This window comes from Corynebacterium sp. HMSC036D02 (genome assembly GCF_001836165.1).
In the GTDB taxonomy this organism is placed as follows: domain Bacteria; phylum Actinomycetota; class Actinomycetes; order Mycobacteriales; family Mycobacteriaceae; genus Corynebacterium.
Genome location: NZ_KV827655.1, coordinates 1 through 40,934 on the forward strand (window position 1 = coordinate 1; position 40,934 = coordinate 40,934).

The following is a 40,934-nucleotide window of genomic DNA, read 5'->3' on the forward strand; positions in this document are numbered from 1 at the left end:
GCACACCCCCAACAAACAACAAATCCCCAGTTCAACCGTGAGATTGGACCAGGGAAACGTCGCCAAGCATGGCGCCTTAGTAGAGCTCCTCCTCTTGAGTGCGCTCTATCGTGGCGCCCAGCGCCTGGAGGTTCTCTACAAAGTTGGGATAGCCGCGATCGATGTGGAAGACATCGTGCACGGTGGTTGTCTCATCCGCGCACAGTGCAGAGAGCACCAACCCGGCGCCTGCACGAATATCGGAACTCCAGACATGCGTCGAAGACAGACGCTCCTGCCCGCGGATGACTACGTGGTGTCCATCAACTTGAGCATCGGCGCCAAGGCGGAGCATCTCGTCCACGAAACGGAAGCGCGATTCAAAGACATTCTCCGTAATGATGGAGGTGCCTTCCGCCACGGCGGACAGACCAATGGCAATGGGCTGAAGATCCGTAGGGAAACCGGGGTACGGAAGGGTTTGATAATCCACGGCGCTCGGGCGACCATTCATGCGCACTCGGAAACCATTGACATAGTCCTCAACGTCAGCGCCGGCGGACTTCAGTTTTTCCAGCGGCAGGTGCAGGTGCTTAGGAGCAATGCCACCCACCGTAATATCACCGCGAGTCATCACAGCGGCATAAGCCCAAGTGCCTGCAACGATGCGGTCGCCGATGACCTCGTGCTTCGTCGGCTGCAGCTTGTCTACGCCCCGAATGGTAATGGTGGACGTCCCCTCCCCAGAGATATCGGCCCCCATTTCCTTGAGCATCGTGCACAGGTCAACGATCTCCGGTTCGCGGGCAGCATTGTGGAGTTGAGTTTCACCATCAGCAAGCACCGCGGCGGTAAGAATATTCTCCGTCGCACCCACGGAGGGGAAATCCAGCCTGATATTTGCCCCGTGGAGTCGGTCGGCTTCCGCCACCACAGCACCGTGTTCGATGCGCGTGCGCGCGCCCATCTTCTCCAGCCCGGACTGGTGCATATCCAAGGGGCGGGAACCAATAGCATCACCGCCTGGCAAGGCCACCTTCGCGTGACCGCAGCGCGCGGTCAACGGTCCCAGCACACACACGGAAGCGCGGAATTGGCGCACCGCATCGAAGTCCGCGTTGGAGTGCAGCTCGGCTGGGGTGGTGATGCGCACGGTGTGGCCATCAATCTCCACTGTGCAGCCGAGGCCCTCGAGGACCTTTCGCATTAGGGGGACATCGAGAATCTCAGGACAGTTGGTCAGCGTGGTGGTGCCCTCCGCCAACAGTGCCGCAGCCATCAGCTTCAGCACACTGTTTTTAGCACCGTCAACCTTGACGGTGCCCTGCAGGCGCGCCCCACCGGAGACAATAAATTGGTCTTTCACGCCCACCCAACTTACCTACAATCAGGGCAACGCGCCTATACGACGGGCCGCATTAACCGCCTCATAACGAGTATGCGCACCCAATTTGCGCATGACAGAACGCAGATAGGACTTCACAGTTTCGGCACCAATGCCCATCTCCTCGGCCGCCTCAACGTTGGTATGGCCTAGTGCAACGCAGGAAAGAACATCGAGTTCGCGTGCGGACAGCTTGGTGGACTGCTTCACGCGCACCGGAGAGACCATCTGATCACACAGCGCCTCAAGCTCCTTGCGAAGGTCTTCATCATTGACACGGTTAGCCAGCATCCGCAGCTTGGAGTGCGTCGAGCGCACCTGCTCCCATTCAGCACCGTTCATCACGTGCCCGCGCGCGGCGCCACCCTTACCACCATCGGCGCGGCGCAATGCGGAATTAACAGCCAAATCCTGCTCGAGGCAGCGGGCGGTCATGGTCACCTCTTCGATCACCTTGTCACCCAAGCGCACCGGCGAATGAACGCCGACATAAAGGACGCCGCGAATCTCACGCTGAACGGTAACCGGCACCGCCACGATAGAGTGCAGACCTTCGTCTTGAATGTAGCGATCATTCTCATGGCTAATCGTGGTGGCCCGGGTGTAATCGGAGACACCAACTGCGCGGCGAGTACTAACAACGCGCCCGCCGACGCCCACATTCGCGTCAATCACCAAGTTCTGCAAAGCCGGGGTCCGCAGACCTACCCACTGGGTAATCTGCAGGCGATTATCCGGCAGCAAGGTTCCGTACATCGTGACGGGGATTCCCGTTGCGGTCTTCAGCGACGAGAGCGCTGCGCGTACGGCTTCGTCGTCATCCTTGAGTCGGTGCGGCTCCATGAGACTCTCTCTTACTCGGGGGTAACCAGCAGGTGCACCCACATTCCCCGCCTGAAACGGGGGTAGGTAAACACTATTTGCGAAGTATAACCGGCCGACGGGGGTAATTCTAAATCACGCCACAGCCTCCTCCGCCACCCGAAATCCCACATTCCATGCCCGAATACTCTGTCCAGAATTTATATACCACTCAGTCTATTGCCACGGTGTAAGGTGTCTGCTGTACATCAAAACTTATTTCCAAGGAGTCCACATCGTGGCTGTATATGAGAACATTCTCGACACCATCGGCGGAACCCCACTTGTCCGCCTCAACCGTCTCACCGAAGGCCTCGGCGCCGAGGTTCTCGTGAAGGTTGAGTCCTTCAACCCCGCGAATTCCGTCAAGGACCGCATCGCCAAGGCGATTGTCGATACCGCCGTTGAATCCGGCGAGCTGAAGCCGGGCGGCACCATCGTGGAGGCCACCTCCGGCAACACCGGTATCGGCCTGGCGCTCGTCGGTGCAGCTCAGGGTTACAAGGGCATTCTCACCATGCCGGAGACCATGTCCAACGAGCGCAAGGTTTTGCTGCGTGCTTATGGAGCGGAGATCGTCCTCACCCCGGGCGCTGCGGGCATGAAGGGTGCCGTCGAAAAGGCCAACGAGATTATCGCCGAGACCCCCAACGCCATCCTGGCTTCCCAGTTCGCCAACGAGGCCAACCCGAAGATCCACGAGGCAACCACCGGCCCCGAGATCTGGGAAGATGCCGAGGGCAAGGTCGATGCTTTCGTCGCTGGTGTGGGCACCGGCGGCACCGTCACCGGCGTCGGCCGCTACCTGCGCTCCCAGAACCCGGATACCTACCTGGTGGCCGTGGAGCCCTCCGACTCCCCCGTCCTGTCCGAGGGCCACGCTGGCCCGCACAAGATCCAGGGCATCGGCGCTAACTTCGTCCCGGAGGTCCTAGACCGCGAGATCCTCAACGAGGTCCTGACCGCAAGCACCGAAGAATCCGTGTCCACCGCACGCAAGCTAGCCACCGAAGAGGGTCTGCTGGTTGGTATCTCCTCCGGCGCGAACGTCTCCGCCGCCCTGAAGCTGGCTGCTCGTGACGAGTTCAAGGGCAAGACCATCGTGGTTGTCGCCCCGGACTTTGGTGAGCGCTACGTCTCCACCATTCTCTTCGAGGACATCCGCGAAGCTTAAGAAATAGTTAACATGGCTCTCCGCGGGACGTCGCTAAGCACGGCGCCGTGATGAGCCTCCGAATAAAAGCGCCCTCTGTGCTAGGGGGCGCTTTTTCTTTCTGGATAGGATGGTTCGCATGCACATCTTGAAGATGATCCGTGAAGACCTCGCCAACGCGCGCGAGCATGACCCGGCGGCGCGCGGCGACGTCGAGAATGCCGTGGTTTATTCCGGCCTCCACGCTATCTGGGCGCATCGCATCGCCCACCGCATGTGGAAGCGCGGCTGGCGTGGACCAGCCCGCATTTTGGCGCAGCTTAACCGCTTCTTCACCGGTATTGAGATCCACCCCGGCGCCACCATCGGCCGGCGCTTCTTCATTGACCACGGCATGGGGATCGTCATTGGTGAAACCGCCGAGATCGGCGATGGCGTCATGCTCTACCACGGCGTGACCCTCGGCGGTCAGGTGCTCACTCAGACGAAGCGTCACCCAACGATTGAGGACAACGTGACCATCGGCGCCGGCGCCAAGGTGTTAGGCCCCATCACCATCGGTGAGGGCTCCGCAGTGGGCGCTAACGCCGTGGTGACGAAAGATGTGCCACCTCATCACATAGCTACGGGTATCCCCGCAAAGAACCGTCCGCGCAAGAAGGACGAGCGCATCAAGCTGGTGGACCCGGACTACTACATCTAAGGGCCACAGACTCCGTCTCTAGAGGCTGCCCTCACGGTTAGTCAGGCGCTGGTATTCAGGGTTCTTCTCAATAAACCGCGCCACGGCACTGCACGTTGGGATGACTTGGCGGCCTACCGTTGAGTCATCATCCAACGCCGCCTTAATCAGCGGCTTGGACAAGCCTTGGCCCTGAAAAGACTCAAAGATTTCCGTGTGCGTGAACTCGCGCGTGGTGGCGGAATCACTATATTCAGCAAAACCCGCTTCTTCTCCGTCAACGGTGATGACGAAGCGAGATTGATCGGTTTGGTGTGCAACAGAGGTAGTCATGCAGCCCATTAAACCAAAAAATGCACCAAAAAAGCCCCCTCTATTGCTAGAGAGGGCTATCTTGTGGCCAGAGCCAGGATCGAACTGGCGACCCCACACTTTTCAGGCGTGTGCTCTACCGACTGAGCTATCTGGCCAGAAGCCACAAGGACTTCGGCGACCCTGACGGGACTTGAACCCGCGACCTCCGCCGTGACAGGGCGGCGCGCTAACCAACTGCGCCACAGGGCCATTTTTAGTTTTCTTTTGTGCGCTGGGCACGAATAAGTACTCTACACAAAGCTAGAGAAGCACAGCAAATCAGCACGTCAATAACTGTTTTTAACGGTGGAATAGCACCCCGATTTAAGGCCACCCCAGATCATAGACCTAAACGCCCCTCCCCGCTCCTGGCAGGCGCCCGAGGAAGAGGTAAGGACAAAACGACGCAAGCCTCGAGGCTTGTTTTAAAACAAAGCTTCGAGGCTTGAAGATGGCGACCCTGACGGGACTTGAACCCGCGACCTCCGCCGTGACAGGGCGGCGCGCTAACCAACTGCGCCACAGGGCCATAATTATTTTCTTGTGCACCAACACGAAAGTGTTGGTACCCCCAACGGGATTCGAACCCGTGCCGCCGCCGTGAAAGGGCGGTGTCCTAGGCCGCTAGACGATGGGGGCCCGTTGCCTTGAGGCAACTTTGTAAAAATATACTGGAGACATCCTCACTTAACCAAATCGCCCCGGCAGAAAGGCGGAAAACCATGTCTGACCAGCGAGATACCTGCTCCTGTCATGAGCCGGGTGTGCACGGCTATAACTCGGATGATGAACAGAAAGCGAAGTACTTAGCGCGTCTCAAACGCATCGAGGGGCAAACACGAGGTATCCACCGCATGATCGCGGAGGACCAATACTGTATCGACATCATCACGCAGATTTCGGCGGTGACCTCAGCTCTCGAAAACGTCTCCTTGGCGCTACTAGAGGACCACATAGAGCACTGCGTGGCCGGAGCCGCCGCCGAGGATGGGCAAGTAGCCTCAGAGAAGCTAGAGGAGGCTATGCGGGCCATTCGGAAGCTCGTTAAGAGCTAGCACGCTGCCAGCCGCACCCTCTGCGACTTAAAGCCCCGCAAAACTACGCAAAGAGCCGCCCGAAGGCGGCTCTTTTTGTGGGCCCTGCGGGGCTCGAACCCGCGACCTGCGGATTAAAAGTCCGTAGCTCTACCAACTGAGCTAAAGGCCCAACGCCCAACCATCTTAGTAGGTGGCACTAAAGAAAAGGAAATGGCCCTCACCTCCAGTGGTAAGGGCCACGACCTAAAGGGCGATTCGCAATTAACCGCGCATGTCACCCTTCTCCATGAAGTTCACCTGGAAATCAAAGGCGGTCTTCAGATCGTGCGGGGTGTGCTGGAACTTGTTGGCCTTGGCACGCTCGAAGTACTCCTCCAACATCGGGCGGTAGTCCGGATGAGCCACGGCGATAACCTCCTCCACGCGCTCCTTCGGAGCCAGGCCGCGCAGGTCTGCAACACCGTACTCGGTGATGATGACCATGGTGTCGTGCTCAGTGTGGTCGGTGTGAGACACAAAAGGCACGATGGCGGAGATGGCACCATCCTTCGCTACCGACGGGGAGACGAAGGTGGAGATATAAGCGTTACGGGTGAAGTCACCGGAGCCGCCGGTACCGTTCATAATGCGGGAGCCGGAGACGTTGGTGGAGTTAATGTTGCCGTAGATGTCGCCCTCAATCATGCCGTTGGAGGAGATCAGGCCCACGCGGCGGATAACCTCCGGGTGGTTGGACACCTGCTGCGGGCGCAGGATGATGTGCTTGGCGTAGCGGTCCGCCTCAGCGTTCATCTTGTCCGCGTACTCCGGGGACAGAGCGAAGGAGGTGGCGGAGGCGACGGTCATCTTGCCGGCGTCGATAAGATCCAGCATGCCGTCCTGGATAACCTCGGTATAGGCCTGAATGTTTTCAAACTTGGAGTCCAACAGGCCCGCCATCACGGCGTTCGGGACGTTGCCCACACCGGACTGCATGATGAACTTGTCGTATTCTAGGCGGCCGGCAGCAACCTCGCCCTCAAGGAACTCGATGAAGTTCGCAGCGATCTTCTCAGAGACCTCGTCCGGAGCCTTGAACGGAGCGTTGCGGTCCGGAGCATTGGTCTTGACCACGGCCACGACCTTTTCCTCCGGAATCTCGATGTAGGTGGTGCCAACGCGGTCAGCCGGCTTGGTAATCGGGATCGGCTGGCGGTTCGGCAGCTTCTCAATACGGTAGATATCGTGCATGCCCTCGAGGTTGAGGGACTGCCACTCGTTGATCTCAATGATGATCTTGTCGGCGGCCTCAATGTATTCGAGGTTGTTACCCACTGCGGAGGAAGGAACAATGTTTCCCTTCTCATCAATGCGCACAGCCTCAATGATGGCTACCTGGAAGTCACCGTAGAAGCCCTCCTCCACCTGCTGACCAGAGTGCGAGAGGTGAATATCCTGGTAGAGGGCGGAGCCGTCGTTGAAGCGGCCGCGCAGTACCGGATCAGAGTTATACGGAGAGCGGAAGCGAATCGCGTTTGCCTCAGCCAGCACGCCGTCGCAGTCCGGAGCGGTGGAGGCGCCAGAGAAGACGTCGATCTTGAACTCCTCGCCTGCCTCGTGGGCCGCCTTTGCCTTTTCCGCGATAGCGGTCGGCAGGGCCTTGGGGTAGCCAGCACCGGTAAATCCGGAGATTCCCACACGATCACCGTGGTTGACGAACTTTGCGGCCTCGTCAGCGCTCATCACGAGCTTCTCAAACGGCGCGTATGCAATTCTCTCAGACATTAGTCCTCCTTTTATGTGCAGAAACGACCTACGTTACGGTCCTTTCCTATTAGTTACATGCACCACACTAGCGAATCAGTGGCGGATTTACCGCACTCTGCCCCAAACCGTGTGCACCCCTCACTTTTCTCATCAGAATTTGCCACCCCAGGCTCTTTCCGCGCACAATTGGCGGCGTGACTCTTGCAATCGGAAAAATCCAGCTCAACTCCCCCGTTGTCCTCGCCCCCATGGCTGGCGTGACCAACGTGGCTTTTCGCGTGCTGTGCCGCGAGCAAGAGATTGAAAAGACCGGGACTGTCTCCGGCCTCTACGTGTGTGAAATGGTCACCGCACGCGCCTTGGTAGAGCGCAACCCCAAGACCCTCCACATGACCACCTTCGATCCCCAAGAGCAGCCACGCTCATTGCAGCTGTACACCGTCGATCCGGAGTACACATACAAGGCAGCAAAGATGATCGTGGATGAGAACCTGGCGGACCACATCGATATGAACTTTGGCTGCCCAGTCCCCAAGGTCACGCGCCGCGGCGGAGGCTCTGCGCTCCCCTATAAGCGCCGCCTGTTTGGCAACATCGTCGCCGCCGCAGTCAAGGCAACCGAGGGCACGGACATTCCAGTCACGGTGAAGATGCGCGTCGGCATCGATGAGGAGCACAAGACACACCTCGATGCCGGCCGCATCGCCGTGGCGGAAGGCGCCGCAGCAGTTGCTTTGCACGGGCGCACTGCCGCCCAGCGCTACTCCGGACACGCCGACTGGGGCGAGATCGCCCGTTTGAAGGAGCACTTGGCGGACACGGAAATCCCGGTCTTGGGCAACGGCGATATCTTCAAAGCAACCGATGCGCACGACATGATGGAGCAAACGGGATGCGACGGCGTCGTGGTGGGCCGCGGCTGTTTGGGCCGCCCGTGGCTTTTTGCGGAGCTTTCCGCCCACCTGCGGGGTGAGCCGGTACCGGAAGAGCCCACGCTAGGTGAAGTCACGCGCATCATGATCCGCCATGCAGAGCTTCTGGCCCAGCATGAGGGCGAGGCTCAAGCCAGCCGCGATATTCGCAAACACATTGGCTGGTACCTGCGTGGTTTTCCCGTGGGCGGCCAGGTACGTGCGGGCCTTTCTCGCGTCAATTCCTTGGGGGATCTGCGCGAACTGCTGGCGCCGTGGGCGGACTCGCCTGCGCTTGCCGACGACGCCGATGGCGCCCGCGGCCGCCAGGGCTCACCCGCCAAGGTGGTCCTTCCCGAGGGCTGGCTCGATGATCCGGAGGACGCCACCGTGCCGGAAGGCGCAGAGATTATGCACTCCGGCGGCTAGCCGCGAATTATTCAAACTTGTTGCTCGACAGGCACTAGACCAATAATTCAGCTAAAGTACGTGGCATGCGCGCTGCTTATCGTGAACAGTTGGATAATTTTTCCCATGATCTCATCATCATGAGCACCACCGTCCATAAGCTCATGGCTCTCGCCTCCCAGGCGTTAATCAAGGCCTCCCTGCAACCGGCTGAGGAGGCTGTGTCGCTGCGCGATGAACTGGATGAGGTGCGCTCACGCTGCGAAGACCGCGCGGTCTCCCTACTAGCCTTGGAAAACCCAATGGCCAAGGATCTCCGCCAGGTCATCTCTTCCATATATATTGTTGAAGACTTCTATCGCATGGGCCGCCTGTCCCAGCATATTGCCACGAGTGCCCGCCGCCGCCACCCCGAGCCAGTGGTACCAGCAGACATCGTGGGCTACTTTGAGGAATATGCGCGCCTTGTTCTCGATATGTCCGCAGGGCTCAAGGACATCCTCATCACCCGCGATCCGGAGCTAGCGCTTCGGCTCACCGAAGATGACGATGCCGTCGATGACATCAACCAGCACTTGATGCGCATGCTGACCCAGCGGGAATGGAAGGGAACGGTCCGCCAGGCTGTGGAGACCTCGCAGCTATCGCGCTATTACGAGCGTTTCGCCGATCATTGCGCCGCCGCTGCCGGACGCATCATTTATCTTGCAACGGGCCTGGACTCGGACCGCTATATGCGCAAGCGCGATCAAGAACAACGCGAGGCCGAGCTGGAGGCCCGCATGGCGGAGCTAGAGCGCCAGTTCCACAACTAGGTGGGGTTTCCCGGCCTCACTGCTTCCCCGCCGCTGGGCCCGCCTAGAGGCGGTTGAAGACACAAATAAGCCGGCTCCCTCTTCTAGACCTTAAACAGTCGAGAGAGGGCGCCGGCTTTCGGCACTATGGCGCCATCTGTGTTTAGCCAAAGCGGCCGGAGATGTAGTCCTCGGTGTCCTTCTTAGAGGGGTTCTCGAAGATCTTAGTGGTGTCATCGAACTCGACGAGGTGACCCGGCCTGCCGGTGGCCTCCAGAGAGAAGAAACCGGTCTTATCGGACACGCGGGCTGCCTGCTGCATGTTGTGGGTCACGATAACGATGGTGAAGTTTTCCTTCAGCTCGTGAATGAGGTCCTCCACGGCCAGAGTGGAAATCGGGTCCAGAGCAGAGCATGGTTCGTCCATGAGGAGAACCTCCGGTTCCACGGCGATCGCGCGGGCGATGCACAGACGCTGCTGCTGGCCACCGGACAGGCCGCCGCCCGGCTTATCCAGGCGGTCCTTAACCTCGTCCCAGAGGTTAGCGCCGCGCAGGGACCTTTCGGCAACTTCCTTCAGCTTCTTCTTGTTCTTTTCGCCGGACAGCTTCAGGCCGGCAACAACGTTGTCCTCGATGGACATGGTTGGGAACGGGTTAGCCTTCTGGAAGACCATGCCGATGGTGTTGCGAACGGATACCGGGTCAACTTTGGGGTCGTAGATGTTCTGGCCGTCCAACAGGATTTCACCCTTGACGGAGGCACCGGGGATGACCTCGTGCATACGGTTCAGGGTGCGCAGAACGGTGGACTTACCGCAGCCGGACGGGCCGATGAACGCGGTAACGGCCTTGGCCGGAATCTGCATGTTAACGTTCTGCACGGCGTGGAAGTCGCCGTAGTAGATGTTCACGTCATTAAGCTCAAGCTTAGACATTAGGGAGTTTCTCCTCTTAAGAATGTATGGCGGAATAGAGTGTTACGGCGATCTATTTCTTGACCGAGAACTTCGCGGAAATGACACGAGCCGCGATGTTGAGGATGGCGATGAGGATAACCAGCGTCAGCGCTGCACCCCAGAGCTTATCCAGGACGGCCGGTTGTGCGCCGGCCTTGTACATATCCAGCATCATCAGCGGCAGCGAGGACTGCGAGCCCTTGAATGCGTCCCAGTTGATGATGGAGGAGGAACCAACAAGGACCAGCACCGGAGAAGACTCACCCATCACACGCGCAATCGCGAGCATAATACCGGTAACGATGCCGGACAGAGCGGTCGGCAGGACGATGCGAGCAATGGTCTTCCACTTCGGAACACCCAGCGCATAGGAAGCCTCACGCAGGTCCATGGGAACCACGCGGAGCATCTCTTCGGTATTGCGGACCACAATAGGAATCATCAACAGCACCAAGGAAAGCGCCACGGCGAAGCCGGAGCGGCCAAAGCCGAAGAGTGTAATCCACATAGCGAAAATAAACAGCGCGGCAACGATGGACGGCACACCGGACAGGATGTCCACCATGAAAGTGGTGGTGCGGGCGAGCCAGCCACCCTTGGAATACTCCACCAAGTAGATGGCGGTGAAGATACCAATCGGGATGGAGATGATGGAGGCCAGAATGGTCTGGACGAAGGTACCGATGATCGCGTGAGCAGCACCGCCACCTTCAACGCTGTTCATGATGCCTCGCTGAGACGTAGTCCACCAATCTGCGTTGAAGATGACCCCGCTGCCACGGGCGAAGAGTTCCCACAGAACCCAAACCAGAGGGACCATGGCGAGAATCATGGCCGCCCAGACCACAACGGTGGCGATGGTGTTCGTGGCCTTGCGGGAGCTGGAAATGTCCAGGAAGGTAGCGCCTGCGGAGGCAGGCTTAGCGTTTGCAGTAGTAGTCATTGTGTCCTCCTCCCTACTTCTTCTTCACGATGGCGCGGGCAATGGCGTTGACCACGAAGGTCAGCAAGAACAGCATGAGGCCGGCAGCGATGTAGGCACCAGCGCGCATCTCATTACCGAACTCTGCGGATGCCAGGGCGATGGCCATGGCGAAGGTCGTTCCGCCGTCGAAAAGCGAGAAGCGGAAGTCCACCAGCGGGGAGACAACCATGTACAGAGCCATCGTCTCACCCAGTGCACGGCCCAGACCAAGCATGGAACCGGCGATGTAGCCGGACATACCGAAGGGCAGCACCGTCATGCGGATAACTTCCCAACGGGTGGCGCCCAGTGCCAAAGCGGACTCAATTTGGCCAGGAGGGGTCTGAACGAAGACCTCACGCGCCGTGGCAGCGATAATCGGAAGAATCATCACGGCCAACACGATGCCACCGGTGAAAAGGTTACGGCCGGTAGCAAACGACGGCGAATTGTCGAAGACGGTGAAAAGGAAGAACCCACCGGCCCAGGACTCCAGCCACGAGTAGAAACCAGAAAGAGCCGGGCCAAGCACCTGCCAGCCCCACAGACCATAAACAATGGACGGGACAGCAGCGAGCATGTCCACGAGGAAGCCCAGTGGCTTAACCATGCGTGCGGGTGCGTAGTTGGACAGGAAGATGGCAATCGCCAGTGCAACCGGCATAGCCAGCAGCAGGGCGAAGACGGAAATCAGCACCGTGGTGCCGAACATGGTCGGGATACCGAACTTCATCGCGGAAGTATCGCCGGTCTCCCAACGGCCACCGTAGGTGAAGAAGCCCAAGATGCCACCATCATTGACGCCCAACGCAGGCACAGCACGCCACAGCAGGAAGCCTGCGATGGCAGCAATCATGACGGTAATCAAAGTAGCCGAAGCAGAAGAAAGGAATTCGAAGATTCGGTCGCCTGGCCGCTTAACTCCGCTACTGGAGGTTGCGGTGGCAAGTTCTTCGGATCCGCCGGTAGAAAGCCGCTCAGCAGCGGAGACGGAAAGCTCCGCCTGCTCTGGCGCCGTGGTGAGATTATTGTCTGCCATGAGACGTTCTAATCCTTTTCAGCGTTAAGAATGGAATTTGTCGTTACATACCTGCGCCCCCAAAGCGCGAATCGAGTGCGGCAGTGGGGGCGAGAGATATTAAGCTTTGTAAAGCTCTAGCTCTTACTGCAGAGCGTCAACAGCAGCCTTCAGCTTGTCCAGGTGTGCACCCTCAACCGGGATGAAGCCCTGGGAAGCAAGCTGGTCATCCTGGTGATCCAGGACGGTGGTGAAGAAGGCCTTGACCAGAGCGGAGGTCTCCTCATCGTAACCAGCGGAGCAAACGATGTTGTAGGTGGTCAGGATGAGCGGGTATGCGCCCTCATCGTCGGAAGCGAACAGAGCGTCGGAGTCAACAACCATGTTGTGCTCGGAGTCGGTCTCCTTGAACTCCAGGTTCTCCAGAGCAACGTTGACGGACTCGGTGTTCAGCTCAACCGGGCCGTGGCCGAAGTCAATCTTTGCCTTCTGAACGCCGTCTGCTTCCTTCTGGTCAGCGAAGCCGGACTCAACGTAGGTGATAGCACCCTTGATGTTGGCAACCTGGTCAGCAACACCAGCGGAACCGTTGGCGCCCTCACCAACTGCATCCGGGAACTGCTTGCCCTCGGTGTCCCAGTCGCCGGTAGCGGCCTTCAGGAACTTCTGGAAGTTAGCGGAGGTACCAGACTCATCGGAGCGGAAGATAACGGTGATGTCCTCGTCCGGCAGGTCGGTGCCTTCGTTGTCAGCAGCGATTGCCTCATCGTTCCACTTGGTGATGTCACCCTTGAAGATCTTAGCCAGGGTCTCGGTGGACAGGTTGATCTCAGTGCCCTCGAGGTTGTACGCGATAGCAACCGGACCGATGGTGGTCGGCAGGTGCCATGCCTCGTTGCCGCCACAGCGCTCAGCGGCAGCCTCAACCTCACCCTCGTCGTCCTTCAGAGCAGAGTCAGAACCAGCGAAGTCAGCCTGGCCGTTGGTGAAAGCCTCAACGCCAGCGCCGGAGCCGGATGCGTTGTAGGACAGGGAAGCATTCGGGTAATCCTCAGAGAACGCAGTCTGGAAGTAAGACATTGCATTCTGCTGGGAGGAAGCGCCGTCACCAACGAGCTCGCCGGAGACGTCGGAGCCCTCAGAGCCGCCTTCAGCGGAGCCGGAGTCATTGGACTCGGAGCAAGCGACGAGAGCGGTGGAGGTGGCGGCGACGATGCCGAAGATAGCGGCAGTGCGCTTGAAGTTGCGGATCACGGGAAACCTTTCCGGTGCGGATACAAGAGAATGATTGTCCGAGAAAACCGTTCGCTGCAGTTCTTTAAAGGCGAGCACGATTAACTCACGGGAAGTAAAGCTATATGGGGTGGGTTAACCCCATAGGGATCAAGAGATGAACAATCGGTGAACTTGTACCAAAAGGCGGTGAGGCTAGTCACTTTTCGCCCAGACGCAGTGTTCCTCTGCAATGGAGAATCCCAAACGCTCATAGGCCTTTACTGCAGGATCATTGTCCGCCTCGACATATAAAATGACCTTGTCCGCGCGTTTTTCCACCATGCGCTGCAGCCCCGCGGTGAGCAGTGGCCCACCAAGCCCACGCCCGCGGTAGTCCTCCCCCAGTCCCACAACATAGACCTCACCGAAGGCTGGGGTGTCCTCCGCATGCCATTTCAGCCAGTGAAAACCGGCCATTGTTGGGGCACTGTGCGCACCATCGTGCGAATCCCACAGGAATAACACGTCAGCAGGATCGAACCACTCGGCTTCCATCCCGCGATGCAGGCGCTCCAGGTCCCAGCCTCCTTGCTCCGGATGCCAGGAGAAGGCCTCGTTGTTGGTGCGTACCCATTCCGCCTCGACGTGCTCGCGTCCGAAGCGCTCCACCGACTTGGTGTACGTGTGAATCTCTAGGCCGTCAACCGTTGCGGGCGCCTCTTCCGCTGCGCGTAGGTCCCGGCCCTCAATAGCCATGACGAGCAGGCGCCTGACGACATCCATCTCATTACGCTTCGCCAGCGCCTGGGCGGCCGGGAGGTTGCCATGCGCCCAGATCTGGGGGGATGCCGGGAGGGCGTCGACAAGCGCCTGCCCTATCCCTCGCCCACGGTGGTCCACACCGACAAAGAGCTCCACGGTCTGCCTGTCGAGGGCAGCCACACCGAGCACCTCACCGTCCTCGATGGCGAGCAGGTGGCGGTGGCCCAGGCGGTCATCCCGCAGCCCGATAAGAAACTGCTCTGAGAGAGGCGCAACGCCATCGTGTGTTTCCGCCGCTGCAGCAAGTTCCTCGACGCGCTGCGCGAGATCTAGATTCTGCGGCACAGTAATGGTCTCTACATTCATGCTTCCCACCCTACGTGCGGTAGTAATAGAGGGGTGACCGTCATCTATCTCAGCCGCAACCTCGTACGCCTTGCCGCCGTCGCGGGAGTGGTCCTGACCGCATGGCTGGCGGATTCAGCAGTAGCGATGCATGCGGAACACACCGTGGCCCAGCAGGCGAAGACCAGCTCCCAATTGGAGAATACACCGAATGTATATATCGGCGGAGTCCCCTTTACCCTGGGCGCACTCACCAAGGAGATCCCCTACCTCGAAGTTAAATCTTCTGATGTGGAGGTTCCCAAGCTCGGCATGGTCAATGCCTCGACTACTCTGCGCGACATCACGATCCGCCCCGAGCAGCTCTTCAGCGGCGAGCTGGAAGGCTCGCCGGTGTCGACCTACACGCGCAGCATCAGCCTCGACGGTGTGGCCTTGGGCCGCATGCTGGGCATTACCGATCTGTCCATTGCCAACCCCGATGACATGTCCCCCACCGGCGGCCCCTCGGCCGAAGCTGAGCTCACCGGCACGCTACCAGGAGATAACACCAAGTCCACCGCGACGGTGACGCTGCGCCTCGTCGGCCCAGAGTTTCGCATGAGCGTCTATGGAACCGATGATGAACGCCTCAAGAAGGCTTTCGGTTTAGTCTTGGATACCCGCCAGCTCCCCCTGCCTTCCCAAGCCACCTCCGTAAAACTGCACGGCGGCTCCATCACCTTCGAGGTGCAGCGCCGCAACATCACGTTGAAGACGGCGCAGCTCTCGCCACTAGAGATCGACGGCTCAGAAGAAAAGGCCGTCGAAGATGCAGCGCAGAAGGCACAGGACACGGCCAATGAAGTGGGCAGCGCGCCAACGACGCCACCGAGTTGGCGCCAAAACTAGTTGATTCGAACGAGGTCCCGCAGGATCCGGCGGATGTTGCGGTGCATGGGCGGGGCTGGATCGACGGGGGCGAAGACTTCCAGCGCGTCCGCTTCCGATTCCAGGTGGACCTCCGTGAAGGTGCCCTCCGATTCCCCATCTGCCTGGAAGCGGTGCGGTTTCGGGCACACCAGATCCACCTCGACGGCATCCTCGAAGTGCAGCGTGCGGGCATCCGTGACCTTATTCAGCCAGTGGCGGTGATCCACACCGAAGAGGTGGAGCACGCCGACGAGACCATCAATGCCGCCGAGGTCGGACACCCCGAATAGGCCAAGGCCCTGGTCGAAGGAGTTGCGCGGATTAGTCACCACGGGCAGCGGGCCGAGGAAAGTCCACGGGTTGGTGTTGGAGGTGAACATGACGGGTACGTCGTCAGCCGCGAAGGTTTCTCCCGAACTCGAGCGCGCACGCACGCTAATGCGCGGTGGGCGGATGCGGGCGCGCTGATAGGCCTGAAAGGCCACAGCCAAATAGCGCAGCGGGGTGGCTGCAAAGCCCAACTCCCGAGCACGGTCCACGCGCGCCAGCACGTCAGCATCCAGCCCGAAACCAGCATTGACCGCGAACCATCTGTCATTCCACACACCTAAGGAGACGGTGCGGCGCGTATTGCGTTCCAGCATCCGAGCCAACACGTGCGCTGCCTCGACCGGAGTATTGGGGAACCCAAGGGCGCGAACGAAGACATTGGCGGAACCAGTGGGGATCACTGCGAGTGCTGGAATCTCCTGGGGGCTGGGGCGCTCTGCGGAATCTGCAGGACCCAGCAGCCCGTTGACAACCTCATTCACCGTGCCATCGCCGCCGAAGACCAAGATGACATCGAAGTCTTCCCGCGTCATGCCGCGCACCATATCCTGCGCGTGCCCCGGGTAATGCGTGAAGCGAGCCAGCAGCTGCAGCCCCTCCACGTCCCGAATAACGGGCAGAACCTCGCGGAAAAGGGCCGAATTCTGGCTCGTGGAGTACGGGTTTGAGATCAGCAAAACGCGCATGGCTCCCAAGACTACTGGAGCCTAGTGGTTTCCGTGATGCCACCACGACTACGCTGGGGCAGCATGAGCGAACAGACTAATAATGAAAACCAGACGGACAATACCCACCCGGAGAACACCAAGATAGACGGCAACGCAGCCGTTAACCAAGCTGCTGAAGCGTGGAAGGACGCTGCCTCCCGCAACATTCCTACCGTTGATGTGGCTGATAACCCCCTGCCGGATGAGACGGCGAACCTACGCCAGGGCCCGTCACTGCACGATGGCCTCTTGGGGCTTCTCCCCCTCGTTGGCGTCTGGCAGGGCGAAGGCCAGGCTCACAGCACCGACGGCGAACAATACGCCTTTGGCCAGCAGCTCATCATCGCCCACGATGGCGAGAACTACCTTACCTACACCTCCCGCACCTGGAAGATCGATTCTGAGGGCAAACCGGTGGGCCCAGATGTCCGCGAGTCCGGATTCTGGCGCATCTCCCTCAAGGACGAGATTGAGATGACCTACACCTCCTCCAACGGCATCAACGAGATCTTCTACGGCTCGCTGTTCAACGAGCGCGCCTGGCAGCTGGAATCTGCGTCCACCATGGTCACGGAAACAGGGCCTACCAACCTCGGCCCCGGCAAGCGTATGTACGGCCTCATGCCGAACAACAACCTGGGCTGGGTAGATGAGCGGCTTGTCGACGGCGAAATGCGCCCCTTCATGTCCGCCGAGCTCACCCGCGTGGCAGGCTAATCAGCAGGCGAGCTAGCTGAGCTAGCTAACGCTAGCTCGTAGTACGAGGGAATCTAGCGGGCTAGGGCGGCGTCGATCAGCGCGCGTATTTCTTCCGCGTTCGCCGGCGCCTTGAGTTTCTTGCCATCCAGGCGCGTCACGCGCACCGCCGTACGCACTGAGGACACCAGCCACACCGAGTCAGCTTCCTCGAGGTAGCGCAGGTCAAGCTCCTTCGCCTTGCAGCGATAGCCCTGCTCGGAGGCGTATTCGAACAGCGCCGCTTGCGTCGTGCCGGGCAAAATGCCCTTACCGGCGGGCGTGCGCAGCTTCGACCCTTTGACCGCCACCACGGTAGAGGTGGCGCCTTCCAACACCAGCCCGGTATCGGGATCAGTAAAGATCACGTCATCAAACCCGCGCTCACGCGCCAGGCGCAGCGTGGCCATAGTGGCCGCGTAATTCAGCGTTTTCGCCGGTAGCTCCTCCGCTACTTGCCACAGACGCGGGGTACTCATTACCTTGACGCCGGTAGCACGCTGCGCCACAACCGCGTCCGGCACCTCCTGAACCACCACCCAAGCCGTGGGCACCCCGGTAGAAGCGCGGCCCCGGGTATAGGTCCACGTGCACTTGGCTTCTAGCGACGAGCCCTCCTCTCCCTCCGTGCCGGCGGGGCCATAGAAGTCCGCGATGGCCAGCTCAGTGGCTTCTTGCCACTTGTGCATCGGCGGCTCCGGCAGATCGAGCGCGCGGGCGGAATGCCGGAAGCGCTCCGCGTGGCGGTGAAAATTAGCGGCCTTGCCATTGCGAACAAGGAGGGACTCGAAGATCCCATCGCCGCGCGTCACCGCGGCATCATCCCAATAGACCAACGGAAGGTTCGGCATATGGCGCCGCACCGACCCTCCAAATGGTTCCACAACGTAGATGACCGGCTCTTTCCTGCGCTGAAGGCTCATAGACCCGATTATGCCCTACCATCGGAGGGCGTGAGTTACTCTTCGCCACTTCTTTCCCGGCCCGGAGCCGCTGAGTTCCAGGGCACCACGCTTGTCGATGTCTCCGGGGTCCCCTGGCACTATGGAAACCCCCTCGTGGAGCAGCGCGTGGTGGAAACAGGATCCGCCATCATCGACCGCTCCCATCGCCGCGTCATCGCGGTGTCTGGCCCCGATGCCCGCGCCTTCCTGCATAACCTCCTGAGCCAGAAGCTCGACGACGTAGACAGTGGCTTTTCCGCAGGCGCCCTTGACCTCAACATTCAGGGCCACGTCCTGCACCACATGGATCTGTCCTTCGACGGGGACACCTTCTACCTCGACGTGCCCACAGCACAGTTCGATTCTTTGCGGGATTTTCTCACCGCCATGGTGTTCTGGTCCGAGGTCACTGTAGAGGAAGCAGACGCGGCGATCATCACCGTGCTAGGTCAAACACTGCAGAAGCCTTCGACGGCCTTGGTCGAACGCTGCATGCAGTGGCCGGGCTGCCCGCGCCAGGATTTCCTCGTGCCGCGCCCACAGCTGGATGCTGCCGTAGCAGAGCTGGAGAAACAGGGCGGAAGCCTAGCGGGTCTCATGGCTTATACCGCGGAACGAGTACGCGCACGTGAGCCCGAACTGGCCGCTGACCTTGATGAAAAGACCATCGCCCATGAGGTCCCACAATGGATCCGACGCAACGACGATGTGCCCGCGTTCGTTCACCTAGAAAAAGGTTGCTACCGCGGACAGGAGACAGTAGCGCGCGTAGAAAACCTCGGCCGCTCTCCCCGTTTGCTGGTCATGCTTTACCTCGACGGGTCTGCCCCAGAGCGCCCCGTTAGCGGCGCCGACATCACGCTCGGGGGTCGGCGCGTTGGCAGGCTCGGAACCGTGGTGGAGGATTGCGATTATGGCCCCATCGCCCTTGGTCTGATTAAGCGCAGTGCTCTCAACCACGGGGATCTGAGCATTGGTCCTGTGGCGGCATCGGTTGAACCAGATTCCATCCCCACTGATGAGGGGCCCAAGGCTGGGCGCGCCGCTGTGGACCGCCTGCGCGGGAAATAGTGGCGAATTACACATTCGCCTCTTCTCCGCGGGCTACAGCCCTTTTCGACGCGACGCTGGGGGGTAGTTCGGAATTTTTTCGTCACACAGGCTATGGTGTCTTACAGGAACATACACATATCTGACTAAGACGATGGGGCGGCCAAGAATCCCTGGACCGCCCTACACACCTCAAGGGGGTCATGCACATGGGACGCGGACGCGCAAAGGCAAAGCAGACCAAAGTTGCACGCCAGCTGAAGTACAATTCGCCCGAGATGGATCTGGATTCGCTCCAGCGTGAACTCGCCTCACAAAACTCCAAGCGCTCCCGCGATGAGGACGAGGACCCGTACTCGGAGTACGCGGACTACGAGGACTATGCGGATCGCTGGGACTCGGACGAGTGGGATGAGGATGATTCCGACGCACGCTAAGCGCGTGGATCACTTCCCCACCGTGCACAGCACGTAAGCAAAGGGCCGGCAAGCTTCCCCCTCAATAAGAGGAGGAAACTGCCGGCCCTGTTCCTTTCCCAGGTTCCGCGCCTAGGACCTAGAACCCTGGGTGCTCCCCCGTCATAAGAACGCGCGGCTCGCCTTCTTCGGCAACGCGGACGGTACCCAACTCCCATGCTTCAACGTGGCGGGCAGTCATCATGGCCAGTGCGCGCTCGCGATCCTCCGGCGCAACGACGGCGATCATGCCGACGCCCATGTTGAAGGTCTTCTCCATCTCTTCGAGCGCAACCTTGCCCACCGAGGAAATGGTCTTGAAGATCTGGCCCGGAGTCCACGTCGAGCGGCTCACCTCAGCGGTCAGGCCCTCCGGGATGACACGCTCCAGGTTGCCGGCGAGGCCGCCGCCGGTGACGTGGCAGAAGGTGGACACCGCGCACTCAGATACCAGGGCCAGGCAGTCCTTGGCGTAGATGCGAGTTGGCTCCAGCAGCTCCTCCCCGAGGGTGCGGCCGAGATCTTCCATGTAGCCGTCGAGCGGCAGACCCGCCTGCTCTAGGAGCACGTAGCGCGCCAGGGAGTAGCCGTTGGAATGCAGGCCGGAGGACTTCATCGCGATAAGCACGTCGCCGTCGCGTACCTTGTCCGGGCCGAGGAGCTCATCAGCCTCCACCACGCCAACAGCGGTGGCGGAGACGTCGTATTCGTCCTTGCCCATCACACCTGGGTGCTCCGCAGTCTCGCCGCCGAGGAGGGCAGCACCAGCCTGGACGCAGCCCTCAGCAATGCCCTTGACAATCTCCGCTACCTTTTCCGGCACTACCTCGCCCACGGCGATGTAGTCCTGCAGGAAGAGCGGCTCAGCGCCGCACACGACAAGATCATCCACGCACATGGCAACGAGGTCGATGCCGATGGTGTCGTGCTTGTCCATGGCCTGGGCCACAGCCAGCTTGGTGCCTACGCCATCAGAGCCAGCCGCAAGGACCGGCTCCTTGTACTCCCCCAGCTTGAATAGGCCGGCGAATCCGCCGAGCCCGCCCATAACCTCGGGGCGGGTGGCGCGCTTGGCGTGGGGGGTGATTAGCTCTACTGCGCGGTCGCCTTCCTCAATGTTGACGCCGGCGGCAGCATACGTGTTCTCGCTCATGAGTGACTTAGTCCTTATTCGTTAGTTGTCGTCGAGCCCTGCAGGGTGCGCACGGCCTCAGCATTGGGGTTTCCGGCAGGCAGTCCGAGTGGGTACTTACCGTCGAAACATGCGCAGCACAGTTCGTTGCGCGGCTGTTGAGTAGCCGCCACCATCTCATCGGTGGAGACAAATCCCAGTGAATCCGCACCAATCGCGGTGCAGATGGTCTGTGCTACCTCTTCCGGATCATCGGAGGGGTTGGCGTTGGCAATGAGCTCTCCTGGGGAGGCGAAGTCGATGCCGTAGAAGCACGGCCACTTCACCGGCGGGGAGGCGATGCGCACGTGGACTTCGGCAGCACCGGCTTCCCGCAACATCCGGATCAGCGCGCGCTGCGTGTTACCACGCACGATTGAATCATCCACCACGACGATGGACTTGCCTTCAATGACCTCCCGCAGCGGGTTGAGCTTGAGGCGAATGCCCATCTGGCGCTGGGACTGCGTGGGCTGGATGAAGGTGCGGCCCACATAAGAGTTCTTCACCAAGCCGTGCGCGAAGGTCAGCCCGGATTCGCGGGCATAACCGACGGCAGCCGGGTTGCCGGACTCGGGAACGGGGATCACCATGTCCGCATCGGGTGCCGGGTACTGGCGCGCTAGGCGCCGCCCAATTTCCACGCGCGTGGCGTTGACAGAACGGCCCTTGATATTCGTATCGGGCCGAGCTAGATAGACATATTCAAAGACACAGCCATGGCGCTTGGTCTCGGCGAAGCGCTCGGAGCGGATTCCGGTCTCATCGATGGCAACGAGCTCGCCCGGTTCGATCTCCCGGATAAACTGCGCGCCGACGATGTCGAGCGCACAGGTCTCACTGGCTACCACCCAGCCGGTAGTGAGGCGGCCGAGGGCAAGCGGGCGCACGCCATGTGGGTCACGCGCCGCATACAGGGTGTGCCCGTCAGTGAAGGTGAGGCAGAAGGCACCTTTTACGGTAGGCAACAAGTGCAGGGCCGAATCAAAGACGGTGTTGTCCTCGTTGACGCCGTCCGCCAACAAGATGGACAAGCACATGGAATCCGAGACGGACTCTTCCTGCGGCTTGATCAGCCCGCGCCGCATGGCCTCTGCGCGCAGCTCCAGGTAATTTACTAGGTTTCCGTTGTGGCCGAGCGCGATGTCAACGCCGCTGGGCGACGTCCCAAACATCGGCTGCACATTCGACCATTCCTTGCCACCCGCAGTGGAATAACGCGTGTGACCGACGGCCACGTTTCCGTGCAGTGAGGTGAGGATGGATTCATCAAAAACATTGGAGACTAGGCCCATGTCTTTGAAGACAACAATGCGGTCATCATCCCCGACCGCGATGCCGGCGGCCTCTTGGCCGCGGTGCTGGAGGGCGAAAAGTCCGAAGTAGGTTAACTTGGAAACCTCTTCTCCTGGTGCCCAAACACCGAAGACTCCGCACTCTTCGCGGGGCTCCGGATCCAGGCTGGGATCCGTAGACAGGGGCTTAGTCATGCTCTGGACGTGTTCAGCTACCACGGCGCTAATCCTAGCTGTTCCGGCCAGTGAAAACTAACGGAATCACGGGCAGGCAGCCAGCGATCTCGTGAGAGCGGGAGCCGGAGGCGTCCACGCGGCCGTCGTGAAGCGCCTGCTCCCAGTCCAGGACGCCCGTGGCCAGCTGCAACCATGTCTGGGGATCCGTCTCCACCACATTCGGAGGGGTGCCCCGGGTGTGCCGGGGCCCGTCAATACACTGCACTGCCACGAATGGGGGGACCCGCAGTTCCACGGAGTGGCCCGGCGCGTCCGCCTCTAACAGGCGGGCTGTGGTCCGAGTGGCTTTCGCAAGAGCCGGGCGACCTGGCTTTTCCACCCCTTCAGGGTCACGAATCCACTCCTCCACTGCTTCGACAGCGGCACGGGTGGTTGCGGCATCAACAGCCTTCTTCATACGCTACGCACGCTCCCTGATACTTTGTTATCCATGTCACCAACCATGCCACCAAGCTCCTCGGAAGAAAAGAAGCCTGTCCCGACCGGGAAGTCCCCCTCCATCACGCTGCGGTTTATGGCCGCCCCGACAGATCTCACCATCGCCGGCGCCCAAGGCATCGGCGGCGGGCGTGTTTTGGAGTGGATCGATAAGGCCGCCTATGCGTGCGCGGTTCAATGGTCCGGTACCTACTGCGTGACTGCCTACGTGGGCCACATCCACTTCACGCGCCCAATCCCTTCGGGCCACTTGGTGGAGGTGCGCTCGCGCATCGCGATGACGGGGCGGTCCTCCATGCACATCGTCAACGAGGTGCTCTCCGCAGACCCGCGCGATGGCATCTTTACCCGCGCGTGCGACTGCCTCGTCATCTTCGTAGCCAAAGATACCGAAACCGGGAAGTCGGTGGCTGTTCCGCCGCTGATTCCGGACTCCACTGAGCACCAGCGCGTATGGGAGGCCGCGGAATCCCGCATCGAGCTGCGCAAAGCCATCGAAGCGGAGATGGAAAAGCAGACTTATGACGGCCCGTCCGACGCTCCCCGCATGGTCAACCGCTTCTTGGCCAAGCCCACCGACGTCAACTGGGGCGGCAACGTCCACGGCGGAACGGCGATGGAATGGATTGATGAGGCGGGCGCTGCCTGCACCATGGAATGGTCGGGCGAGCACACCGTTGCGGTCTATGCCGGTGGTATTCGCTTCTACCGTCCGATTCATATTGGAGACCTCATCGAGGTGGATGCCCGTATGATGCGCACGGATACCCGCTCGATGCAGATGTCCGTCCACGTGCGCTCGGGCAACCCGCGCGGCGGCCGCGAAAAACTGGAGACCGCCATCCACGCCACAGTCTCCTACATGGCGATGGATGCTGACTGGCAGCCACTAGCCGCCCGCCAGTTCACTCCCCGCACCGAGGAGGACAAGCGCCTCTGGGAGCACGCCGGCATCCTCCGCGGACTGCGCGGCAAGTACTCCCCGAAGCCACTGGTGGTGGCACCGAAGCACCAGCACGTGGATTAATTGCTAATCCAGCGGCTCAACCCTGCACACCACGTGGAGTGAGCTGGGGTCCTTGGCCTTGCGCAACGTAAGAGTACGGTTTTTACCACCGCCGTCCGTTTCGCCGCCTGGGGCCACGTAGACACCCGTGGTCGCCGGAAGAATGACCGGCTTGTAGAAGTCCGCGCTGATGCGAACAGCACCCGGAAGGGTGCCGTCAAGCACCGACAGCATACGGGCGTGCGTGTACATGCCATGCGCAATGGGCGCGGGGAAACCGAAGAGTTTGGCACCCACGGCGGAGACGTGGATGGGGTTCTTATCACCAGACGCCGCCGCATAGACGCGAGTGCTCTCGGCGCTAAAGCGCAGCGTTGCCGTAGGGGTCCCCACCTCGTCGCCGGAGAAGTCGAGGAAACGCTCGGCTTCTGGGCGGGTTCTCACTTGCCGCGGGGTGTCCTTGGTGAATTTCGCACCCTGGCCTAGGAAGACTGATGTCTGGCGCCAGATCTCCTCGCCGCCCACGCTGTAGGTGGTCACCATATCGATGACCAAGCCTTTGCGGTGTGGGCGCAGGTTTTCCGCATGCACGGCGATGTCATAGCGCTCGTCGACGCGCAGCGGGCGTGTCTGCTCAATGCGGTTGGACAGGTGCACCACGCCCACAGCGGGGAAAGGAAAATCCGGAGCGGCCATCACCTTGATGGCGAGCGGGAAGGCCAGCGCGTACAGATAAGTAGCGGGCAGCTCGTTGCCCAGGCGCAGGCCCGTGGCTTGACAGTAGCGAGCCAGGTGCTCGGTGTCTACGCGCACTCCCGCGACCCGGTAAGCAGTCTGTGGGTCGTCGACCTTGCGCTTGCCTGCCCCCAGCCCGGGGATGGGCACCGCACCCACCGTGAGTTTGCGATAGAGCGCAGGAAGATCTGGAATCTCGTTGAGTGTGGTGACGTTCATTTAGGCTCCCATGAGGTTCTGGCCGCAAACGCGGACGGTGTTGCCGCTCACCGCGGCGGAGGCCGGCGAGGCGAAGAAGGCGACGGTCTCGGCGACGTCGACAGGCAAGCCACCTTGCTGCAGTGAGTTCAGGCGGCGGCCGATCTCGCGCGGGCCGGTCGGCATCGCCGCGGTCATGGCGGTTTCAATAAAGCCCGGCGCCACTGCGTTGATGGTGGAGCCGTTCTCAGCGAGGACGGGACGCAGGGCGTCGACCAGCCCAATGATTCCGGCCTTAGTGGTGGCGTAATTCGTCTGGCCGCGATTGCCGGAAATACCCGCCATGGAGGACACACCAATCACTGCGGCACCCGGCGCGAGGGAGCCAGACTCCAGGAGGTTTTCGGTGATGCGCACCGGCGCCAGAAGGTTAACGGCCAGGACAGCATCCCACTGGCCTTCATTCATATTGGCCATAAGCTTGTCGCGGGTAATACCGGCGTTGTGGACGATGACGTCAATGGCTCGGCCGTGGCGCTCCTGCGCGTGCTGAGCAATCTTATCTGCGGCTTGGGGGTCGGTGACGTCGAGGGGCAGCGCGGTGCCCTTGACCTTGTTCGCGGTCTTGGCCAAGTGCTCGCTGGCCTGCGGGATGTCGATGCAGATGACGCTCGCACCATCGCGCGCCAGCACCTCAGCAATGGTGGCGCCGATGCCGCGGGCCGCACCAGTCACCACCGCCAACCGCCCGTCAAGGGGCTGCTCCCAGTTCTGCACTTCGCCATTGGTTGCCGGGGAATCGTGTCCCTGGGCGCTGACGCGCACAACCTGCCCGTCCACGAAGGCCGACTTCCCAGAAAGGAAGAAGCGGAGCGTGGACTCCACCTCTGCGGTGGCAGCAGGGTCTGCCCAGACCAGGTTTACGGTGCCGCCCTTGCGCATTTCCTTGGCCAGGGAACGGGTGAATCCTTCGAGGGCACGGGCGGCAATGCGGGCGTCGATAGTGTCCGCAGCTTCCGGGGTGGTGCCGACGACCACCAAGCGCGCGCACGGCAGGAGGTTGCGCATCTGCGGGTTGAAGAAATCATAGAGCTCGCGCAGCTTTTCGGGGGTGTCCAGGCCGGTGGCGTCGAAGACGAGGGCGGCGCGCTTCGCCTCCGCGGAAGCATTGATGACCTGGTAGTCCACGGCTAGCTGGGAACTCAGAAACTCAGCGATGCGCCCCTGGCCGCCAATGACGATGGGGCCATCGAGCGCTGGTTCCCCAGCCTTGTGGCGACGCAGGGGGTGGCCTTGGGGTACTCCTGCTTTGGCGGCGAGCGGTGAGTTGATGAGCTTCTCAGCAAATGTGACGTTCGGCATAGGCTGGCATGTTCCTTTCTCGATTCTTCACAACCTTGCGAGCTTTGTTGAGCTGGTTGCAAGGTTAGTTAATTGAGTGATAGAACTAACAATATCACTTTAGTTGTGACGCGAAATGAACAGTCGGGTTGCTCCCCCCCTCCCGCTGGGACGATTCGCACCAGACCACTCGCGAAGGAGTTTTCAATGACCAACCCCCCGCACCGCGTAGCCATCCTCGGCGGTAACCGCATTCCCTTTGCTCGCTCCAATAAGCAGTACGCCCACGCGTCCAACCAAGACATGCTCACCAGTGCGTTGGATGGACTCGTCGCACGTTACGGGCTTCACGACGAACGCCTCGGCCTCGTCGCCGCCGGCGCTGTGCTCAAGCACTCCCGCGATTTCAATCTGACCCGCGAGTCGGTCCTCGGTTCCGCGCTCGACTCGACCACCCCAGCACTCGATATGCAGCAGGCCTGCTGCACTTCTCTTGCGGCAGCTATCCATGTCGGTGATGCCATTGCCCAAGGCCGGATCTCCGCCGGCATCGCAGGAGGCACGGACACCACCTCGGATGCCCCGCTGGCTGTCAATGACACGCTGCGCCGCACACTACTCAATCTCACCCGCGCCAAGACGGCCGCGCAGCGCGCCCAGCTCATCGGCTCCATCCGCCCGTCGCAGCTGGCCCCGGAACAGCCGCAGAACGGCGAACCCCGCACCGGTCTCTCCATGGGTGACCACGCCGCCATCACCGCCCGCGAGATGAACGTCAGCCGCGAAGCCCAGGACAAGCTGGCACTCGCCTCCCACCAGAACCTCCACAAGGCCTGGGAGGAGGGTTTCTTCGATGACCTCACCACCGGCTTCCTCGGCGTCAATCGCGATACCAACCTGCGTCCGGATTCCTCCCTGGAGTCCCTAGCCAAGCTCAAGCCGGTCTTTGGTAAACACGATGCCGAGCAGCACGGCACACAGGCGACGATGACAGCAGGCAACTCCACGCCGCTGACCGACGGCGCCTCCGTCGCTCTCCTCAGCTCTGAAGAGTGGGCGGCTGAGCACAACATCGAGCCCCGCGCCTTCCTGGTGGATTCCGAAACCGCGGCCGTCGACTTTGTCCACGGCCCAGATGGCCTACTCATGGCCCCTACCTACGCGGTTCCTCGCCTGCTGGAGCGCAACAATCTGAGCCTGCAGGATTTCGATTTCTACGAGATCCACGAAGCCTTCGCCTCCCAGGTACTCGCCACCCTGTCTGCGTGGGAGGACGAAACCTACTGCCGCGAGCGCCTCGGCCTGCAGTCCGCGCTGGGCCCCATCGACCGCGCCAAGCTCAACGTCAAGGGCTCTTCCCTTGCTGCCGGCCACCCCTTCGCCGCCACCGGCACCCGCATCCTCGCCACCACCGCCAAGATTCTTGAAGAAAACGGCGGCGGACGCGCCCTCATTTCCATCTGCGCCGCCGGCGGCCAGGGTGTCGCGGCCATCGTCGAGCGCTAAAAACTTCCCTCCCAGAAAGGACCCCACCATGGCACTCACCAAGTCCTCCTCGGACAAGAAACCCGTCTCCCCAGAGCTCAACAACCAGGCCTCCACCGACGCCCCCAAGGCCGAGGCCCGCAGCCCACACCGCCTGCCCACCACCCCCAAGCCTTCCGTCGCCACCGAGCTTGCCGCGCTTCTCGACGGCCCCCACGCCGCCTTCCGCCAGGAGCTGCGCACCTTCCTCAACGATCCTTCGCTCTTCCCGAACCCGGATCTGCCCATGGCGGAGCAGCGCCTACACACCTTTGAGAACCTCTCCAAGGTTCGTGACTTCGGCGGATTCAACCACGGCCTGCGCCGCGCCAACGGCGGTGCCGGCAAGCCAAATCTCTCCACCTTCACCCTCGAGGGCTTGGCGTGGGTCGACGGTTCGCTGGCGATTAAGTCCGGTGTGCAGTGGGGCCTGTGGGGTGGAGCGCTGGATCAGCTAGGCACCGAGCGCCACCTCAAGTGGGTTGAGAAGGCCGCCAGCCTGGAGTTGCCGGGCTGTTTCGCCATGACTGAGCGCGGCCATGGTTCCGATGTGCAATCCCTCGAGACCACCGCCACCTTCGACCCGGATACCGATGAGTTCATCATCAACACCCCCTCCGATTCCGCGGTGAAGAACTACATCGGTAACGCCGCCAAGGATGGCCGCGCGGCCGTCGTCTTCACCCAGCTCATCACCCCGGATAGCGACGGCCGCTCCCACGGCGTCCACGCCATCATCGTCCCCATCCGCGATGAAGAAGGCAAGGAGCTGCCAGGCGTTACCTTGGGCGATCATGGCCACAAGGGTGGTTTGGTAGGCGTCGATAATGGCACCCTGCGCTTCGACAACGTCCGCGTGCCGCGCGAAAACCTGCTCAACCGCTTCGCCGATGTGGACGAGAACGGCAAGTACTCCTCCCCCATCGAGTCCAAGAATGCTCGCTTCTTCACCATGCTGGGCACTCTCATCCGCGGCCGCATCGGCGTATCCGGCGCAGCGGGTGCCGCCACCGAGGCATCCCTGGACATTGCGATTCGCTACGCCAACCGCCGCCGCCAGTTCGAAGGCGCCACCGGCGCGGAAAAGCGCCTCATCGAGCACCGTCAGCACCGCCGCCGCCTACTCATTCCGCTGGCCCGTACGTACGCACTGCACCTGCTCTACAACCAGATTCTGGAGCGCTACCAGGAGCAAAACGATCAGCACGAGGCTGGCACCTGGTCTGTGACGGAACCGACCGAAGAGCAGAAATTCGCCTCTCGCGAGATGGAGTCTCTGGCCGCAGCCATCAAGACTGCACAGACCCAGCACGCTACACGCACCATTCAGGAATGCCGCGAGGCCTGCGGCGGCGCCGGCTATATGTCAGAGAACCGCCTGACCACCTACCGCGCCGATTCCGATGTCTTCGCGACCTTCGAGGGTGATAACACGGTGCTCATTCAGATGGTGGGCAAGAACCTGCTCACCGCTTATGGCCGCGCGATGAATGACATGAGCCCGTGGGACACCGTGAAGTACGCAGCCTCCACCGCCACCGATGTGGTTCGTCGCCGCTACGGTTTCACCACCCGTCTGCAAAGCCTGGTGGACCGCGTGAATCCCTCTGAGGCTTCGCTTTTCGACGCCACCTACCAGGCCAAGCTGATCGACGACCGCGCCCAGTCCATCCTCTTCTCCCTCGTGCGCCGCATCCAGCCGGCCCGCAAGGCCGATAAGGTGCAGGCTGCTGCCATCGTTGACCAGTGCCAGGATCACCTCATCGCCGCCGGCTGGGCTCGTGTGGATACTTTGTTGGTCCAGGCCATGATTGAGGCAGAGGAGCGTCTTGAGGAAGGTTCGCTGGCGCGCCAGGTCTTTGAGCAGCTGCGCCACCTCTTCGTCTTCGACACCTTGGTTCAGCACGCGGGCTGGTACCAGGAGCACAACCTGATCCCGGCTGGCCGCATCAAGGCTGCCCGCGCCGCCATCAACGACCTTGTTGATTCGCTGGCACCGTGGTCCGTCGTTCTCGTGGATGCCTTCGGCGTCCCGCCTGAGGTCCACAACATCCCGATGCTCACCGAGGCCGGTGTGGATCCGCTCCACGTCTAGCCACTCCACGCATGCTGAGGGCACTTCCGCCACCTGGCGGGGTGCCCTCCCTGTCTTTCAGTCACGCGCAGTATCACGCATTTAACATCCACAAGCATGACTACCTCACACGCCATGTTCTCCAGTTCCTTCCCGCCTTCCGATGACCTCTTGGTTTCCGGCACCCTCCGCAACGACATCTCGCTTCATCTGTGCCACGGCCATTCACACCAGGACATTCACAATGACTTCATTGAGCTTCTCGACGATCCTTCCGAGTGGACGACAGTGCGCACGGATCCCTTCCCGGAAGACTTCGATGCCATCATCGACGAAGTTGCCGCTGAGTACGCACATAAGGTCACAGAGAAGTCCGCAGACGCACAACGTCTCGACGCCCTTCGGGGTGAACTGCGACAGCGCAACCTAGCTTTCAGCTTTGACGAGGGGTGGGACGCCTCCGACGGCGCTGAGTGCGGCGCCGAAATGGCGGAAGAAGACGGTGCCGCAGGATATGTTTATTGCCACATGCAGGACGTCGACAGGCTGATCCATACCGGAGACCTCTTCTTCGGTTTCGGCACGATGAAAACCGATGCCGAGCTCAGCACACCTGTGGCCGTTGGCGAGCTACTCGTCGAAGCGCTGCACGCTGTTGGTTTCAACCCCACGTGGGATGGCAACCCTAACGCACGTGTACTCTGCCAGGGCCTCGTCGTCGAGTACCCGCTCGCTGAGGACCTCACCAACTCCGAATAGGCTCCTTCCATAGCGCCCATAAAGCTATCCCCCTCCCGTTCGGCTAGCCCGCAACAACCATCCAGATGGCTACCATGTGCACCACCGCCGCGGCAATCGTCGCGGTGTGAAAGTGTTCGTGGTAGCCATACCAGCGCGCGTTGCGCCCCGGCCACTTAAAGCCGTACATCAACGCACCCAACGAGTAGACCACCCCACCTGCGAACAGCAGCCACACCACGGCCGGTCCAGCGGATTGCCACAGATTCGGCAACAGAGGCAGGATGAGCCAGCCCAACACGAGATAGACCACCACGTCCAGCCACCGTGGGTGATTAATCCACACCAAGTTCAAGACAACACCCATGATGGCGCCCACCCACGCAGCAGCCAGCATCCATAGCGCCTGCGTCGGGTCCAGCACGATGGCGCACAGCGGCGTGTAGGTCGCCGCAATGAACACCGAAATCGTTGCGTGATCAGCACGCCGCCACCACTGCACCGCGCGCATAGATACCCACGGCCAGCGGTGGTACAACGCCGAGACCGTAAAGAGACCAACCACGCCGACGCCATAAACCGTCACCGCTAGCCCCTGCCACCACGGCAGCGTCATCCACGCAAAGGTAATCAAAACCGTCGATGCGATCAGGGAGGCAATGGCCGCGAAGAAGTGCCCCCAGCCACGCGTTAGTGGGCGCGGGCCGCGGTCCGCCATCCAGTAGGTGCGCTGAATGCGCTGCTCCATAGTGCTGTGATCGCGCATAGCGCTTTCTGCAACTGGCGAATCTTGCGGGGAAGATATGTGAGCACTGGGTGCGTTCATAGTGATGGCCCTTGCCTTATCTGAAATGCAGGTCATGCGAATAACGCATTCACCCCCAAAACTTACGTACCCGTAAATATACGGCCGAGCATTGCGGCGGACAAGGGTTGAGCGAAAGTTTTCGCCAGGTTTTCTGCCGATATTTGCAGTTCGGCAGAGTTAACAACGTAAACTACACTCGTTATGTTTTCCTATGTCTCACGTTCTCGCCGCGCCGCGGCGCTGTTCGCAGCTGCCATGGTGGCACTGGGGGCGGCGTCGGCAGGCATTGGCTCCGCCTCCGCCCAATCCAGCACCATCGGTGAGGTTTCCTCGCGCGTGACCAACCCGCAGCCCTGGCTGGGTGACAAGCCTTTCATCACCGCGAAGCGCCACATGGGTGGCAACCACTGGGTGGTGGACGTGTGGTCCCCGGCCAACCGTGCGGTGATTTCTAATAACGTCTTGCTCCCCGAGGGCGATAAGCCGCGCCCCTCCTTCTACTTGCTGCCCGGCGTGGAGGGCGGCCAGGCCGGCATGAACTGGATGACGCACTCCGATATCCGCCATTGGGCCGTGGGCAAGAACGTCAACGTGGTGATGCCGCTTGGCGGCGCTTACTCTCTCTACACCGATTGGAATGCCGAGGATCCTATCCTGGGTGTCAACAAGTGGAACACCTACATGACCGCTGAGTTGCCCCCGCTGATCGACGCCGAATTCCACGGCACCGGCCGCGACGCCATCGGCGGCATTTCCTCCACCGGCGGCGCTGCACTCGACATCGCCGGCCACGCCCCACAGCGCTACAAGGCCGCGGCTTCCTACTCCGGCTGCCCGGTACGCTCCGGCGCGATTGGATTCCCCACTTCCACCGCAATGATCGCCTACGGCGGCGGCTCCTCCTTCAATGCATGGGGCTTGCCGGGCTCCCCGCAGTGGTTCGAGCACGACCCCAACGCCAACCCCGGACGCCTGCGCGACGTCGAAGTCTTCGTAGGCTCGGCCTCCGGTACCCCGGGCCCCATCGATGGCGCCAACAACCCGGCCCAGTGGCTCGGCCCCCGCGTGGTAGAGATGGTGGCCAACCAGTGCTCGGAGGAATTCACCCGCAACGCCCGCAACGCCGGGGTGCGCGTGAACCGTTACTTCAGCCCCCAGGGTTCGCACACCTTCAACCTCTTCTCCCACCAGATGAAGCTGAGTTGGGACCAGACCATCGCCCGCACCATCGGCGCTTAAGCAGTAGCAGGTTGCTGCCTTACTTCGGGCGCAATTTCCCAGCGCTGCCACAACCCCGGACGATTTCCCCGATGCACCCTCATTTCACCGAGCCTCGGATGAACAACTAGACCTTTAACGTGCACGTCTACCTGAAAAATGGGATTGACGCATTTCAAGGTCCTACGGTAAAATTTTGGTTAATAGTTCAGCCCGCCCGGTTTCTCTTCGGAAACTCGGAGTGGGCTGGATCTCTATTTGCACCGTTCCGCCGATCCGATCCCCACAACAACTCGTCCCCTCTCTAGATTGGCTTCCCATGTCTTCATCGCTCAAGCCAGCAGCGACCATTGACGAGCATATTATTCGACTGCAAAACCGTGGCATGAAAATCGACAGAGCTTTAGCTGAACAATGGTTTTCACACGTTAGCTACTACCGACTTTCTGCCTATTGGTATCCAGCCAGACAATTCAATGAAGACGGAACTAGTCGTTCTAGCCACTTCGTCGATGGTACCGACTTTGCACAGGTCGTCTCCTTATATGAAGCCGATAGGAAACTCCGTACCTTAATCCATGACGGAATGGAGCGAATCGAAGTAGCGATGCGAACCAAGCTCGTCGAACTGCTGTGTGCTCGACACCCCAATGATCCTACTTTCTACCTCCGCTCAGACGACTTTCGGTCAAACTTTGACCACGTGTCGTGGCTGAGTACAGCGTATGGACGACTCGCGAGGGCAAAGAAGAACGACGCCGTGAAGCACTACATTGAACAATACGGTGGACAGTATCCCATGTGGGTTGTGGCTGAAGTGCTCGATTTTTCGGACATTTCAAAGCTCTATGCAGGCTTGGGATCCAACGATCAGCGATCGATTTCGGAAGCGCTGAAAATAAAGATCAACTTCTCCAGTTTGAATAGGAATCAGAAACAAAGACTTACGAAGAAACATCCGCTGGCGAGTTGGCTCGAGCAGCTAACTGTTATTCGGAATACCTGCGCGCACCACGGTAGGCTCTGGAATCGTTCTTTTGCTCCGGCTCCTACTGAAGTGATCCGTAACAATGGGAACCTATACCTCCTGCCAGAGAATCAAAGTGAAAGGCTATTTGGTGCTTTGATTATCATGGCGCATTTACTGAGGACCGTCTCTCCCGGATCAACCTGGCCCAACAAAGTAGTGGCTTTACTAGACGAGCACTTCCTCACCAATCCACTTGTTGAAAAAGCCAGTATCGGTATTCACAGCAATTGGGACGAAGAAACGCTTTAGGCTCTTCTCGTACTTTGAGAGCTACGGACCCAAGTGAATATGGTGAGTCCTGCGAGCCAGTTGACAGCAACTTCCCTAGAACGATGAAGCTGAGCTGGGACCAGACCATCGCCCGCACCATCGGTGCTTAATTAGTTGGTTCCTAGAAAGCTATCGCCTCACGGCTCGCGGCATGCTCACAATCTTCACCTCGGCCAGTCTTGGTGGATTAATGACTACCTCTGAGCTCATCAAATGACGAAGATATAAAAGATATAAAGGGATAAAAAGGTACCGGGCAAGGCCTCGCATAAGCGAGAACCCTGCCCGGTTGCAGTGTTGTATGTGTGGTCTACTCCACGACGGAGTTGGCACCCACCGCGTGGCCGAAGAGGTCCGGCAGGGTTGCTGCCCAGGCCTCGCGCAGCTCGGAGACAGCGATGGACTCGCCGCCGAGCTCCAGCTCACCGTTGTCGGTGGTCTGGCCCACGACGACGGCCGGAACGCCGCACTCCTCGGCGCGCTGCAGCAGCATGTCGACGCGGTCAGCGGTCGTTGCTACGAGCACGCGGGAGGCGGACTCAGAGAAGGCGGCCACAAAGGCATCCTCGTGAACCTTGGGCAGGTCCAGGCTCAGGCCCACGCCGCTGCGCTTAGCCATCTCGAATGCGGTGACAGCAAGGCCGCCCTCAGAGAGGTCGTGAGCTGCAGTTAAGCCCTCGTTACCCACGAAGAAGTCCGCGAGGCGCTGCTCATTAGCCAGGTCCACCTGCGGGGGCAGGCCGTTGAGCCCGTTCTTCGCCTCATGGCCCTGCTCGTGAGCGCTCACCTGCTGCCAGATGGAACCGCCGAACTCATCCTTGGTCTCACCCAGGAGCACGAGAACCTCCGGCTCCTCCACGAGGCCAAGCTCGTTGCCGATGGACTTGTGGACGTCATCGATAACGCCCAGGACGCCCACGACGGGCGTCGGCAAGATCGGCTCCTCGCCGGTCTGGTTGTAGAAGGAGACGTTGCCGCCGGACACGGGGATGCCGAGTTCCACGGCACCGTCAGCAAGCCCATGCACGGACTCGCGGAACTGCCACATCACGTCCGGGTTTTCCGGGGAGCCATAGTTGAGACAGTTGGTGATGGCGACCGGTCGGGCACCGGTCACGGCGACGTTGCGGTAGGCCTCCGCCAACGCCAGGCGGGTACCCATGTTCGGATCCAGCTTGGTGTAGCGCCCAGAAGCATCGGCCGATACCGCGATACCGCGGCCGGTCTCCTCGTCGATGCGCAGCACACCAGCGTTCGCGTGGTGGGACTGCACGGTATTGCCACGCACGTAGCGGTCATACTGCTCGGTGATGAAATCACGCGAGCACAGCGCCGGGGAGGCCACAAGCTTCTTCAGTGCTACGGTGAGGTCCTGCTTCTCCACGCCCTTGAACTCCTGCAGCGCATCCTGCCACTCCGGGCGAGCATAGGGGCGGTCGTAGACCGGGGCCTCGTCCGCGATGGTGCCGGCCGGGGCATCCACGACGACCTCGCCCTGGTGGCGAATGATGAGGTGCTTGCCAGTGGTGACCTCACCGATCTCGGCGCAGGTGACATCCCAACGCGCGCAGATCTCCTTGAACTTCTCCACGTTCTCCGGGGTCACCACGGCGCACATGCGCTCCTGAGACTCGGAAGCAAGAATCTCTGCGGCGGTCATGTTCTTCGCACGCAGCGGGACGTTGTCCAGGTTGATCTCCATGCCGCCATCGCCGGCGGCGGCCAGCTCGGAGGTAGCGCAGGCCAGGCCCGCGCCGCCCAAGTCCTGGATGCCCACGACGATGCCGGACTTGTACAGCTCCAGGCAGCACTCGATGAGGACCTTCTCCGCGAACGGGTCACCCACCTGAACGGCTGGCAGCTTGCGCTCCGCGCCGTCCTCGAAGGTGTCAGAGGCCAACACGGACACGCCTCCGATGCCATCGAGGCCGGTGCGCGAGCCGAAGAGCATGACCTTGTTGCCGGTACCGGAGGCGAAGGCCAGCTTGAGGTCGTCCACCTTCAGCGTGCCCACGCACAACGCGTTGACCAGCGGGTTGCCGGCATAGGACTCATCAAAAACAGTTTCGCCACCAATGTTGGGCAGACCCAAGCAGTTGCCGTAGTGCGAAATACCTCCGACAACGCCAGGCAAAACGCGCTTGGTGTCGGGCGCATCAGCCGGGCCGAAGCGCAGCTGGTCCATCACGGCAATCGGGCGAGCGCCCATCGCCATGATGTCGCGGACGATGCCACCCACGCCCGTCGCGGCACCCTGGTGCGGCTCCACGTAGGAGGGGTGGTTGTGGCTTTCCACGCGGAAGGTCACCGCGTTGCCGTCTCCGATGTCCACCACGCCGGCGTTCTCACCGATGCCGGCGAGGATCTTGGAGCCCATCTCCTCGGTCATGGTTTCGCCGAAGTAGCGCAGGTGCGTCTTGGAGGACTTATAAGAGCAGTGCTCCGACCACATCACGGAGTACATAGTCAGCTCGGCGTCGGTCGGGCGGCGGCCCAGGATCTCGCGAATGTGCGCGTATTCGTCATCCTTCAGGCCCAATTCGCGGTAGGGCTGGTCCAGCTCAGGCTGCGAGGCCGCCTGCTCGACAGTGTCGTTGTGTACGGTCATTGTTTCTCCTTTAACCGTCGGCGCGGGTTAAGCGACGACCTTGAGGGCGGACACAAACAAACCCAGACCGTCGGTGGACGGGCCGGTGAGAAGATCGATGGCATGCTCCGGGTGCGGCATCAGCCCCACCACGTTGCCGGCCTCGTTGGTGATGCCGGCAATGCCATTGATGGAGCCGTTGAAGTTATCGGTATAGCGGAAGACCACGCGGCCCTCGCCCTCCAGGCGCTCCACGGTCTCCGCATCCGCCTGGAAGCGGCCCTCGCCGTGCTTCGCCGGAATCAGGATTCGCTGACCCTGCTCAAACTCGCTGGTCCAGGAGGTCTGTGCGTTCTCCACCTCGAGGTAGGTATCCACACAGTGGAAATGCAGGCCCTGGTTGCGAGTCAGGGCGCCGGGCAGCAGGCCGGCCTCCGTCAGAATCTGGAAGCCATTGCAGATGCCGAGCACCGGCATGCCCTTATTCGCGGCATCGACGACCGCGCGCATCACCGGGGCCAGCGCCGAAATTGCGCCGGAGCGCAGGTAGTCACCGTAGGAAAAGCCACCGGGGACAACGACGGCGTCCACTCCTCGCAGGTCCTCATCCGCATGCCACAGGGACACGACTTCGGCGCCGGCGGTGCGGGCGGCGCGGGCCGCGTCGACGTCGTCAAGCGTGCCAGGGAAGGTAATAACGCCGATCTTCATTACTGGATGACCTCGTAATCCTCGATCACGGTGTTGGCCAGCAGAGTGGAAGCCACCTTCTCCAGCTCCTCGGCGCTGACCGAATCATCAACTTCAATCTCAAAGCGCTTGCCCTGGCGCACGTCGCTGACACCAGCAACCCCCAGGCGGCCCAGCGCGCGAACGACGGCCTGACCTTGCGGGTCCAAAATCTCGGCCTTGGGCATGACATTGACAACTACACGAGCCATGAAAATTTTGCCTTACTGTGCGTGAGTATAGGTGCCCCGCCAGTCTATCCCGCCGGCGAGAAAGATTCGGAATCTTGGGGGGTGATGAATTCAAACCAAACGGCTGAGGAATTCTTGGGGAATCCCACCTTAACCCCCAGCTCACGTAAAGCGCTCCGGTATCGCGCGCCCCGAAACCCGGGTAGAACGAGATGCATTGTCCTGTTCTCACCTATCCAAGGAACCTCTCATGCATTTCAAACGCATTGGCTCACTCGCCATCGCTGCCCTTGTCTCTACCTGCATTGTTGTCCCCCAGGCCAGTGCGGCGGTGGACGGCTCCAACGCCGTTATCTCTGAGGTCTACGGTGGCGGCGGCAACAAGGGTGCCGCGTTTAACCACGATTTCATCGAGCTTTATAACCCCACCTCGGCTGACCTCGACCTCACTGGCTGGTCCGTGGAGTACCTATCCGCTTCTGGCAACTCAGGCGGAAAGCACGAGCTGTCCGGCTCCATCCCGGCCGGGGGCTACTTCCTCATCCAGGAAGGTGGCGGCAGCAACGGTGAACCGCTGCCTGCTCCTGATGCAGAAGGGAACCTGAACTTGTCCGGCTCCAAGGGCTCGGTGAAGATTTACGACGCCTCCGGTGCCGAGGTAGACCTCGTGGGGTACGGGGAGGCGTCGCTAAGCGAGGGCTCCCCTGCCCAAGCCCTAAACAACTCCACCTCTGCGCAGCGCGACGCCAAGGGCACCGACACCGACGACAACGCCGCGGACTTGAGCGCTGCAGCGCCGACGCCGAAGTCTGCCGGCGGGGCCGCCCCGCAACCGGACCCAGCTCCGGCCGAGCCGGGCGCGGCCGTCACCATCCCGGAGATCCAGGGCACCGGCGCGGAGTCCCCGTTCAAGGGCCAGAACGTCACTACCCAAGGCGTTGTCACCGCGGTGTGGCAGGGCGAGAAATCCCTCAACGGCTTCACCATCCAGTCCCCGGGCACGGGAAAGACCGCGCCGACCGAGGCCTCCGAAGCGGTCTTCGTCTACACCGGTGGCACCGGCTTCTACCCAGAAATTGGGGAGTCCGTCGAGGTCACCGGCACCGTTGATGAGTACTTTGGACAAACCCAGGTTGCCCTGAGCACCGGCTCCACGCTTGACGACGCCCTCTCCCCCATCACCCCGCTGGCCATCGATGCCCTACCGGAAGGCGATGAAGAGCGAGAGAAGCTCGAGTCCATGCTGCTCAAGCCCGGCGTGCACACCGTGACCGATAACTATGGTCTCAACCGCTACGGCGAGCTCGGTCTAGCGCCGGGCACCGAGGCACTGCGTCAGCCCACGGACATCGTCTCCCCAGGCACCCAGGAACAGAAGGACATGGAGGCCGCTAACGCGGCGAAGTACGTCATCTTGGACGACGGCTCCACGCGCGACTTCTCCCGCGATGGTGCATCCACGAAGCTGCCCTACATCATGCAGAACGGTTCGGAGGTCAAGACGATCCGCACCACCAACCAGGTGGAGTTCGCGGACTCCGGTGTCATCCTGGGTTACGGTCACGACCAGTGGCGTTTCCAGCCCACCACGATGATTACGGGTGACTCCGCGACCGCGGACCTGCCAATTACGTGGGACCCGGCCCGCCCGGATGCCCCGCAAGTGGATGGCGATTACACCGTGGCGGCGTTCAACGTGCTCAACTTCTTCATCAACCTGGGCGAGGACAACGGCGCAAAATCCTACAAGGACCGTTTTGGCAACGGTGTTGGCTCTGATAGCCCCACCTTCCGCGGTGCGTGGTCCGAGTCCGCGTTCAACGACCAGAAGGGCAAGATCCTCACTGCGCTGGAGGGCCTTGATGCCGATGTCATTGGCCTGTCGGAGATTGAGAACGCCGCGAACACCGTGGGTGGCTCCTACGACGATGCCGTGAAGTACCTCGTGGGTGAGCTCAACTCCCGCGCGGGTTCTGAGAAGTGGGATTACGTCAAGGCCCCGGCGAACGCGTCGGCCGATACGGATGTCATCCGCACCGCCATGATCTACAAGAAGGACCGTGTTAAGCCGGTGGGTGAGGCAACGCTGCTGGAGGATGAGCGCTTTAAGGGCACCGCCCGTACCCCGCTCGCCGCGGAGTTCCAGTCGGTTTCCGATAGGTGCGCTGCTGAAGGCCCCGATTCTTTCGTGGTGGTGACCAACCATTTCAAATCCAAGGGCTCGGTGGCCAACGGTGATGCCGATACCGGCGACGGCCAGGGCAACAACCCGAACGTGCGCAATGCCCACGCCCAGGCCGTCCTCGATGGGCTGGCCAAGCAGCCGCAGTGGCAGAAGAAGGCCACCTTCGTCATGGGTGATTTGAACGCTTACTCCAAGGAAGATGCCATCTCTGTCTTCCGCAACGCCGGCTACACCATCCCGGTGGAAGAGCTCAATGCGCAAGAGGACTGGCAGGACGTGGCCTCCTACCAGTTCTCCGGCCGCCTCGGTTCCCTGGACCACATCTTGGCTAACGAGTACGTCGACGCGCAGGCCGCGCAGACCTGGAACATCAACTCCGATGAGCCGATTGCCATGGAATACTCCCGCCGCAACTACACCGGCGGCGATGTCTTTGAGGCTGATAACCCCTACCGCTCCTCCGACCATGACCCGGTCAAGGTGGGCTTTAGCCTTGCGACGGTGAAGCGCTCTGCGGACGAGCTCAAGGACTGCGACCCTGCTGAGGAGCCGGACCCGGCGGAGGAAGCCCGCGGCATCAAGTCCGTCACCGTTGATGACAACGGCCACCTCATCATCACCTATACCGACGGCACCACTGAGGACACTGGCAAGGTCGTCGGCGCCGATGGCAAGCCAGGTAGAGACGGCGCTGACGGCGTTGATGGCCAGGATGGTACCGACGGTAAGGACGGTAAAGACGGCGCTGATGGCAAGGACGGCCGCGGTATCGAATCCGTGACCACGAACGACAAGGGCGAGGTAATCATCACCTACACCGACGGCACAACCGACAACCTCGGTCTCCTGGCCGGTCCGAAGGGCGACCAAGGCGAGCCGGGCCACGATGGCGATAACGGCGCCCCAGGACGCAACGGCGAAGACGGTAAGGACGGAACGGACGGTCGAGATGGCAAAGACGGTCGCGGCATCACATCCGTGACCACCGACGCTGCGGGCAACCTCGTTGTGAAGTACACCGACGGTACCTCCGAAACCGTCAAGGTAGACAGCAAGCCTGCTAGCCGAACCGGTTCTTCTGCCGGCGAGCACTGCCTACCGACTGTCCTCGGTCTCGCCATCCCCGCAGCCCTCGCCATCCCGTTAGCCTTCCTTGGGTTTGCCAACACACAGTTCAACATCCCGGGCTTTGAGCCTGCCCGGAAGCAGATTGAGTCGATAACCCGCAACATCCCGCGCGAAGCTCAGTACGCTGCCGGTGGCCTCGGCCTGCTAGCTGCGCTTGGCATCATCGGCGCGGCCTGCGCTCCGACCGAGTCTGAGTAAGGCGCTCTGCTGAGCGTATTTTTCAGTCTCGTTAAGCTCCTCGATAGAGGGGCTTTTCTCGTAGCGGCCCAAAACCCCTCTAACCAGGAATTTTGTTCCTCCGGTTGCGGGGTTGCGGGAGCTGTTTTA

36 protein-coding genes and 5 tRNA genes are annotated in these 40,934 nt (G+C 61.0%); 16 read left to right on the forward strand and 25 right to left on the reverse strand.

All coding sequences use genetic code 11. The annotated features are described in order from the left end of the window. Nucleotides 1-76: 76 nt before the first annotated feature. A complete protein-coding gene (gene murA / locus HMPREF2743_RS02535; RefSeq protein ID WP_070524799.1) occupies nucleotides 77-1,345 on the reverse strand; it encodes a UDP-N-acetylglucosamine 1-carboxyvinyltransferase in 1,269 nt (422 codons plus the stop codon). Nucleotides 1,346-1,366: 21 nt separating this feature from the next. Continuing rightward, a complete protein-coding gene (gene ramA / locus HMPREF2743_RS02540) occupies nucleotides 1,367-2,206 on the reverse strand; it encodes an acetate metabolism transcriptional regulator RamA (protein ID WP_010189033.1) in 840 nt (279 codons plus the stop codon). A 256-nt stretch (nucleotides 2,207-2,462) separates the two neighbouring features. On the opposite strand from ramA, the gene cysK reads away from it, so the two are divergent. Beyond that, complete coding sequence (gene cysK / locus HMPREF2743_RS02545; RefSeq protein WP_070818122.1) at nucleotides 2,463-3,398, forward strand: cysteine synthase A; 936 nt, start codon at nucleotides 2,463-2,465, stop codon at nucleotides 3,396-3,398. 118 nt (nucleotides 3,399-3,516) lie between these two features. Then, the gene (epsC, locus tag HMPREF2743_RS02550) at nucleotides 3,517-4,080 is read left to right on the forward strand and encodes a serine O-acetyltransferase EpsC (protein WP_141761380.1); all 564 of its coding nucleotides are present in this window, start codon (nucleotides 3,517-3,519) and stop codon (nucleotides 4,078-4,080) included. A gap of 18 nt (nucleotides 4,081-4,098) precedes the next feature. Here the strand turns inward: epsC and HMPREF2743_RS02555 are convergent, their stop codons facing one another. From HMPREF2743_RS02555 to HMPREF2743_RS02575, 5 genes are all read right to left on the reverse strand, one after another. Beyond that, nucleotides 4,099-4,401, reverse strand: a complete 303-nt coding sequence (locus HMPREF2743_RS02555) for a GNAT family N-acetyltransferase (RefSeq protein ID WP_070524745.1) — start codon at nucleotides 4,399-4,401, stop codon at nucleotides 4,099-4,101. A gap of 55 nt (nucleotides 4,402-4,456) precedes the next feature. Beyond that, nucleotides 4,457-4,529, reverse strand: a tRNA-Phe gene (locus tag HMPREF2743_RS02560). Nucleotides 4,530-4,549: 20 nt separating this feature from the next. Continuing rightward, nucleotides 4,550-4,623: transfer RNA gene (locus tag HMPREF2743_RS02565), tRNA-Asp, on the reverse strand. 242 nt (nucleotides 4,624-4,865) lie between these two features. Beyond that, nucleotides 4,866-4,942 (reverse strand) — tRNA-Asp (locus tag HMPREF2743_RS02570). 34 nt (nucleotides 4,943-4,976) lie between these two features. Then, nucleotides 4,977-5,052: transfer RNA gene (locus HMPREF2743_RS02575), tRNA-Glu, on the reverse strand. A gap of 83 nt (nucleotides 5,053-5,135) precedes the next feature. On the opposite strand from HMPREF2743_RS02575, the gene HMPREF2743_RS02580 reads away from it, so the two are divergent. Further along, nucleotides 5,136-5,468 (forward strand): metal-sensitive transcriptional regulator, encoded by a 333-nt coding sequence (locus tag HMPREF2743_RS02580; protein ID WP_070524747.1) that lies wholly within the window; start codon nucleotides 5,136-5,138, stop codon nucleotides 5,466-5,468. A 78-nt stretch (nucleotides 5,469-5,546) separates the two neighbouring features. Here the strand turns inward: HMPREF2743_RS02580 and HMPREF2743_RS02585 are convergent. Beyond that, nucleotides 5,547-5,619 (reverse strand) — tRNA-Lys (locus HMPREF2743_RS02585). A 92-nt stretch (nucleotides 5,620-5,711) separates the two neighbouring features. Then, nucleotides 5,712-7,214 (reverse strand): acetyl-CoA hydrolase/transferase family protein, encoded by a 1,503-nt coding sequence (locus HMPREF2743_RS02590; RefSeq protein WP_070818123.1) that lies wholly within the window; start codon nucleotides 7,212-7,214, stop codon nucleotides 5,712-5,714. A 176-nt stretch (nucleotides 7,215-7,390) separates the two neighbouring features. Here HMPREF2743_RS02590 and dusB point away from each other — a divergent pair, with 176 nt between their 5' ends. Further along, complete coding sequence (gene dusB / locus HMPREF2743_RS02595) at nucleotides 7,391-8,536, forward strand: tRNA dihydrouridine synthase DusB (protein WP_070524751.1); 1,146 nt, start codon at nucleotides 7,391-7,393, stop codon at nucleotides 8,534-8,536. 65 nt (nucleotides 8,537-8,601) lie between these two features. Beyond that, nucleotides 8,602-9,330 carry a phosphate signaling complex protein PhoU gene (gene phoU / locus HMPREF2743_RS02600; protein ID WP_070524752.1) on the forward strand — a complete coding sequence of 243 codons (729 nt, stop codon included), beginning with the start codon at nucleotides 8,602-8,604 and terminating at the stop codon, nucleotides 9,328-9,330. Between the two features lie 142 nt (nucleotides 9,331-9,472). Here phoU and pstB read toward each other — a convergent pair whose 3' ends face one another. From pstB to mshD, 5 genes are all read right to left on the reverse strand, one after another. Continuing rightward, nucleotides 9,473-10,246, reverse strand: coding sequence for a phosphate ABC transporter ATP-binding protein PstB (gene pstB, locus HMPREF2743_RS02605; RefSeq protein ID WP_070524754.1), 774 nt, complete (start codon nucleotides 10,244-10,246; stop codon nucleotides 9,473-9,475). A 52-nt stretch (nucleotides 10,247-10,298) separates the two neighbouring features. Continuing rightward, a complete protein-coding gene (gene pstA, locus HMPREF2743_RS02610; RefSeq protein WP_070524756.1) occupies nucleotides 10,299-11,210 on the reverse strand; it encodes a phosphate ABC transporter permease PstA in 912 nt (303 codons plus the stop codon). Between the two features lie 13 nt (nucleotides 11,211-11,223). Beyond that, nucleotides 11,224-12,270 carry a phosphate ABC transporter permease subunit PstC gene (gene pstC / locus HMPREF2743_RS02615; RefSeq protein WP_070524758.1) on the reverse strand — a complete coding sequence of 349 codons (1,047 nt, stop codon included), beginning with the start codon at nucleotides 12,268-12,270 and terminating at the stop codon, nucleotides 11,224-11,226. Nucleotides 12,271-12,393: 123 nt separating this feature from the next. After that, nucleotides 12,394-13,503 (reverse strand): phosphate ABC transporter substrate-binding protein PstS, encoded by a 1,110-nt coding sequence (gene pstS / locus HMPREF2743_RS02620; RefSeq protein ID WP_070524760.1) that lies wholly within the window; start codon nucleotides 13,501-13,503, stop codon nucleotides 12,394-12,396. Between the two features lie 174 nt (nucleotides 13,504-13,677). Continuing rightward, the gene (gene mshD / locus HMPREF2743_RS02625) at nucleotides 13,678-14,592 is read right to left on the reverse strand and encodes a mycothiol synthase (RefSeq protein WP_070524762.1); all 915 of its coding nucleotides are present in this window, start codon (nucleotides 14,590-14,592) and stop codon (nucleotides 13,678-13,680) included. A 33-nt stretch (nucleotides 14,593-14,625) separates the two neighbouring features. Here mshD and HMPREF2743_RS02630 point away from each other — a divergent pair, with 33 nt between their 5' ends. Continuing rightward, entirely contained in the window at nucleotides 14,626-15,462 is an 837-nt protein-coding gene (locus HMPREF2743_RS02630; protein ID WP_070524764.1) for an LmeA family phospholipid-binding protein, read from the forward strand. Here HMPREF2743_RS02630 and HMPREF2743_RS02635 read toward each other — a convergent pair. Next, on the reverse strand, nucleotides 15,459-16,499 hold the full coding sequence (locus tag HMPREF2743_RS02635; RefSeq protein WP_070524766.1) for a diacylglycerol/lipid kinase family protein: 1,041 nt from the start codon (nucleotides 16,497-16,499) through the stop codon (nucleotides 15,459-15,461). The genes HMPREF2743_RS02630 and HMPREF2743_RS02635 overlap by 4 nt on opposite strands. A 63-nt stretch (nucleotides 16,500-16,562) precedes the next feature. On the opposite strand from HMPREF2743_RS02635, the gene HMPREF2743_RS02640 reads away from it, so the two are divergent. Beyond that, complete coding sequence (locus tag HMPREF2743_RS02640; protein WP_070745112.1) at nucleotides 16,563-17,237, forward strand: heme-binding beta-barrel domain-containing protein; 675 nt, start codon at nucleotides 16,563-16,565, stop codon at nucleotides 17,235-17,237. Between the two features lie 53 nt (nucleotides 17,238-17,290). Here HMPREF2743_RS02640 and HMPREF2743_RS02645 read toward each other — a convergent pair whose 3' ends face one another. Then, a complete protein-coding gene (locus tag HMPREF2743_RS02645) occupies nucleotides 17,291-18,178 on the reverse strand; it encodes an aminodeoxychorismate lyase (RefSeq protein WP_070818124.1) in 888 nt (295 codons plus the stop codon). A gap of 30 nt (nucleotides 18,179-18,208) precedes the next feature. On the opposite strand from HMPREF2743_RS02645, the gene HMPREF2743_RS02650 reads away from it, so the two are divergent. Together HMPREF2743_RS02650 and HMPREF2743_RS02655 are read left to right on the forward strand one after the other, a co-directional pair. Continuing rightward, nucleotides 18,209-19,270: a CAF17-like 4Fe-4S cluster assembly/insertion protein YgfZ gene (locus tag HMPREF2743_RS02650; protein ID WP_070818125.1), complete on the forward strand. Its 1,062-nt coding sequence runs from the start codon at nucleotides 18,209-18,211 to the stop codon at nucleotides 19,268-19,270. Between the two features lie 188 nt (nucleotides 19,271-19,458). Further along, entirely contained in the window at nucleotides 19,459-19,686 is a 228-nt protein-coding gene (locus tag HMPREF2743_RS02655; protein WP_210383598.1) for a DUF3073 domain-containing protein, read from the forward strand. A gap of 118 nt (nucleotides 19,687-19,804) precedes the next feature. On the opposite strand, the gene purM is transcribed toward HMPREF2743_RS02655, so the two are convergent. The 3 genes from purM to HMPREF2743_RS02670 are packed head-to-tail and all read right to left on the reverse strand — an operon-like array spanning nucleotide 19,805 to nucleotide 22,804. Further along, nucleotides 19,805-20,857 (reverse strand): phosphoribosylformylglycinamidine cyclo-ligase, encoded by a 1,053-nt coding sequence (gene purM / locus HMPREF2743_RS02660; protein WP_070818126.1) that lies wholly within the window; start codon nucleotides 20,855-20,857, stop codon nucleotides 19,805-19,807. 14 nt (nucleotides 20,858-20,871) lie between these two features. Next, entirely contained in the window at nucleotides 20,872-22,365 is a 1,494-nt protein-coding gene (gene purF, locus HMPREF2743_RS02665; protein ID WP_210400242.1) for an amidophosphoribosyltransferase, read from the reverse strand. 34 nt (nucleotides 22,366-22,399) lie between these two features. Then, nucleotides 22,400-22,804 (reverse strand): sterol carrier family protein, encoded by a 405-nt coding sequence (locus HMPREF2743_RS02670; RefSeq protein WP_070524780.1) that lies wholly within the window; start codon nucleotides 22,802-22,804, stop codon nucleotides 22,400-22,402. Between the two features lie 33 nt (nucleotides 22,805-22,837). Here HMPREF2743_RS02670 and HMPREF2743_RS02675 point away from each other — a divergent pair, with 33 nt between their 5' ends. Further along, nucleotides 22,838-23,872: an acyl-CoA thioesterase gene (locus HMPREF2743_RS02675; RefSeq protein WP_070524782.1), complete on the forward strand. Its 1,035-nt coding sequence runs from the start codon at nucleotides 22,838-22,840 to the stop codon at nucleotides 23,870-23,872. Nucleotides 23,873-23,875: 3 nt separating this feature from the next. Here HMPREF2743_RS02675 and HMPREF2743_RS02680 read toward each other — a convergent pair whose 3' ends face one another. Both HMPREF2743_RS02680 and HMPREF2743_RS02685 read right to left on the reverse strand, forming a co-directional pair. Further along, on the reverse strand, nucleotides 23,876-24,805 hold the full coding sequence (locus HMPREF2743_RS02680) for a MaoC/PaaZ C-terminal domain-containing protein (protein ID WP_070745108.1): 930 nt from the start codon (nucleotides 24,803-24,805) through the stop codon (nucleotides 23,876-23,878). Continuing rightward, nucleotides 24,806-26,146 carry a 3-oxoacyl-ACP reductase gene (locus HMPREF2743_RS02685; protein ID WP_070745107.1) on the reverse strand — a complete coding sequence of 447 codons (1,341 nt, stop codon included), beginning with the start codon at nucleotides 26,144-26,146 and terminating at the stop codon, nucleotides 24,806-24,808. A 186-nt stretch (nucleotides 26,147-26,332) separates the two neighbouring features. Between HMPREF2743_RS02685 and HMPREF2743_RS02690 the strand changes: the two genes are divergently transcribed. The 3 genes from HMPREF2743_RS02690 to HMPREF2743_RS02700 all read left to right on the forward strand — a co-directional run bounded on the left by HMPREF2743_RS02690 (nucleotide 26,333) and on the right by HMPREF2743_RS02700 (nucleotide 30,482). Further along, entirely contained in the window at nucleotides 26,333-27,631 is a 1,299-nt protein-coding gene (locus tag HMPREF2743_RS02690) for an acetyl-CoA C-acetyltransferase (protein WP_070818128.1), read from the forward strand. A gap of 28 nt (nucleotides 27,632-27,659) precedes the next feature. Next, on the forward strand, nucleotides 27,660-29,744 hold the full coding sequence (locus HMPREF2743_RS02695) for an acyl-CoA dehydrogenase family protein (protein ID WP_070524789.1): 2,085 nt from the start codon (nucleotides 27,660-27,662) through the stop codon (nucleotides 29,742-29,744). Between the two features lie 96 nt (nucleotides 29,745-29,840). Continuing rightward, nucleotides 29,841-30,482, forward strand: coding sequence for a DUF6891 domain-containing protein (locus HMPREF2743_RS02700; protein WP_070818129.1), 642 nt, complete (start codon nucleotides 29,841-29,843; stop codon nucleotides 30,480-30,482). A 43-nt stretch (nucleotides 30,483-30,525) separates the two neighbouring features. Here the strand turns inward: HMPREF2743_RS02700 and HMPREF2743_RS02705 are convergent, their stop codons facing one another. Continuing rightward, entirely contained in the window at nucleotides 30,526-31,227 is a 702-nt protein-coding gene (locus tag HMPREF2743_RS02705; RefSeq protein ID WP_070524792.1) for a PAQR family membrane homeostasis protein TrhA, read from the reverse strand. Between the two features lie 243 nt (nucleotides 31,228-31,470). On the opposite strand from HMPREF2743_RS02705, the gene HMPREF2743_RS02710 reads away from it, so the two are divergent. Further along, on the forward strand, nucleotides 31,471-32,508 hold the full coding sequence (locus tag HMPREF2743_RS02710; protein WP_070524794.1) for an alpha/beta hydrolase: 1,038 nt from the start codon (nucleotides 31,471-31,473) through the stop codon (nucleotides 32,506-32,508). Between the two features lie 298 nt (nucleotides 32,509-32,806). Then, entirely contained in the window at nucleotides 32,807-33,766 is a 960-nt protein-coding gene (locus HMPREF2743_RS02715; protein WP_070524796.1) for an Abi family protein, read from the forward strand. A gap of 331 nt (nucleotides 33,767-34,097) precedes the next feature. Here the strand turns inward: HMPREF2743_RS02715 and purL are convergent, their stop codons facing one another. The 3 genes from purL to purS are packed head-to-tail and all read right to left on the reverse strand — an operon-like array spanning nucleotide 34,098 to nucleotide 37,315. Continuing rightward, nucleotides 34,098-36,395, reverse strand: a complete 2,298-nt coding sequence (gene purL, locus HMPREF2743_RS02720) for a phosphoribosylformylglycinamidine synthase subunit PurL (RefSeq protein ID WP_070524798.1) — start codon at nucleotides 36,393-36,395, stop codon at nucleotides 34,098-34,100. Between the two features lie 27 nt (nucleotides 36,396-36,422). After that, a complete protein-coding gene (gene purQ / locus HMPREF2743_RS02725) occupies nucleotides 36,423-37,085 on the reverse strand; it encodes a phosphoribosylformylglycinamidine synthase subunit PurQ (protein ID WP_070522890.1) in 663 nt (220 codons plus the stop codon). Then, entirely contained in the window at nucleotides 37,085-37,315 is a 231-nt protein-coding gene (gene purS / locus HMPREF2743_RS02730; RefSeq protein WP_039676532.1) for a phosphoribosylformylglycinamidine synthase subunit PurS, read from the reverse strand. Before purS ends, purQ begins: the two co-directional genes overlap by 1 nt. A 229-nt stretch (nucleotides 37,316-37,544) precedes the next feature. Between purS and HMPREF2743_RS02735 the strand changes: the two genes are divergently transcribed. Beyond that, nucleotides 37,545-40,805 (forward strand): ExeM/NucH family extracellular endonuclease, encoded by a 3,261-nt coding sequence (locus tag HMPREF2743_RS02735; RefSeq protein ID WP_246820174.1) that lies wholly within the window; start codon nucleotides 37,545-37,547, stop codon nucleotides 40,803-40,805. Nucleotides 40,806-40,934: the final 129 nt, after the last annotated feature.

What these genes read in the sequence shown, in the direction of transcription:
- phoU (WP_070524752.1), top strand. Translation starts at nt 8,602, where the DNA reads ATGCGCGCTGCTTATCGTGAACAGTTGGATAATTTTTCCCATGATCTC.
- HMPREF2743_RS02655 (WP_210383598.1), top strand. Translation starts at nt 19,459, where the DNA reads ATGGGACGCGGACGCGCAAAGGCAAAGCAGACCAAAGTTGCACGCCAG.
- HMPREF2743_RS02590 (WP_070818123.1), bottom strand. Translation starts at nt 7,214, where the DNA reads ATGTCTGAGAGAATTGCATACGCGCCGTTTGAGAAGCTCGTGATGAGC.
- HMPREF2743_RS02715 (WP_070524796.1), top strand. Translation starts at nt 32,807, where the DNA reads ATGTCTTCATCGCTCAAGCCAGCAGCGACCATTGACGAGCATATTATT.
- purQ (WP_070522890.1), bottom strand. Translation starts at nt 37,085, where the DNA reads ATGAAGATCGGCGTTATTACCTTCCCTGGCACGCTTGACGACGTCGAC.
- HMPREF2743_RS02690 (WP_070818128.1), top strand. Translation starts at nt 26,333, where the DNA reads ATGACCAACCCCCCGCACCGCGTAGCCATCCTCGGCGGTAACCGCATT.
- mshD (WP_070524762.1), bottom strand. Translation starts at nt 14,592, where the DNA reads ATGAATGTAGAGACCATTACTGTGCCGCAGAATCTAGATCTCGCGCAG.
- HMPREF2743_RS02580 (WP_070524747.1), top strand. Translation starts at nt 5,136, where the DNA reads ATGTCTGACCAGCGAGATACCTGCTCCTGTCATGAGCCGGGTGTGCAC.
- HMPREF2743_RS02685 (WP_070745107.1), bottom strand. Translation starts at nt 26,146, where the DNA reads ATGCCGAACGTCACATTTGCTGAGAAGCTCATCAACTCACCGCTCGCC.
- pstA (WP_070524756.1), bottom strand. Translation starts at nt 11,210, where the DNA reads ATGACTACTACTGCAAACGCTAAGCCTGCCTCCGCAGGCGCTACCTTC.
- purF (WP_210400242.1), bottom strand. Translation starts at nt 22,365, where the DNA reads ATGACTAAGCCCCTGTCTACGGATCCCAGCCTGGATCCGGAGCCCCGC.
- HMPREF2743_RS02555 (WP_070524745.1), bottom strand. Translation starts at nt 4,401, where the DNA reads ATGGGCTGCATGACTACCTCTGTTGCACACCAAACCGATCAATCTCGC.
- HMPREF2743_RS02680 (WP_070745108.1), bottom strand. Translation starts at nt 24,805, where the DNA reads ATGAACGTCACCACACTCAACGAGATTCCAGATCTTCCTGCGCTCTAT.
- purM (WP_070818126.1), bottom strand. Translation starts at nt 20,857, where the DNA reads ATGAGCGAGAACACGTATGCTGCCGCCGGCGTCAACATTGAGGAAGGC.
- pstC (WP_070524758.1), bottom strand. Translation starts at nt 12,270, where the DNA reads ATGGCAGACAATAATCTCACCACGGCGCCAGAGCAGGCGGAGCTTTCC.
- HMPREF2743_RS02645 (WP_070818124.1), bottom strand. Translation starts at nt 18,178, where the DNA reads ATGAGCCTTCAGCGCAGGAAAGAGCCGGTCATCTACGTTGTGGAACCA.
- epsC (WP_141761380.1), top strand. Translation starts at nt 3,517, where the DNA reads ATGCACATCTTGAAGATGATCCGTGAAGACCTCGCCAACGCGCGCGAG.
- HMPREF2743_RS02640 (WP_070745112.1), top strand. Translation starts at nt 16,563, where the DNA reads ATGAGCGAACAGACTAATAATGAAAACCAGACGGACAATACCCACCCG.
- HMPREF2743_RS02700 (WP_070818129.1), top strand. Translation starts at nt 29,841, where the DNA reads ATGACTACCTCACACGCCATGTTCTCCAGTTCCTTCCCGCCTTCCGAT.
- HMPREF2743_RS02635 (WP_070524766.1), bottom strand. Translation starts at nt 16,499, where the DNA reads ATGCGCGTTTTGCTGATCTCAAACCCGTACTCCACGAGCCAGAATTCG.
- HMPREF2743_RS02735 (WP_246820174.1), top strand. Translation starts at nt 37,545, where the DNA reads ATGCATTTCAAACGCATTGGCTCACTCGCCATCGCTGCCCTTGTCTCT.
- HMPREF2743_RS02675 (WP_070524782.1), top strand. Translation starts at nt 22,838, where the DNA reads ATGTCACCAACCATGCCACCAAGCTCCTCGGAAGAAAAGAAGCCTGTC.
- purL (WP_070524798.1), bottom strand. Translation starts at nt 36,395, where the DNA reads ATGACCGTACACAACGACACTGTCGAGCAGGCGGCCTCGCAGCCTGAG.
- HMPREF2743_RS02695 (WP_070524789.1), top strand. Translation starts at nt 27,660, where the DNA reads ATGGCACTCACCAAGTCCTCCTCGGACAAGAAACCCGTCTCCCCAGAG.
- HMPREF2743_RS02705 (WP_070524792.1), bottom strand. Translation starts at nt 31,227, where the DNA reads ATGCGCGATCACAGCACTATGGAGCAGCGCATTCAGCGCACCTACTGG.
- pstB (WP_070524754.1), bottom strand. Translation starts at nt 10,246, where the DNA reads ATGTCTAAGCTTGAGCTTAATGACGTGAACATCTACTACGGCGACTTC.
- purS (WP_039676532.1), bottom strand. Translation starts at nt 37,315, where the DNA reads ATGGCTCGTGTAGTTGTCAATGTCATGCCCAAGGCCGAGATTTTGGAC.
- HMPREF2743_RS02710 (WP_070524794.1), top strand. Translation starts at nt 31,471, where the DNA reads ATGTTTTCCTATGTCTCACGTTCTCGCCGCGCCGCGGCGCTGTTCGCA.
- HMPREF2743_RS02670 (WP_070524780.1), bottom strand. Translation starts at nt 22,804, where the DNA reads ATGAAGAAGGCTGTTGATGCCGCAACCACCCGTGCCGCTGTCGAAGCA.
- ramA (WP_010189033.1), bottom strand. Translation starts at nt 2,206, where the DNA reads ATGGAGCCGCACCGACTCAAGGATGACGACGAAGCCGTACGCGCAGCG.